Below are 55,130 nucleotides of genomic sequence, written 5' to 3'. Positions count from 1 at the left end.
CCCCCCACCAGGATCAGGCCATCGACGCCGGCCTCCAACGCGCGCTTGGCGTGGCGCACATTGGTGACGTCGTGATAGACCAGCCCGCCGTACGGATGCACGGCTTTCACCACGGCTTCCGGCGCATGCAGCGATGTGATGATGAGCGGCACACGCCGTTCGGCGCAGATGGCCAGGTCGCCCTGCCAACGCGGATTGCTGGGATGGATGATCAGGTTCACGCCATACGGCGCGACGCGGGCGCCGGGGTTGGCCTGGCGCCTGGCGGCCAGGCCTTCCTCGATGCGGGTGATCCAGTCGTGCAGCTGCTCCTGCGGCCGCGCATTCAAGGAAGGGAACGTGCCGATGATCCCCGCCGCGCATTGCGCCACCACCAATTCCGGCCCGGAAACCAGGAACATGGGGGCGCCGATGATGGGCAGGCGGGTCTGGGCGTGTAGCGCAAGCGGAGGTTGCATCGTGGTGCTCCGGTGGGGTCAGTTGGCCTGGATGTTGGCGCTTTGGATAACTTCCGACCACAAGGCGTACTCGCGGTCGATACGGGACTGCAACGCCTTCGAGTCGCCGGCGTTGATGGTGTAGCCGCCTTCGGTCATGGCTTTGCGGAAGGCGGGATCCTTCGAGACTTCGTCGAGCGCGCGGGTCAGGCGGGCCGAGACGGCGTCGGGCAGTTTCTTGGGGCCGACCAGCGCGTACCAGCCGACGACTTCGTAGTCCTTCATGCCGGCTTCCATCATCGTGGGTACGTCGGGCAGTTCCGGATTGCGGGTCCTGGATGTGACGGCCAGTGCGCGCGCCTTGCCGCTCTTGATGAAGGGAATGGCGGTGCTGGTGATGTCGAACATGAAGGTCACCTTGCCGCTGATCACGTCCATCATTGCCGGCGAGTTGCCGCGATACGGCACGTGCAGCATCGACGCATCGGCCTGTTTTTTCAGCAGTTCGGCCGACAGGTGGTTGGATGCCCCGATGCCGGCGGATCCGAACGACACCGCGTCCGGGTGCGCGCGGGCGTAGCCGACGAGTTCGCCGACATTCTTGGCGGGGATCTGCGGGCCGATCAGCAGCACGTTGGCGTAATCGACCACCAGCCCGATCAGCGAGAAATCGCGGCGCGGATCGAACAGCGTGCTGCGCTGGACCAGCGGCGACATGGTCAACGTGGGGCTGGCGGCAAAGCCCAGCATGTAGCCGTCGGGCGTGGCCTTGGCGGTGGCGTCGGACGCGATCATGCCGCTGGCGCCGGCGCGGTTCTCCACCACGACGGTCTGGCCCAGCTTGTCGCCCAGGTACTTGGCGAAGACGCGGGCCGTGGTGTCCACGGGGCCGCCAGGGGCGTAGCCCACCAGCAGGCGGATGGGGCGTTCGGGGTAGGCGTCCGCACGGGCGGAAGCCGCCGTAGCAAGCGCCGCCACGGCGGTGGCCGCGGCGAACAGAGTCTTGATGTTCACGCTGTTGTCTCCTTGTGTAGTAGCGGCGGGTCGTGGAGCGGAACAGCGAGTCCGCGCCTACGCCAGCCTTTCTTTCAGCGGTTGCTTCAGGATTTTTCCGCTGACGGTCGTGGGAATGGTGTCGATGGGGATGATTCGTGCGGGCCGCTTGTAGGGCGCCAGCTGCGCGCGCAGGTGCAGCATCAGCAAGTTGGTGTCGATCGTGGCGCCGGGCAGGGGTTCGACGAAGGCGATGACTTCTTCATTCTGGTCGGCCGTGTCGCGGCCCACCACGGCGGATAGCCGCACGCCGGGGAACGCGTTGATCACCGATTCGACTTCGATGGGGTACACGTTGAATCCGGACCGGATGATCAGGTCTTTGGAGCGGCCGGCGATGAACAGCGCGCCGCTGTGGTCGACATAGCCGATGTCGCCCGTGTTGAGCCAGCCGCCGGGCAAAAGCGCTTGCGCCGTTTGTTCGGGGCTGCGGTAGTAGCCCAGCATGACGCCGGGGCCGCGGATCAGGATGTCGCCGCGCTCGCCAGGCGCGGGTGTGCCGCCGTCGGGGCTGCCGATGCGCATTTCGACGCCGTCCACCGCGTAGCCGGCCGAGCAGTCTTCGCGCGGCGCGTCGATGCGCGTGATGAACATCGATCCCGCATATTCCGTGATGCCGTAGCCATGGTGCATCGACACGCCAAAGTAGCGTTCGGCATCACGCTTGAGCGTGGGGTCCAGCGCGGCCCCGCCGGTGTACAGGTAGCGCAACGCCGGGGCGCGCAGGTCCGCGCGCGGCGGCGCCACGGCCATCATCCGGCTGAACATGGTGGGCACGCCCTGCAGGATGCTGACGCCAGGATGGGCCAACGCCTTGAACGCGTCTTCCGCGTCGAAACGGCTGCGCAGCACCAGGCTGGCGCCGGCGTGCACGGTGGCCATCAATACCGTGGCGATGCCGAAAATGTGCGACATGGGCAGCGCCGCGTAGCCGATGTCGTGCGGTGTCAGGCGGCGCGATGCCGCCGACACCCGCGCGAAGTGCAGCAGCCCGCGATGGGGCACCATCACGCCCTTGGGCGCGCCGGTGGTGCCGGACGTGTAAATCACGGTGGCGACTTCCGCGGCCTGCTCGCCGGTCTCGGCCTGCGTGGGAACGGCCGCCCGCAAGGCCTGCACGCCCGGACCCCAGATGGCCGGGGCCGCGTCCGTGGCGCCGGCGGCCACGGCATGCGCGGCCGCCGCGGGCGAGATGCCCGTGGTGTAGAGCATCAGTTCGGGCTGCGCGTGTTGTCGGATGTTGTCGACCTCGCGGGCGGACAAGCGGGCGTTCACCCCAACCGGCCAGGCGCCGGCCAGGCCGCACCCGAACAGCGCGGCGATCATCGCCGCGCAGTTTTCCCCCACCATCAGCACCCGGTGGCCGGGTTGCACGCCCTGTTCGCGCAACCAGCCCGCTACGGCCTGCACGCGTTGCCACAGTTGGGCGTAGGTCAGCGTGCCGCCGCCTTCTTCGTGCAGGCAGACGGCGTCGGGCCGCTGGCGCGCTTGCAGCGCCAGGACTTCGTGGATGCGGGTGATGGGTTCTGCTTGGGACATCGGTGTTGCCGTGAAGGTCAAAGGGTGGCCTGGGTGCCCAGGATTGCGGTGGATTGGCTGGACAGCGTGCCGCCATTGCCATGCACCAGTGCCAGTTGCGCGTCGGCAACCTGGCGCGCGCCGCATTCGCCGCGCAACTGCCGGACGGCTTCAATCATGATGAAGACGCCATACATGCCGGGATGCACGCAGCACAAGCCGCCGCCATTGGTGTTCACCGGCAGCCTGCCGCCTGGCGCGATGGCGCCGTCCGCGATGAAGTCCTTGCTTTCGCCCTTGGCGCAGAAGCCCAGGTCTTCCAGGAAGAGCAAGGTGTTGATGGTGAAGGCGTCGTAGAGCTCGACCACGTCGACGTCTTTGGGCGTGACGCCGGCCATGTCGAAGGCGCGCTTGCCGGATTCGGCCGCGGCCGTCACGGTCAGGTCTTCCATGGACGAGATTTGCCGGTTCCACACTGCCGTGGCGTTGCCCAGCACGTAGACGGGCGGACGCGGCAGGTCGCGCGCCCGGTCAGCCCGCACCAGCACGTAGGCGCCCGCGCCGTCCGTGACCAGGCAGCAGTCGCGCACGCTCAAGGGGTCGGACACCATGCGGGCCGACAAGATCTGGTCCAGCGTGGCCGGCTCGCGCAGTTGCGCCTCGGGGTTCAGCTGCGCCCATTGGTTGGCCGCCAGCGCCACTTGCGCCAGGTGTTCGCGGCGCGTGCCGTACTGGTGCATGTGGCGCGCCGCCGCCAACGCATACGACGACAGCGGGCTCAACGGCTCGTATGGCGTTTCGTAGGGCTGGGGGTCGAACTGCTTGCGGACCCGGCCGATTTCGGCACGGCTCAGCGTGGACGTGCGCTGCGTGCTGCCGTAGCAAACCAGCACTGCGTTGCATTGGCCGGAGGCCAGCGCATGCAGTGCCGGCATCAGGTGCGCCACGAAGCTGGAGCCGCCCAGCATGGTGCTGTCGATGAAGGTGGGGCGGATACCCAGGTGTTCGATCACCGGCATGGCCCACATCGGCGCCGCGACGCTGGCCGTGCAGATGCCGTCGATGTCGCGCATCGTCAGGCCGGCGTCGGCCACGGCGCGCTGCGCCGCCTGCACCAGGATTTCCATTTCGGTATAGCCCGCGGCCTGTCCAAGCCCGGCGTGGCCCACGCCCGCCACCGCGACGGCGCCGCGCAAATCGTTCAGCGTCATGGCGCCTCCTTGTTGGGTACGAAAACCACGAGCCCGTGGCCGTCCTGTTGCGCCACGCGGGCGCGCACCGCCATGCCGATATGCACATCGGCGGGGGCCACGCCTTCCACGCGGCTCATCAGCCTGACGCCTTCCTGCAGGTCGATCAGCGCCACGTTGTAGTCGCCGCCCGCCTCGGGTTTGCGCCGCACCACGGTGGAGGAATAAACGGTGCCGCGCCCGTCGGGCTCGGTCCAGGCCAGCTTGTCCGCGCCGCAATGCGGACAAATCATTCGGGGATAGAACACGGCGCGGTCGCAACCGGCGCAATGCTGGATAAGAAAACGGCCCTCGTCGAGCGCCTGGCGGTACTGCGCCTCGACGCCCTGCGACACGCTTTCCTTGTGATCGGGAACAGTCATGGTGCGATGGGACTCCGGTAGATGACGGCTGCTAGTGTCCGCACTGGCGTCGGGTTCGGCCATTCTTCATTGCTGAAGCAGGCCTTTTGCGCGCCTGTAGAGGGGGCTCGCCCTACATCCTGCGCGAAGCCGGTCTTCGGAATAGGCAGATTGCCGGTCCGCCCGCGCCGTGGCTAGATACCGGGCAAAGGAGGTAGACCATGAACCTGACCTGGACGCCGCAAGAGCGCCAATTCCGCGACGAGGTGCGCACGTTCGCCGCGGCCAACCTGCCGGCCGATATCCGCGACAAGGTACTGCGGCATCAGCGGCTGGAACGCGAGGACTACGTGCGCTGGCACAACATCCTGGCCGACCACGGCTGGGGCGCGCCCAATTGGCCCGTCGAGCACGGCGGCACCGGCTGGAACGCCTTGCAACGCCTGATCTTCGAAGTGGAATGCTTCAAGGCGGGCGCCCCGCGGCTGCTGCCTTTCGGCTTGTCCATGATTGGTCCCGTGCTGATGAAGTACGGCAGCGCCGAGCAACAGGCGCGCCTCTTGCCGCGCATGCTGCGCGTGGAGGATTGGTGGTGCCAGGGCTATTCCGAACCGGGTTCCGGTTCCGACCTGGCCTCGCTCAAGACCCGCGCCGTGCGCGATGGCGACGAGTATGTCGTCAACGGCCAGAAAACCTGGACCACGCTGGCCCAGTACGCCGACTGGATGTTCTGCCTGGTGCGCACGGACCCCGACGCGCGAGCGCAGCGCGGCATCTCGATGCTGCTGCTGGACATGCGCACCCCGGGCGTGACCGTGCGCCCGATCCGCACGCTCGATGGCGGCCACGACGTGAACGAAGTCTGGCTGGAAAACGTGCGGGTGCCGGTATCCAACCTGGTGGGCGAAGAGAATCAGGGGTGGACCTACGCCAAGTATCTGCTGGGCCACGAGCGCACCGGCATCGCCGGGCTGGGCCACTGCCATCGCGAACTGGGCATCTTGAAGCAGATGGCCGCGCGCGCGCAGTCGCATGGCAAGCCGCTGCTGGCCGACAGCCGCATCCGCGACCGCATTTCGCGGATAGAAGTCGACATCATGGCGCTTGAAATGCTGCTGTTGAGGGTGGCCTCCAGCAACGACGGCACGCCGGGGCCCGAGGCGTCCGTGCTGAAGATCCGCGGGTCCGAGATCCAGCAGGACCTCGCCATGCTGCAGATGGAAGTGGCGGGGCCGGATGCCTGGCCCTACGACCCCGACTGGCTGCAGGCCGGCGCCGATTTCCATGGTCCGGGCCCCGAGATGGCTGCCGCCTCCGGCGCGGGCTACGCCGATATGCGCAAGACCTCCATCTACGGCGGCACGACCGAAGTGCAGAAGGGCATCATCGCCCGGCTGGTGCTGGGCCTGTAGGCCCACCCCGCGCAATCCGACAGGAAGACACGCATGGATTTCATCTACACCGAAGAACAGCGCATGTTGGCCGACAGCCTGCGCCGCCTGGTCGACCAGGCATGGACGTATCCCCAGCGCCGCGCCCGCCAGGCAAGCGGCACGCTGGACCCCAAGGCCTGGGGCGCGCTGGCCGAACTGGGCGTATTGGGCCTGACCATTTCACAGGACTTCGGCGGATTCGGCGAAGTGCCGGCCAGCCTGCTGCCGGTGCATGTGGAACTGGGCCGCGGACTGGTGTCCGAACCGGTCATTCCCAGCGCGGTCATGGGCGCGGCGCTGCTGGACGCCTGCGGTGACGCCCTGCGCGGCCGCTGGCTGCCCGCCATCGCATCGGGCGAGGCCATCGTCAGCGTGGCCTACCAGGAACCCGGCCGCCGCTACGACACTCTTCCCCAGCATTGCCACGCCGCCAAGACCGCCGAAGGCTGGCGCCTGGATGGCGTCAAGCACCTGGTATGGCATGGCGCCGCGGCGACGGCATGGCTGGTCAGCGCGCAAGGCGCCGACGGGCAGACCGTGCTGCTGGCGGTGCCGTCCGATTCGGCCGGCGTGCGGGTGACCGATACGCCCACGTTGGACGGCGCGCGCTGCGCCCGGCTGGACCTGGACGCGGTGGGCTTGCCCGCCGATGCCTTGCTGGCCGAAGGGCCGGCCGCGGACGCAGCGCTGGCGCAAGCCTTGCAATGGGGCACGGCAGCGCTGTGCGCGCATGCGGCGGGCGCCATGGAGCGCCTGCTGGAGATCACGGTTGACTATCTGAAGACGCGCAAGCAGTTCGGGCAGCCGCTGGCGTCGTTCCAGGCCTTGCAGCATCGCCTGGCCGAGATGCTGGTGGCCAAGGAACTGGCCTTGTCGATGGCCTATGTGGCGGTTGCCGCCTTGACCGAGCCGGATGCCGCGCAGCGCCGCCGCATGATCGCGTCGGCCAAGCTGGAAGCCGCGCGCGCCGGACGCCAGGTGGCGCAGATGGCCGTGCAATTGCACGGCGGCATGGGCATGACCGACGAACTGGATGTGGGCGACTATTTCAAACGGCTGACGGTGGTGGACCAACTGCTGGGCGACACGGCCGAGCAACTGGCCGTTCTGGAGGAACTGGCATGAGCGCAACCGCGTCCCATCCGCCCCAAGGGGCCGAATACACCCAGATCCGCTTTACGCTGGATCGCGGCGTGGGCGTCATCACGCTTGACCGCCCCGACCGGCTGAACAGCTTCACGGAAGTCATGCACGCCGAGCTGGCGCGCGCGCTGGACGCCATGGAGGCTGATCCGGGCCTGCGTGGCCTGGTCATCACGGGGGCGGGCCGCGGCTTTTGCGCCGGCCAGGACCTCTCCGAGCGCAAACCCGCCGACGACGGATCGCGCCGCGACCTGAGCCAGATGCTCGAGAAATGCTACCGGCCGCTGATCACGCGCTTGCGCGCATTGCCCGTGCCGGTGGTGTGCGTGATGAACGGCGTGGCGGCGGGCGCGGGCGCCAGCCTGGTGCTGGCATGCGACGTGGTGTTCGCCGTGGAGTCGGCGCGCTTCATTCAGGCCTTCAGCAAGATCGGCTTGCTGCCCGACGCCGGCGGCACGTGGTTCCTGCCTCGGCTGGTGGGGTCGGCCCGCGCGATGGGGGCGGCGCTGTTCGGCGAAGCGGTCAGCGCCCGGCAGGCGGAATCCTGGGGCTTGATCTGGCGCGTGGTGCCCGACGACGCGCTGGCCGCCACGGTGTTGGACGTCACGGCGACCTTGGCGGCGGGGCCCACGCGGGCCTATGCCGCGACCAAGGCGGCGCTGCATGCGTCCAGCGGCAACACGCTGGCGCAGCAGTTCGATCTGGAATGCCGTTTCCAGCGCGAGCTTGGCTACACCGACGACTACCTGGAAGGGATGCGAGCCTTCGCTGAAAAGCGGCCGCCCGCGTTCACCGGCACGTGACGCCGCAGGCGGGCGCTGCGGGCGTCAGGGCGCCCGTGGCACCTGGATCTGTTCGATCAGTTCGCGCGCGCAGCCGGGCAGGGCATCGATATCGCGCACCAGCAGTTTGCGCTCTCGCACCACCCACGGTTCGTCCAGCTCTACGACGCGCAGCTTGGTGTCGGCGCCGTAGCGGCGGGCGGCGGAGTCGGGGATGACGCCGATGCCGACGCCGGCCTGCACCATGCGGCAGATCGAATCGAAGCTATAGAGCTGGATGCGTTGCGGCAGGCGCTGCCCGCCGCGTTCCAGCTGGTCGCGCAGGAAGGCGACCAGCGTGGAACCCTCGTGCATGGTGATGAACGGATAACGCACGGCGTCCACCAGCTTGACCTTTTCCTGGTCTTGCAAAGGGTGGCCGTTGGGCACCACCAACACCAGCCGGTCGGTGCTGAAGTGGATTGTCTGCAATTCGGGGGCGTCCACCGGTCCGGCCACGATGCCCAGGTCGGTGGTGCCGTCCAGCACGCCCCGCACGATGTCGCGCGTCAGGCGTTCCTGCAGGTCGACCGTTACCCCCGGATGGCCCGACAGGAACTGCGCCAGGATGTCCGGCATGAATTCGGTGACCGCCGTGGTGTTGGCGAAGATCCGGATGTGGCCGGCGTCGCCGTCGGACTGCTCCTGGAAGTCGTGCTTCAGGTGATCCACCTGCCGCATGATGACGCGGGCGTGCTGCAGCAGCTTCTGGCCGGCGGGCGTGATTTCCACGCCGCGGCTGTCGCGGTACAGCAATCGGGTATTGAGCTGATTCTCCAGCGCTTTGATCCGCACGCTGACCGCGGCCAGGGACAAGTGCGCCCGTTTGGCCGCCTGGGTCAGGCTGGGGGATTCCGCGATATGGATGAACAGGCGTAGGTCGGCAAGGTCGAAGTGCATGGGGCATATATTACGGCGCGCGGCGCCGGGGCTGGGCATGGGCCGTCGATTCAGGCGCCGCAAACCCCGCCTTGAGGAAAAACGAATTCACATTGGGGACGGCTTGCGGGCATGCTTCAGGCTGAGAAAACCCCACCAAAGGATATCGGCATGACTTCTACAGATCCGGCAGGCTGGATCGGCAGCGGCGAACGCAAGGCGGACGCGATGGATCCCGGCCATGCCGCGCGCATCGCGGCCACGCTGGGCGGTGCGGCGCCGGCCCAGGGCGAGGCCCTGCCGCCCCTGTGGCAATGGGCGTTTTTCATCAGCACGGTAGGCATGGATGGGTTGGGGACAGATGGTCACCCGTCACGCGGCGGTTTCCTGCCGCCGGCCCAGGACCGCAACCGCATGTGGGCCGGCGGCCGGGTGGAATTCCGCCAGCCGTTGAAGGTTGGCGTTCCCGCCGAACGCGTGTCGACCGTCGCCGACGTCAAAGAGAAAACGGGCCGCACCGGCGCGCTGCTGTTCGTGACCGTGCGCCACGAATACCATCAGGCGGGCCAGATCGTCATCCAGGAAGAGCAGGACATCGTCTACCGGCAGCCGTCGCCGCCAAAGCTCGTGGGCAGCGAACCCGCGCCTCAGGCGCAATGGCGCGACACGGTCCATCCGTCTTCCGTGCTGCTGTTCCGCTATTCCGCGGTGACCTTCAATGGCCACCGCATCCATTACGACCATCCCTACGTGACGGGCACCGAGGGCTATCCCGGCCTGGTGGTGCACGGCCCGCTGATCGCCACCGAGATGGTGGCCGCCTTTACCCGCGCCCATCCCAAGGCCCGTCTTACGCACTTGTCGTACCGCGGCTTGCGTCCGTTGATTTCGCCCGCGCCCTTCCAGGTGGCCGGCCGCTTGACCGAGCCGGGCGTGGCCCAGCTGTGGGCCGAGCAGGACGGCACGCTGGCCCACCAAGCTGAACTGAGGTTTACCGAATGAGCACGCAGGCCACCCGCCCCTTGGACGGCATCACCGTCGTCAGCCTTGAACACGCCATCGCCGCGCCATTCTGCACCCGCCAACTGGCGGACATGGGCGCGCGCGTCATCAAGATCGAACGTCCTGGCAGCGGCGACTTCGCCCGGGGCTACGACGAACGTGTGCGCGGCCTGTCCTCGCATTTCGTCTGGACCAACCGTTCCAAGGAGAGCCTGACGCTGGACCTGAAGCGCGACGAAGCCGGCGGCATCATGGACCGCCTGCTGGAATCGGCCGATGTGCTGGTGCAGAATCTGGCGCCCGGCGCGGCCGCGCGGCTGGGGCTCTCGTTCGACGCCCTGCACAAGAAGTACCCGCGCCTGATCGTGTGCGACATCTCGGGCTACGGCGAAGGCGGCCCCTACCAGGACAAGAAGGCCTATGACCTGCTGATCCAGAGCGAAAGCGGCTTCCTGTCGGTCACGGGCACGAAAGATGATCCCGTCAAGGCGGGGTGCTCGATCGCCGACATCGCGGCGGGCATGTACGCCTATTCGGCCATCCTGAACGCCTTGCTGCTGCGCCAACGAACCGGATTGGGCAGCCGCCTGGACGTATCCATGCTGGAAAGCATGGTCGAATGGATGGGCTTTCCGATGTATTACGCGTTCGAAGGCGCCGCGCCGCCCGTGCGTGCGGGGGCCGCCCATGCCTCGATCTACCCCTATGGGCCGTTCCCGGTAGGCGACGGCTCCACCATCATGCTGGGCCTGCAGAACGAGCGCGAATGGCGCGTTTTCTGCGCTCAGGTGCTGCGCCAGGCCGATCTGGCCGAAGACCCGCGCTTCCTGTCGAATTCGCAGCGCACCGCCAACCGCGATGCCCTGCGCGACCTGATCGTGGCAGCCTTTTCCGATTTGTCCGTCGCGCAGGTCACGCAGCGGCTGGAAGACGCCCAGATCGCCAACGCGCGGGTGAATGACATGGCGGGCGTCTGGGCGCATCCGCAATTGCAGGCGCGTGCCCGCTGGAGCCAGGTCGACAGCCCCGCCGGCACGCTGCCGGCGCTGCTGCCACCAGCCAGCAGCAACGCTTTCGCGCCGCGCATGGCCGCGGTGCCCTCGGTGGGCCAAAACACGGATGCGGTGCTAGCATCATTGGGATACGCGCCGGATCAGGTGGCGCAATTCCATGCCTCGGAGGTCGTGTGACGCATCCCGTCGTTCGTAGCGCCCTGTTCGTGCCGGCTTCGCGCGCCGAGCGCATTCCCAAAGCGCTGGCCGCCGGCGCGGACGCCGTCATCGTCGACCTGGAAGATGCCGTCGAGCATCTGGCCAAGGCGTCTGCCCGCGAAGCGCTGTGTGACTTCCTGGGGACGCATCGCCAGGCGCGCCTGTGGGTGCGCATCAACGACGCGTCCACGTCCTGGCACGACGACGACCTGAAAGCCTGCCGGGGCCACCCCGGCGTGGCCGGGATCCTGCTGCCCAAGGCCGAAAGCCTGGCGCAGGTCCGGCACGTGGCGCAGACGGGCCTGCCCGTCATCCCCATCCTTGAAACCGCCCGCGGCCTGCTGAACGCGGCCGAGGTCGCGGCCACCCCCGGCGTGGCGCGGCTGGCCTTCGGCAGCCTGGATTACGGGTTGGACATGGGTCTTACCCCCGACACGCCCGGCGCGGAAACCGTGCTGGACCACGCACGGGTGCAGGTGTTGCTGCATACCCGTTCAGCCGGGCTCGCGCCAGCGCTCGATGGCGTATTCCCCGGCGTGCAGGATCAGGCCGGATTGGCGCACGCGGCGGGCCGCGCGCAGCAGATGGGGTTCGGCGGCATGCTGTGCATCCATCCCACGCAGGTGCCGGTGATCCACGCGGCGTTCGTGCCGGCGCAAGAAGAGCTGGAATGGGCGCGCCGCGTGGTCGCCGCCCATCGCGAAACGGCGGCGGGCACTTTCATGCTGGATGGCAAGATGGTCGACGCGCCCGTCATCGCGCGCGCGCGGCTGGTGCTGGCGCAAGCCGGCGAGCACGGCGCGTAGCCGGGGAAGATCGCCTATCCTCGGGTTTCCCTCTTTTTTCACAGGCTGCGGCATGAGCGATGCGCTCTTCATCGGACACACCTATATCGATGTCACCGTGCTGGCCGACGAATGGCCCACGGGCGACGAAAAAAGCGTGGCGCGGGACTACGCGGTGTCCTTCGGCGGCAACGCCGTCACGGCGGCGTTCGCTTGCGCGCAGCTGGGGTCGCCACCCGACCTGGTCTGTTCGCTGGCGCCCGACTGGCTGGGGCACATGTACACGGACATGGCCGCGGCACATGGCGTGACGCTGCACGCGCGCCATGTGCGCCGCTCGTCCTTGTCCTTCATCATGCCCAACCACGGCAAGCGCGCCATCGTGCGCGCACGCGACGTGGACTACCTGAACGATTTTCCCCGCCTGGACATCAGCGGCTATCGAGCGCTGCATCTGGATGGGCATCAGCCCGACGCCGCGCTGCACTATGCGCGGGCGTGCCGGCAGGCAGGCGTGCTGACGTCGCTGGATGGCGGCGGTGTGCGCGAGAACACCGACGAGCTCTTGCGCCACATCGACATCGCCGTCTGCGCGGAGCGCATGTGCGAACAGCTGGGCCTGACGCCGGAAGGTCTGCTGGGCTTGCTCAAGGCGCGCGGCTGCCGCATTGGCGCCGTGACCATGGGCGAACGCGGCATGCTCTGGTACGACGAGACCGGCCGTGTCGACGTCCTGCCGTCACTGGACGTGCCGGGCAATCGCATCGTTGATACCTCGGGGGCGGGCGACGTGTTCCACGGCGCCTATGTGTGGTCTTACCTGAACCGCCCCGAGCAACCTTGGGCAGAACACTTCACGTTTGCGCGGGCGGCGTCCGCGCACAAAATCCAGCACCTGGGCAATGAAGCCGGACTGCCGAAAGTGGAAGACGTGGAGCGGGCCATGATGGCGTTCGCCGCCAAGGCGGGCTGAACGAAAGGCAGGGCAGAGGCTTGCGGCCAAGGCCGCGTGAAGATGGCCTGCGTGGCGCTATTGAACAAGCCGTTCGATCGCCTGGTCCTGGATCGCGTCGATCCATTCACCGATCGGCTTGCCTTCCACCCACATGTCCGGCGCCAGATCGCGCAGCGGCAGCAGCACGAAGGCGCGCAAGTGCATCCGGGGGTGCGGCAGGATCAGGCGTTCGTGGTCCTGCTGCGTGTCGCCATATGTCAGCAGGTCCAGATCCAGCGTGCGCGGGGCGTTCTTGTAGGGACGCTGGCGGCCGTGGCTGTTTTCCAGCGCTTGCAGGGCGTCCAGCAAGGCCAGCGGCGGCAGGCGCGTGTCCAATGCCGCCACGGCGTTCACGAAATCAGGGCCGGTGGCGTCCACCGGCGCGCTGCGGTAGAACGGTGACGCCGTCACCGCGGTGATGCCGTCGGTCGCCTGCAATTCGGCCAGCACGCGGCGCAGGGTGGCCGCGCTGTCGCCAAGGTTGGCGCCCAGGCCGATATAGGCGCGGACGATGGCGGACGGCATTCCGTTATTCGGCGCTGGCCGGGCCGCGTGGCGCCGAGCGGCGCGGACGGCGACGCTTGCGCGGGGACGATGACGCGGGCGGAGCACCGAAGCCGCCACCGCCGCCGCCGTCGCCGGCTTCGCGCGGCAGGCGCGAGACTTCTTCAATCATGTCGGCGCGCAGGACGTCGTCGGCGTTGGCCAGATCCATCCACCACTGCGCCAGCACGCTGTCGAACTCGCCGGCGGCGGCGCGCAGCTGCAGGAAGTCGCACGCGGCGCGGAATCGCGGTTGTTCGATCATGCGGAAGATGGTCTTTCCCATGCGGCGTTCAAAACGCGGCTGCATGAACCAGATTTCGCGCATGTCGGACGAGAAGCGGCGCTGAATGGCCAGTTTCTCGGTCTGCTCGTCCAGCACGGAATCGGCCGCTTGCGACAACGCGGGGATGGTGTGTTCGCCTTGGGCGCGCAGTTGCTTCCAGCGCACATCGACCTGCTGCCACAGCAACGCGGCAAACAGGAAGCTGGGGCTGATGGTCTTGCCGGCGCGCACGCGCGCGTCGGTGCGTTCCAGCGCCAGTTCCACGAAGTGTTCGCCACCGGGTTGTTCCAGCACCACGTCCAGCAACGGCAACAGGCCGTTATGCAGCCCGTCGGCGCGCAGTTGGCGCAGGCAGTCCATGGCGTGGCCGCAGGTCAGCAGCTTGAGCATTTCGTCGAACAGGCGCGACGCTGGCACGTTTTCGATGAGCTCGGCCATGGTGCTGATCGGCTGGCGCGTGGCGGGGTCGATCGTGCCATTGAGCTTGGCGGCGAAACGCACCGCGCGCAGCATGCGCACCGGGTCTTCGCGGTAGCGCTTGACCGGGTCGCCGATGATGCGAACCTGGCGCTTCTTCAAGTCGGCCACGCCATTGTGGTAGTCGATGACTTCCTCGTTGTGCGGGTCGTAGTACAGCGCGTTCATCGTGAAGTCGCGCCGCTTGGCGTCTTCTTCCTGCGAGCCGAACACGTTGTCGCGCAGGATGCGGCCGTGCTCGTCGGTCTCTTGGTCTTCCGAGGCCGGAGCGCGGAAGGTCGAGGTTTCGATGATCTCCTGGCCGAACACCACGTGCACCAGCTGGAAACGGCGGCCGATGATGCGGGCGCGGCGGAACAGCGGACGGATCTGCTCGGGCGTGGCGTTGGTGGCCACGTCGAAGTCCTTGGGCTCCAGGCCCACGATCAGGTCACGCACGGCGCCGCCGACGATATAGCCTTCATAACCGTGCTGGCGCAGGACTTCGCAGACCTTGATGGCGTGGCGCGAAACGTTACGGCGGTCAATACCGTGTTTGTCGCGCGTGATGCGCAACGGCCCCCGGGGTGCCGGCGCGAACAAGCGGCCGACGAATTTTTTTATGGTTTCAGTGATCATTTAGGACTTCGAATCTTCCATGTGGTCGAATAAGTCGATCACTTGCCAGCCGCGTTCCTGGGCGATATTGCGCAGGGTCGGGCTGGGGTTGGCGGCGATCGGACGGGTCACCTTTTCGAGCAGCGGTACATCATTGACTGAATCGCTATAGAAAAACGATTCGGGGAAATCCGCAAGCCCTAGCCCCATATTGGACAGCCAATCGTTCACGCGCACCACTTTGCCTTCCTTGAAGCTGGGCGTGCCCAGAATGCGGCCGGTGTAGCGGCCGCGCAAGTATTCGGCATCGGTGGCCACCAGATGCGGCACGCCGAAGGCGCGGGCGATGGGAGCGGTGACGAAGCTGTTGGTGGCTGTGACGATGGCGCACAGGTCGCCGGCGTCCAGGTGGGCTTGCACCAGACCGCGCGCGTCGGCGGTGATGGACGGGCGGATCACTTCGCGCATGAAATCCTCATGCCAATCCGCCAGGTCGTATGGCGAATGCGCCGCCAGCAGGCCCAGCATGAACTCGGCGGCCTGTTCGGCGGTGAGTTCGCCGCGGTTGTAGCGGTCCATCAGGTCGTCGTTCTGACGGCGGGCGATGTCGGGGTCTCCCGCGCGGCCCGTGCGTGCCAGATAGTCGGCCCATTGGTAGTCGCTATCCAGCGGCAGCAGGGTGTGATCCAGGTCGAACAGGGCGAGACGTCGGGTGGTCATGTGCGTTGCGAATCAGGGTCTGCGAGCATGGCCCGCAGCAGGGGCAGGGTGATGGGGCGGCCGGTGGCCAGGGAATAACGGTCCAGCGCGTCGAGCAGCGCGGCCAGTTTGCGGATGTCGCGCTCGTGGTGGATCAACATCCAGTTGATGATCTCGGGTGCCAGGTGCATGCCGCGTTCGGCCGCCTGGGCGGCCAGCGCGGCCAGCTTGTCGGCGTCCGACAGCGGGTCCAGGCGGAACACGAGGTCCCAGCCCAGACGGGTGCGCAGGTCTTCGCGCAGCGGCATCGACAGCGGCGCGCGGTCGCCGGCCAGGGCCAGCGCAAACGCGCGGCCCGTGGCCGCGGATTCGCGCCAGCGGTTGTACAGCGCAAACAGGGCGGCCTGGCGGCTGTCATCCATGCGATGCACGTCGTCCACCGCCACGAACTTCGGCATGGGCGATTTGGAATCCGCTTCGGCCAGGCGGCGCAGCATCATCTCGCCCTTGGCCGGATCGACAAACACGGCATCGGGGCGCGCGGTCAGCGCGCGCAGCAGATGGGTGCGGCCGCAGCCCGCGGCGCCCCAGATATACAGCGCCCGGCCCGGATTGAGCGCGCGCACGGCTGCCAGCGCTTCCCCGTTGGGGCCGGCGATATAGTTGTTCAGCGATGGCGCTGGCGCGGGAAGAACGTCGAGCAGCAGCTGGCGGTTCATGAGAGTTATCGATCAGGCTTGCAGCGTCGCGAGGACATGCCGGTGTTGCCGGAAAAGCCAAAAAACGGTGATACAAAGGGCCGGCGCAAGATTAACCCGCCAGAAACTGGCAAAATCCATACCGGCCAACCCAACACTTTAAACCACCTGGGTAGATAGTGTCGCGCCGAAGCGCTTTGCCAGGCTTGGGTTTGCGCCATTTTTGCCCGTCAGCCGGCCCGGCCGGCTCACGCCGCGATCCCAGCGCCCGGTCGGCATGAACCCTGCTCAGGCCCGCAACATCGTAAAATGCAGGGCGTTCCACCAAATTCCCAGCAATTGTTACATACCCCACGGCATTTCTCATGACGAATCAACCTAAAGCCCCCTTGACCTACCGCGATGCCGGTGTCGACATCGACGCAGGCGACGCCCTGGTCGACCGTATCAAACCCCTCGCTGCGCGCACGATGCGCCCCGGGGTGCTGGCCGGTATCGGCGGCTTTGGCGCGCTGTTCGAAGTGCCGAAGAAGTACAACGAGCCCGTGCTGGTGTCGGGCACCGACGGCGTAGGCACCAAGCTGCGCCTGGCGTTCGAGTGGAACCGCCACGACACCGTGGGTATCGACCTGGTCGCCATGAGCGTCAACGACATCCTGGTGCAGGGCGCCGAGCCCCTGTTCTTCCTGGATTACTTTGCCTGCGGCAAGCTCTCGGTGGACACGGCGGCGTCGGTGGTGGGCGGCATTGCCAAGGGCTGCGAATTGTCGGGCTGCGCGCTGATCGGCGGTGAAACCGCTGAAATGCCGGGCATGTACCCGGACGGCGAATACGACCTGGCCGGTTTCGCGGTGGGCGCGGTGGAAAAGTCCGCGATCATCGACGGCAAGTCGATCAAGCCGGGCGACGTGGTGCTGGGCCTGGCCTCCAGCGGCGTGCATTCCAACGGTTTTTCGCTGGTGCGCAAGATCATCGAACGCGCCGACGCCAAGCCCACCGACGACTTCCACGGCCAGCCGCTGGTCGACGTCGTGATGGCGCCCACTCGCATCTACGTCAAGCAAGTGTTGGCCGCGTTGGCCAAGCACGGCACCAGCATCAAGGGCCTGGCCCACATCACCGGTGGCGGCCTGCTGGACAACGTGCCGCGCATCCTTCAGCCCGGCCTGTCGGCCAAGCTGCATCGCGACGGCTGGGAAATGCCCAAGCTGTTCCAGTGGCTGCAAGAGCAGGGCGGCGTGGAAGACACCGAGATGCACCGTGTTTTCAACTGCGGCATCGGCATGGTGCTGGTGGTGGACGCGGCCCAGGCCGACGCCATCGCCGCGACCCTGCGTGAGCAGGGCGAAACCGTCAACAACATCGGCGAAATCGTCGAACAGACGGAAGGCATGGCGCAAACCTTCGTGGTGTAAGCGTCTGCGGCCTAAGGCTTTTTGGCTAGCGCCATGGCCACCGCGTCGATCGTCTGCGGGACGGCGTCGGCGGCCAGGCAGTCCACGATGACGCGTTCGGGTTGCGCCCGCAGCCACGTGATTTGACGCTTGGCCAACTGGCGCGTGGCCGCGATGCCCTGTTCGCGGGCGGTGGCCAGGTCGATGTCGCCGTCCAGGTGTGCCCACATTTGCCGGTAGCCCACGCAGCGTACGGACGGCAGGCCGGGATGCAGGTCGGGCCGCGCGCGCAAGCCACGGACCTCGTCCAGCAAGCCCTGGGCCAGCATCGCGTCAAAGCGTTGTTCGATGCGCGCATGCAGCGCGGCGCGGTCGGAGGGTTCCAGGCTGATGGTCAGGTACTGGTTGGCGTCGTCGTCCGGTTTGCGCTGCCCGCGTTGCAGCAGCGCCGACATGGGCTGGCCCGATAACTGGCAGATTTCCAGCGCACGCTGGATGCGCTGGCTGTCGTTGGGCGCCAGGCGGGCGGCCGTAACGGGGTCCAGCACTGCAAGCTCGGCGTGCAGGGCAGGCCAGCCAAGCCGGGCCGCGCGGGCTTCGAGCTCGGCGCGCAAGGCGGGGTCGGCCTGCGGCAGGTCGTCCAGCCCGTCGCGCAGGGCCTTGTAATACATCATGGTGCCGCCGGCCAGCAGTGGAATGCGTCCGCGCGCGCGGATTTCGCCGATCAGGCGCAGCGCGTCGGCGCGAAATTCGGCGGCCGAGTACGACTGCGCCGGGTCCAGGATATCCAGCAGGTGCTGCGGCACGCGGGCCTGTTCGGCCGGCGACGGCTTGGCCGTGCCGATGTCCATGCCGCGGTAGATCGTGGCGGAATCGACGTTGACGATCTCCATGGGCCAGCGTTCGGCCAGCGCCAGCGTAGAGGCGCTTTTGCCGGCCGCGGTGGGGCCGGCCAGGCAGATGACCAGCGGCGTATCGGGGGGGGCGGAAGACGACAAGCTTATTGTCCGCGCAGAAAGAGCTTGTCCAGGTCCGACACCGACCACTGCACCCAGGTCGGGCGCCCGTGGTTGCACTGGTCGGCCCGCTCGGTGGATTCCATCTGGCGCAGCAGGCCGTTCATTTCTTCGATGGTCAGCTTGCGGTTGGCGCGCACGGAGCCATGGCAGGCCATGGTGGACAGCAGTTCGTTGCGCTGCTCGGTCAGCAGGCGCGACACACCCACGGCGCCCAGGTCGCGCAGCACCGCGCGTGCCAATGTTTCGATGTCGCCGCGCGCCAGGATGGCGGGCACCGAGCGCACGGCAATCGACGTGGGGCCCGACGGGCGCATCTCGAAGCCCAGGTCGGCCAGTTGCGCCTCGAATTCCTCGACGATGGCCACGTCTTTCTCTTGCGCGTGGAACACCACCGGCACCAGCAGGTCCTGGCGGGGCAGGGTGCGCGCGTCCAGCGCCTGCTTCAGCTGTTCGTATACGACGCGTTCATGGGCGGCGTGCATGTCCACCAACACCATGCCGCGGCGGTTCTGCGCCAGGATGTAGATGCCGTGCAATTGCGCCAGCGCCATGCCCAGCGGATGCTCTTCGCCTGCCGGCAAGCCCGACGCCGGGCTGGGCTCCCGCACGGGTGTGACGTTGGTGGCCGTGTCGTCGGACAACGGGCGGTACAGCGACTGCCAGTCGGCCGCGGGAATGCCGGCGGGTTCGGCGTGCAGGCGGAACGGCACCTGGGTGTGCGCGCGTTGCGGGGCCGGCGACGGGCGCAGGCCATAGCCGGCGTTGCCGCCCGGGTTGCCGCCGGAATAGCTGCTGGAATGGCTGCCGGAATTGCCGCCGGAATTGCCGCCCGAATAACCCGGCCGAGGGGCGTCCGCCAGGCGCGTGGCGTCTCCGGCGGGAGCGCTGGGCGGGGCAGAGGCAGTGGCGAGTCCGGTGGACGAGGGCGCGGCGGTTTGTGCGACGGTTTCGAAACCGCCGTCATCCGCCTCGCTTTGCGACGCCGGCGAGACCGCCGACGAGCCGCCCGTCTGCGCCAGGGTCTGGCCAACCGCGTGCGATACGAAGCGGTGCACGGCGCCGCTGTCGCGGAACCGGACTTCATGCTTGGCCGGATGGACGTTCACGTCCACGGCGGCAGGGTCGATGTCCAGGAACAGCACGTAGGCCGGCTGGCGGTCGCCATGCAGCACGTCGGCATAGGCGGCGCGCAATGCATGGCTGACGGTGCGGTCGCGCACATAGCGGCCGTTCACGTACAGGTACTGCCGGTCGGCACGGGCGCGCGCCGCCGTCGGACGCGTGATCATGCCGGCCAAGCTGACCGTGCCGACCGAGTGCGACAGCAGCAGCCCGTGCTCGGCGAATTCGGCGCCCAGCACGTCGCGGATGCGCTGGGGCGGTTCGGCGGGCAGCCATTGGCGTTGCGCGCGGTCGTGGTGGAACAGGCGGAACGCGATCTGCGGGTGCGCCAGGGCGATGCGTTCCATCGCATCGACGCAGTGGCCAAATTCCGTGGCTTCGGACCGCAGGAACTTGCGCCGGGCCGGAACCGCGTCGAACAGCTGGCGCACATCCACGGTGGTGCCCGGCGGGCCCGAGGCGGGGCTGACCTGCATGCTGCCAGCGTCGATCTGCCAGGCGTGCTCGCCGTCGCGGGTACGCGAAATGATGGTGACCTGGGCGACGGACGCGATCGAAGCCAGCGCTTCGCCGCGGAACCCCATCGATGCGACGGATTCCAGTTCGTTCAGCGACCGGATCTTGCTGGTGGCGTGGCGCGCCAGCGCCAGCGGCAATTCGTCGGGCGGGATGCCCCCGCCGTCGTCCGTGACGGCGATCCGGCGGATGCCGCCGCCTTCCAGGCGCACTTCGATGGCGCGGCCCCCCGCGTCGATCGCGTTCTCGAGGATTTCCTTGAGGACGGAGGCGGGGCGCTCGATCACTTCGCCGGCGGCGATCTGGCTGATGAGCAGGTCGGGAAGCGCAAGGATGGAACGGCGTTCGGTCATTAGGCTGGAGGTCTGGTGAGGCTGTGTGGATGATTTTAGCGCCATGGCCCGGTGGGCTATAGTCGCTGGGGTCTAATCCCTCTTACGACTTCCGGGCTGCTGAATGCTTGAATTCTTCAATATGGTGCTCCACATCGACAAGACGCTGGGCGTCTGGGTCGCGGAATACGGCGTGTGGGTGTACCTGGTGCTGTTCCTGATCGTCTTCGCGGAGACGGGGCTGGTCGTCCTGCCTTTCCTGCCGGGCGATTCGCTCTTGTTCATTGCCGGCGCGTTCGGCGCCACCGGGCATATCGACCCCGTCATGATGGCGGTGCTGCTGATCGTCGCGGCAATTTCCGGCAATACGCTGAACTACATGATAGGCCGGTACATCGGGCCGCGCGTGTTCTCGATGAACCTGCGGTTCCTGGACCGGGGCGCGCTGATGCGTACCCACGCGTTCTATGAAAAGCATGGCGGCAAGACGATCGTCATGTCGCGCTTCATTCCGGTCGTGCGAACGTTCGCGCCCTTCGTGGCGGGCGTGGCCGACATGTCGATGTCGCGGTTCCAGCTATTCAACATCCTGGGCGCGCTGCTGTGGGTCGTCAGCCTGGTTGCCGCCGGCTATTTCTTCGGCAACATCCCGCTGGTGCGTGAACACCTGAACACTATCGTGCTGCTGGGCCTGGCCGCGGCAATCGTGCCGGTCGTCGGCGCGGGCGTATTCAAACTGATCAAGTCGCGCCGCGCGTAGGAGGGGGCGCGCGAGCCGCGCGTCACGGGCTCCAAAAGAAAAAAGGGCAATGCGTTTCACGACGCATTGCCCTTTTTTTCGCCAGCGCGTTCAGCTGACGTCGCCCAGCCGCGCCAGCGGCGGGTTGGCGGTGAAGTAGCGCTGGATGCCGGTCATCATGGCTTGCGCCAGCTTGTCCTGATGCGCGTTGCTGCGCAGCAGGGCTTCTTCCTGGGGGTTACTGATGAAGGCGGTTTCCACCAGCACGGACGGAATGTCCGGCGCCTTCAGCACGGCAAAACCGGCCTGTTCGACGCTGTTCTTGTGCAGGCGGTTGATCTTCTTGATTTCGTCCAGAAAGGCGTTGCCGACCTTCAGCGAATCATTGATCTGCGCGGTGGTGGACAGGTCCAGCAGCACCTTGGCCACCTGGCGGTCGTGGCTGCCCAGGTTGACGCCGCCGATCAGGTCGGCCGCGTTTTCCTTATCGGCCATCCAGCGCGCCTGGGCGCTGGTCGCGCCGCGCTGCGACAACGCGAACACCGACGAGCCGTTGGCCGAGGGCTTGACCCAGGCGTCCGCGTGGATCGAGATGAACAGGTCCGCGTGGACGCGGCGTGCCTTCTGCACGCGCACGTGCAGCGGAACGAAGTAGTCGTCATCGCGCGTCAGGTACGCGCGCATATAGGGCTGGCTGTCGATCAGCGCCTTCAGGCGCCGGGCGATGCGCAGCACCACGTCTTTTTCACGCAGGCCGCTGCTGCCGATGGCGCCCGGATCTTCGCCGCCGTGGCCGGGATCCAGCGCGATGGTCACCATGCGCTGCTTGCCGCGGCCGGCGGTCGCGGGGGGAGACTTGGGCGCCGTGGGCAGCGGCGGGGCGGGCTGCTGGCCCTTCACGCGGGGCGGTTCGGGCGGATCCGCGCGGGTCGCCGGATTGCGCTGGATGTCTTCCAGAATGCGGGCCAGCGGATCGTCCGCGTCGGCGCCGCTTTTGTTCAGGATCGCCACCAGCGGGTCTTGGGCGACCTTCGGGTACAAATCCAGCACCAGGCGGTACTGGTAGTCGGCCACGGGCTTGAGCGTGAACACCTGGGGCGCCACGGGCTGCTTCAGGTCGAACACCAGCCGCACGACGTTCGGGCGGTTCTGCGCCACGCGCAGGCTTTGGATATAGGGGTCGTCGGGCCGGACCTTGGATACCAGGTCGTTCAGGGCCGCGCTGATGGTCAGTCCCTCGATATCCACCACCAGGCGGTGGGGGTTTTCAAGCGTGAACTGTTCGGCCTTGAGCTCGCTGTCGAGTTCGAGCGTGACCCGGGTGTATTCGTCGGCCGGCCAGGTACGCACGGCCAGGATCGTCGCGGCCTGCGCCAGGCGCGGCAAGACCGGCAGGACGAGCAGCGTGGCCGCGACGCTGATCAGGCGGCGCCGGGTGGCGCCTGCCGAGCAAAGGGCGCCGTCTTGGGCGGGGGGACAATCGCGTTCAACCATGTTTGTCCTCGAGCGGTGTTCGCGGTCAGGGTGGCGTCACGTCCCTCGCCGGCATAAGCCAGGGAAATCAGCAGGTCGGGCGGGGGCAAAAGACCCTCGGCCCGCTCCGGCCATTCGATCAAAACGACAGCATCGTCACGCAGTAAATCCCGGAATCCTGCGTCCAACCATTCGCGCGAATCACTAAATCTATAAAAATCAAGATGATAGAAGTATAAGTTAGAAACTTTATAGGATTCAAGCAGCGCGTAGCTAGGACTTTTGATTCGGCCTGTGATGCCGCATTCCCGCAACAATGCCCGGGTGAAGGCCGTTTTTCCTGCCCCGAGGTCGCCTTGAAGGTGGATGCAGGCGCCTGCCGGGCCGGTTTTGCCCCCGGACACCAGGGGGGCTAGCTGCCGCGCCAACGATTCCGTGGCGGCTTCGTCGGGCAGGTGCAAGGTCAGGCTGCAAAGAGGGGCGGACATGGCGCTGGGCGAGTGGTAAAAAACGATGGAGGGAACACGGGTTTCGGCAATTATAGGAATGCGGGTTTCTGCTAATCTATTAACTGATTGCTATTCTCAATATGTCGCGCCTGGCGGATGCCGCTGGACGCGACTGACGCCGCCACGGAGTTGTACGCGCCATGAAGACCCGCATCGAAAAAGACACGTTTGGGCCCATTGAAGTCCCCGAGGATCACCTCTGGGGCGCCCAAACGCAACGTTCGCTGCATTTTTTCGCGATTTCCACCGAGAAGATGCCCGTTCCCCTGGTCAACGCGATGGCGCGCCTGAAGCGTTCGGCGGCCAAGGTCAACGCCGAACTGGGTGAACTGGATCCGACGATCGCCGATGGCATCATCCGCGCAGCCGACGAAGTCATTGCCGGCAAATGGCCCAACGAGTTCCCCTTGTCGGTCTGGCAGACGGGCTCGGGCACGCAAAGCAACATGAACATGAACGAGGTGCTGGCGAACCGCGCCTCGGAACTGTTGGGCGGAGAGCGCGGCGAAGCGCGCAAGGTGCACCCGAACGATCACGTCAACCGCGGCCAGTCGTCCAACGACACTTTCCCGACCGCCATGCACGTGGCCGCCGCCGTCGAGGTCGAGCACCACCTGCTGCCGTCCCTGAAGGCGCTGCGTGCGACCTTCGCGGCCAAGAGCGCCGAGTTCTACGACATCGTGAAGATCGGCCGCACGCACCTGCAGGACGCGACGCCGCTGACACTGGGCCAGGAACTCTCGGGCTATGTCGCGCAGCTGGACCTGGCCGAACAGCAGATCCGCGCCACGCTTGCCGGCCTGCATCAGCTGGCCATTGGGGGCACCGCCGTCGGCACCGGCCTGAACGCGCACCCGCAGTTCAGCGCCAAGGTATCCGCGGACCTGGCGCATGCCACCGGCACGGCCTTCGTGTCGGCGCCCAACAAGTTCCAGGCCCTGGCGTCCCACGAGGCGCTGTTGTTCGCGCATGGCGCATTGAAGGCGCTGGCCGCCGGCCTGATGAAGATCGCCAACGACGTGCGCTGGCTGTCCAGCGGCCCGCGTTCGGGCCTGGGCGAGATCAGCATTCCCGAAAACGAACCGGGCAGCTCGATCATGCCGGGCAAGGTCAACCCGACGCAGTGCGAAGCCATCACGATGCTGGCCGCGCAGGTGCTGGGCAACGATGTGGCCATCAACATTGGCGGGGCCAGCGGCAATTTTGAACTGAACGTGTTCAAGCCGCTGGTGATCCACAACTTCCTGCAGTCCGTGCGGCTGCTGACGGATGGCATGGCCAGCTTCAACGAGCACTGCGCCGCCGGTATCGAACCCAATCACGCGCGCATCGCGGAACTCGTCGACCGTTCGCTGATGCTGGTGACGGCGCTGAATCCGCACATCGGCTACGACAAGGCTGCACAGATCGCGAAGAAGGCGCACAAGGAAGGGCTGTCGCTGAAGGAATCGGCGTTGGCGCTGGGTTACGTGACCGAGGCGCAGTTTGCCGAATGGGTGGTGCCGGGCTCGATGACCAACGCGCACAAGCCGTCGTAAACGGTCGCGCCGCAATGACAATGGCCGCCGATGGGCGGCCATTTTTTTATCAGCGCGCGGCAAGAAGGAAACCCCGCGCGACGCGCATGGCGCCGGATCAGGCGTGTCCGGTGAGCAGCAGCCACATCGGGATCGTGGCCGCCGAGAATAGCGTGCCCAGCGAGATCAGCACCGCCACCATCCGGCCGTCTCCGCCCATGCGCATCGCCAGCACGTAGGCGGCGGATGCGGTGGGCAAGGCGGCAAACAGCAGCAGCATCCGCGACTCCAGGGGCGGCAGGCCCAGCAGATGCGCGACCAGTAGCGCTACGGCGGGCAGCGCCACAAGCTTGACGCCCAACATCCACGTGATCAGCAAGCCATAACCCTTGCCGCCTTCCCATGCCAGGCTGGCGCCCACGCAAAGGATGCCCAGCGCGATGGCCGCCGCGCCAAGGCGCGCCAGCACGGTATCCACGGGGCCGGGCAAGTGCAGCCCCGCGAGGTTGCAGGCCAGGCCCAACAGTGTGGACACGACCAGTGGATTGCGCGCCAGCTCGCGCAGCAGGTTGCCGCCGCTGTGGCGCGCCAGCCCGTAGACCGCCGCGATGTTGGCCATGGGCACGGCAAAGCCAATAATCAGCGCCATCACCGTCTGGCCCTGCGAGCCGGCCAGGCTGGCCGACAGCGCCAGGCCAATGTACGTGTTGAACCGGTAGCCGCATTGCGCGGACGAGGCCAGCCCCAGCGACGACGGCCGCAGCACCAGGCCCGCCAGCCAGGCCAGCGCCACGCCCGAGGCCACGACGGCCGCGGTGGCCTGCAGCAGCAGGGCCGCGTTGCCCGCCGTGATGGGGGTGCGCAAGATGGATTGGAACAGCAGGGCGGGGAACAGTACGAAGTAGACGAGGCGTTCGGTGCCCGAAAAAAACTCGCGTGAAAATCCCAGTTTGTGACGTAGCGCCCAACCTAGCGCGACCAGCAAGAAATCAGGGAAAACCAGAAGGGCGACCGACATGGATTAAGGCGTTATTTCAGGGCGTTGGCCGGGGATCGGCTCGCTATGCGGGTGTAAGCATTTGCTGCTATTCTCCGTCATTCTGGCGGGCGTGTGTGCCACAAGCAATCCATAAAAGCAGCGCGAAACACGCAGCACACGAGCAATGCGCCCCCACCGTTAACTGCTGGTCCGCCTACAGGCGGGCACAACACACAACGGGCCGTTTACATACGGGCTCGCAATCTTGGAGGAAACACACCTATGAATAAAGTTCGCTCCCTGGCCGTGGCTATCGCCTTGGCAACCGGCGCCGCCGGCACGCTTGGCGTCTCCGTCGTGCACGCCGCCGACAAATATCCCAGCAAGCCCATCCGCGTGATCGTTCCGTTCGCGCCTGGCGGCTCGACCGACATCATCGCGCGCCTGGTGACCCAGCGCATGAGCCAGGAACTTGGCCAGCCGATGGTTGTGGAAAACAAGGGCGGCGCAGGTGGCGCCATCGGTGCGTCGGAAGCCGCGCGCGCCGATGCCGACGGCTACACGCTGTCCATCGCCACCGTCTCGACGATGGCCGTGAACCCGGCGTGCCGTCCGAAGGACCTGCCGTACGATCCGATCAAGGACTTCCAGCCGGTCACCAACTTCGCCAACACGGCCAACGTGGTCGCGGTGAACCCGAAGTTCCCGGCCAAGGACTTCAAGGGCTTCGTCGAAGAGCTGAAGAAGAATCCGGGCAAGTACTCCTACGGCAGCTCGGGCACGTGCGGCGTGCTGCACTTGATGGGCGAATCGTTCAAGATGGCCACGGGCACCGACATCGTGCACGTGCCGTACAAGGGTTCGGGCCCGGCCGTGGCGGATGCCGTCGGCGGCCAGATCGAAATCCTGTTCGACAACCTGCCGTCGTCGATGCCGCAGATCCAGGCGGGCAAGCTGCGCGCCATGGCCATCGCATGGCCCGATGAAATCGCTGCCGTGAAGGGCGTGCCGACGTTCAAGCAAGCCGGTTTTCCGGTCTTGAACCAGCCGGTCTGGTACGGTCTGCTGGCCCCCAAGGGCACGCCGATGGAAGTCGTGAACAAGCTGCGTGACGCCGCTGTCGTGGCCCTGAAGGACCCGAAGGTCATCAAGGCGCTGGACGATCAAGGCTCGGCGCCGTCGGGCAACACGCCGGAAGAGTTCGCGAAAGAAATCAAAGAGCAGTTCGACTGGGCTCAAGACGTCGTGAAGAAGCAGAACATCAAGCTGGACTGATGTTGCGCGGGGGCGGCCCAGGCCTGCCCCGGCTTGCACGGCAAAACGGACGCCTTCGAGCGTCCGTTTTCTTTTGGCGCAAGGCCCGCTCAGCAGGCCGCGTCCAGTGTGGCGATGCGCTCGGCGCAGGCAGCGCGCAGGCGTTCGATCAGGTCGCGGTGCAGGGACGACAGGGGATCCTGGTTGCGCACCATGATGCTGATCGGCACGCGCAGCGCCGGTTCCAGGCGGCGCAGATGCATGCCCGGCCGCAGCATGGCCTGCGCGGTGATGGCGTCGACGATGGCGTCGCCGCAACCGGCATCGACCAGCGCGCAGGCCACGTAATGCGTCTGCACCTGGATAGCGACCTGCGGGTCCAGGCCTTGCGCGTCCAGCGCCATCTGCAGCAGCGCGCCGGAGGCGTCGCTGGCGTCCAGCACGATCAGCGTGCCGCCCGACGGCGTCGCCAACTCCGGCAGGCGCATCGGGCCGGAAGCGGGCGTGCGGCTCAGGTGCACCAGTTCGGTATGGCCCAGGCCCATACGCGTAAGGCCGGGGTAGTCGTTGGTGTCGAAGGTGACGGCAAGGTCCAGCTCGCGCGTCAACAGGCCCTGCACCAGTTCGGCACTGTGATGGGTGTGGATATCGAAGGTGATGCCAGGCTGCGCATCGCGGCTGTCGCGCACGACGCGGGGCAACAGCCCCAGGCCCAGCGCGGGCGCGCAGCCCAGGCGCAAGTGGCCGTTGGGCCGGTCTCGCAGGCTGGCGGCCAACCGGCGCACGCTGTTCAAGTCTTGATTCAGCCGCGCGACTTCAGGCGTCAGGATGTCGGCTTCGCGCGTGGCGACCAGCCGGCCCTTCACGCGTTCGAACAGCTTGAAACCCAGTTGGGCTTCGGCGTGCGCCAGCAGCTTGCTGGCGGCGGGTTGCGAGATATGCAGCGCGGCGGCGGCCTCGGTCAGGGACCCGGTACGACGGATCGCTTCGAAAATCTCGATATGGCGCAGGCGCATGGCACGATGGGGATAAGGGACCGGAACCGCGATTCTATGTCGGAAGGCGCAAGCGGGCATCCCGGGCGGCCGGCGCGACAGCGGCGGGTGCCTTGACTATGATGGACGCCTGCCGGCATGCCGGCGCTATCCCGGAGCCCGATCATGCGCGCCTGCCGCCACGCCGCCGCCTTCCTGCTTGCCGCCGCCCTGGCGGCGCCTTTAGCCGGCATGCCCGCCGCCTGGGCCCGCACGCCACCGGCGGCCGAAGACCGCAATCCCGAAGCCGCCAGCGGCGCGCAAGCGCGCGAACTGGTGCGCGCGTCGCGCTACATGATGGTCTCGGCCAATCCGCTGGCGACGCAAGCCGGCGAAGAGATGCTGCGCCGGGGCGGCAGCGTGGTGGACGCCGCCATCGCGACCCAACTGGTGCTGAACCTGGTGGAACCGCAGTCTTCCGGTATCGGCGGCGGGGCATTCATGGTGTTGTATTCCGCCAAGACGGGCCGCATCCAGACCTTCGACAGCCGCGAGACGGCGCCCGCGGCCGCACGCCCGGACCGTTTCCTGGATGCCGAGGGCAAACCGCTGCCCTTCGCCCAAGCCGTCAACAACGGCATGTCGGTCGGCGTGCCGGGCTTGCTGCGTGGCCTGGAGCTGGCGCACCGGGACGCGGGCGTGCTGCCCTGGGCCGACCTGTTCCAGCCCGCGATCCGGCTGGCTGAAACGGGTTTCGCCGTATCGCCGCGCCTGCATACGCTGCTGGCGGGCAACAAGGCCTTGCCCAGGCAGACAGCCGCAGCTGCCTATTTCTACGCCCCGGATGGCACCCCCTGGCCGGTGGGCCATGTGCTGAAGAACCCGGATTTCGTCAGCACGCTGCGCGCCATCGCGGAGCAAGGCGCCGACGCGTTCTACCAGGGCGACATCGCCCGCGATATCGTGGCCGCGGTGCAAGGGCACGCCACGCCCGGCGACCTGAATCTGGCGGACCTGGCGAATTACCGCGCCAAGACGCGCGAGCCGGTGTGTGGCGCGTATCGGGGCTACCAGCTATGCGGCATGGCGCCGCCCAGCAGCGGTCCCATCGCCGTGCTGCAGATGCTGGGCGAGCTGGAACAGTTTCCGATGGCAAGTTACGCGCCCGGCTCGCTACAGGCCGTGCATTACTTTTCGGAGGCCGGCCGCCTGGCCTTCGCCGACCGCGACTTCTATGTGGCGGACCCGGATTTCGTGCGGGTGCCGGTGCGCGCCATGCTGGACCCCGCTTATCTGCGCGCGCGTGGCGCGTTGATTCAGCCGGACCGCAGCATGAAGGTGGCGCTGCCGGGCGATCCGGAAGGAAAGCTGTTGTCGCTGGGCCAGGACAACGCGCTGGAGCTGCCTTCCACCAGCCACCTGGTGGCGGTGGACGCGCAAGGCAACGCGTTGTCCATGACGACCACGATCGAAAGCGAGTTCGGCAGCAAGATCTTCGTGCGAGGCTTCTTGCTGAACAATGAAATGACGGATTTTTCGTCGTCGTTCAAGGATCCCGAGGGCCGTCTGGTGGCCAATCGCATCGAACCGGGTAAACGTCCCCGTAGCGCGATGGCGCCGATCATCGTGCTGCGCGACGGCAAGCCCGTGATGCTGGTGGGCTCGCCGGGGGGTAGCGCGATCATCAATTACGTGGCCAAGACTATCGTGGGCGTGCTGGATTGGGGGCTGGATATCCAGACGGCCATCGCGTTGCCCAACATGGGCAGCCGCAACAAGGAAACCGAGCTGGAAAAAGGCACTACGCTGGAAGCGCTGGCGCCTGCCCTGGAGCGGATGGGGCACCCGGTGCGCATCACCGAATTCCCCAGCGGTATCCACGGGATCGTCATCGACGCAGGTGGCTTGCAAGGCGGGGCGGACCCGCGGCGGGAAGGGCTGGCTGCGGGGGGCTGAGGCCGGAAGCCGGCCGCCGCCTTGGCCGGCTACTCCAGTCTGGAAGGGTCCAGTTCCATGCGCGCTTCCTTGCGGTGCGCCAGGTACGTCACGCCCCACATCACCACGCCCAGCAGCAGCAGCCAGCCCGCCACCTGATACTGGATGACGTCGCGCCCCGTGAGCGGCGTGACCAGGAACAGGCAGGCCGCCGCGCCCAGCCACGGGATGATGCGGTTGATGCGGAAGTGCTCGTGCTTGACGGTGTCGCGGCGCAGCACCAGCACCGCGACGTTGACGAACGCGAACACGCCCAGCAGCAGCAACGCGGTGGTGCCGCCCAGCGCGCGGATGGCCTGGGAATCCGCCAACGCCACCAGCACGATCAACGTTAGCGCCAGCGCCGTCGTGAACAGGATCGCGGTCCACGGCGTCTGGTTCTTGCGGTGCACGTGCGCCAGGAAGGCCGGCAACACGCCTTGGCGCGACATGCCGTAGAGCAGCCGGCTGGCCATCATCATGTTGATCAGCGCCGAGTTCGCCACGGCGAACATCGAGATGACGGGCATGATGTACTCCACGGGCAGGCCGGGGGCGGCGCGCTTGACCACCAACACCAGCGGCGTCGAACTCTTGGCCAGTTCGCCCACGGGCACCAGCGCCACGGCGCAAATGGACACCAGCACGTAGATCACGGCGGTGATGCCCAGGCCGGTCAGCATCACCTTGGGGAAGATGCGGCTGGGTTCGTGGGTCTCTTCGGCCATGTTGACGGAATCTTCGAAACCGACCATCGCGAAGAAGGCCAACGCCGTGGCGGAGGTGACCGCCAGGAATACGCTCTTGTCTTCCGGCGTGTCGAACGCGATCACGCGCGAGAAGTCGGCCTGGCCGCCCGCGATGGCGTAGAAGCCCAGCAGGATCACCATCAGCAGGCCCGACAGTTCGATCAAGGTCAGCACCACGTTGGCCTTGACGCTTTCGGCCGCGCCGCGCAGGTTCACCAGCATCACCAGCAGCATGAAGCCCAGCGCGCCGGAGGTGATCCAGGCCTTGTCCGCCTTGATGCCGAAGGCGGCGAACAGATTGGCGGCGAACGCCTGCGACGCCGTGGCGGCGGACGTCAGGCCTGAACACATGACCGTGAAGCACACGATGAAGGTCAGGAAGTGCACGCCGAACGCCTTGTGCACATACAGCGCCGCGCCGGCGGCCTTGGGATACTTGGTAACGAGTTCCAGATAGGACAGCGCGGTCAGCAAGGCCACCGCGAACGCCACCAGGAAAGGCAGCCAGGCTGCGCCGCCGACTTCGGCGGCCACCTGTCCGGTCAGCGCATAGACGCCTGTGCCCAGGATGTCGCCGACGATGAACAGCAACAACAGTTTGGGGCCCATCACCCGCTTAAGCGGGGCGTGGTCTTTCGTTTCGTTCGTTTCTTTCGTGGCCATGGTCCTTCTCCTCTTTCTTTGAATTTGGGGGAGGCGCTGCCCGGCAACGCTAGGCGATTCGAAAAGTCTACGGCCCTATGCGACCTTTCGATGCAACATCGTTGCAACGAAATGTCTTAGTTGTTGGCATTCTTTGAGTATCGCGGAAGGTACTCCTTACGGGGTGTCGGTTTGGGGGGCGAGCGAGGGCGGCAGCTTGCGCAGCGTGGCGGGCGTGCGTGACAGTTTGATCGGAGACCCGACGCCCTGGTAGTCGCCGTGTTCCAGCACCATGCCCCGATGGCGCGTGTGCGGATGCGCCAGCGCCTGGTCCACCGTTTGCACCGCTGCCGCCGGCACGCCGGCGCGCAGCAGGCGGTCGGCCAGCGCGGCCGCGTCCTGTTCCGCCAGCAAGGCGGACAGGTCGTCGCGCAATGCCTGGCGATGCTGCAGGCGGTCGGCGTTGGCGGCGTAGCGCGGATCTGTCGCCAGGGCAGGCGCGTTCAACACCTGCGCCAGAAGCGCGAATTGCCGGTTGTTGCCCACGGCCAGGAAGATCGGGCCGCTGGCGGTGGGCAGTGTTTCGTAGGGGGCGATGTTCGGGTGCGCGTTGCCGCTGCGCGTTGGCACCTTGCCGCTGTAGAAGTAATTGGCCGCATGCGGATGCAGCAGCGACAGCGCGCAGTCGTACAGCGTGATGTCCAGGAACTGGCCCAGGCCGCTGCGGCCCCGTTCATTCAGCGCCAGCAGAATGGCCACGGCGGCGTTCAGGCCGGTCACCATGTCCACTACCGGCAGGCCGACGCGGGTAGCGTCGCCGTCCGCGTCGCCGTTCACGCTCATCAGGCCGCACATGGCCTGCGCGCAGGCGTCGTAACCGGGCAATCCGCCCAGCGGGCCATCCGATCCGAAGCCGCTGACACGGCAATGGATCAGCTTGGGGAAGGCCTGGCTAAGGGACTCGAAACCCAGGCCCCACTTCTCCAGCGTGCCGGGCTTGAAGTTCTCGACCAGCACGTCGGCGTCGGCCAGCAGGTGGCGCAGCAGCTCCTGGCCGGCGGCTTGCGACAGGTCCAGCGTCATGCCTTCCTTGTTGCGATTGACGCCGATGAAGTACGACGCCGTGTCGCCCAGGAAGGGCGGGCCCCAGCCTCGGGTTTCATCGCCGCCAGGCGGTTCGATCTTCAGCACGTCGGCGCCGTGGTCGGCCAGGATCTGCGTGCAATAGGGACCGCCCAGCACGCGGGACAGGTCGATCACCTTGCATCCGGCAAGCGCGCCGGCATTGGGTAGGGTGGGGGCCATGGAGTGTCAGCTTCAGTCGATGGAAACGTTGGCGCTGGTGATGAGCTCGCGCCACTTGGGGACTTCGGTCGTGATGAAGGCGGCCAGGCCTTGCGGCGTCTGATCCTGCGCTTCGACGATGCCCTGCGAACGCAGGGTCTGCTTGATGGTGGGGTCGGACAGCGCGGTCTTGAACGCCTGGTTCAGCGTGTTCACCACGTCTGCCGGCGTGTCCTTGGGGGCGACGATGCCGAAGAAGACGCTGACGTCATATCCGCCCAGCCCTTGCTCGGACAAGGTGGGCAGGTCCGGCAGGGCCTCCGAGCGCTGGGCGCTGGCCAGGCCGATGGCGCGCAGCTTGCCGGCCTTGATGTAGGGCAGCGCGGTCAGGATGTCGGTGAACGACATCGACACCTGCCCGCCCAGCAGGTCGTTCAGCGCCGGCCCGGTTCCCTTGTAGGGAATGTGCATGATCTGGGTGCCGGCCATCTTGTTGAACAGAATGCCCGCCAGATGCGACGACGCGCCGTTGCCGGACGAAGCGTAGCTGAGCTTGTCCGGATTCTTCTTGGCGTAGGCGATGAGTTCTTGCGCGTTGGTGGCGGGCACCGACGGGTTCACGACCAGGATGTTGGGCAGGTGGCCCAGGCGGATGATGGGCGCGAAGCTGGTTTCGGGGTTGTAGCCCTGCCTTTTGTACAGGCTGACATTGATGGCCAGCGGGCCGGACGTGCCGAACAACAGCGTGTAGCCGTCGGGCTTGGCCGAGGCCACGTATTCGGATCCGATGTTGCCGCCCGCGCCGCTGCGGTTTTCAACGATGACGTTTTGCTTCAGGGGCTCGCGGAGTTTCTCGGCCAGCCGGCGTGCCATGGCGTCGGTGGGGCCGCCAGGCGGGAAGGGCACGATCAGCGTGATCGGGCGGGCCGAGGGGAAGGCGTCCGCGGCCAAGGCGGGAGTGGACGGGGTCGCGGCGGCGGCCGCCGCCAGCATCAGGGGGGCAAGAAGGCGTTTCATGGTGGTGTCTCCTGGGGGACGCGCCGGCTGTGCCGCCGGCGTCGGTTTACAGCGCGTATTGCAGAATGGCCCGGCAGGCCGCGCTTTCGTTGGGGGGAATGGCGTAGGGGTCGTGCGGCGCCAGGCGATGCAACAGCACCTGGTCGGCCAGCTGCGCGCGGCTTTCCAGGCCGGCGCCCGTGGCTTCCCAGCGCAGCGCGGCCATCGATACCGCGTGGTACAGCAGCGATGCGGCCTGGCGGGCGAGTTCGGCGTGGTCGCCTTGCGCGGCGTGTTCGGCCAGCGCGAAGGTCTTGTCCAGCGCCTGGGCCTGGCGTTCGGCCAGCGCGGGCGGGCAAGGCGCGCCCTCGGCCAGCAAGCGGTCGACATGGGCGCGCAGCGCGGGCAGGGAATGTTCTTTCTTGATGGCGCGCAGCACATCCAGCGCGACGATGTTGCTGGTGCCTTCCCAGATGGAACCCAGGTGGGCGTCGCGCACCAGGCGCGGTTCGGTCCATTCCTCGATGTAGCCGCAGCCGCCGCGCACTTCCATCGCGTCGCCGGTTACCTTGCGCGCATCGCGGCAGGCGCGGAACTTGATCAGCGGCGTCAGGATGCGGGCCAGTGCGGGATCGGCGGCGCCCTGGTCCGCGTCGGCCAGCGCCCGGGCTGTCTGGAACATGACGCTGCGGGCCTGTTCGGCCCATACCGTCATCTTGACCAGCTGGCGTTGCATCAGCGGCATGTCGATCAGGCGTTTGCCGAAGGCGCGGCGGTGTTGCGACACGTAGACGGCCTCGGTGACCGCGCGGCGCATCAGGCCGGCCGCGCGCATGCCGTTGGACAGGCGCGAGTTGTTGATCATGTCGGCCATGTGCTTGAAGCCGCGGCCGCGTTCGCCCACCAGCCAGGCCACGGCCCCTTCCAGGCGGATTTCGCCGCTGGCCATCGAGCGGGTTCCCAGCTTGTCCTTCAACCGCAGGATGCGGTAGTGGTTGTGGCTGCCGTCGGCCAGATCGCGTGGCAGCAGGAACAGCGACACGCCCTTCAGGCCCGGCTGCGGTTCGCTGCGGGCCAGCACCATCGCGAATCCCGCGTCGGGGTTCGAGCAAAACCATTTGTCGCCGTGGATACGCCAGGTACCGTCGTCTTGCGCCTCGGCCGTGACCTCGGTGGCGCTGACGTCCGAACCCGCGCCCTGTTCGGTCATGAACATGGCGCCTTGGCGCAACGTGTCGAAATCCTGGGAGGTCACCTGGGGCAGCACGCGTTCGACCAGCGCCGGGTCGCCGAACTTGCGCAGCGTGCGCGCCAGCGAATCCGTCATGCTGACCGGGCAGCACAGGCCGAATTCCGCCTGCACGAACAGGTGGCTTAGCGCGTATTTGGCGGCGGCCGGCATGGGTTCCGGCCAGCCCAGCACGCCGCCGCGGTGCGAAAGCGCCGCCAGGCCGAATTCACTGTAGGCCAGGCGTTCCAGCTCGACATAGGCGGGGTGCTTGTCGACGCGGGATTCGTCGGTGCCGGCGCGGCTGCGCACGGACAGGGTGGGGGGATGCTTGTCCGCCGTGGAGGCCAACTCGTCCATGACGCCGCCGGCCAGTCCACCCAGCCGTTGCAGGTGCGGCAGCAAGTGCGCGTGCAGCGGGGGCGGCAGGTAGCGCTGGCTGAGGGCCGCGGCATAGGGATCGGCGTCGAAGAGGTTCAGGCCGCGGGAGTCCGGAACGGGCGTGACGGCAGTGGCGATCGGGGGGATCTTCGGGGCATCCATGGCGGCATCCTGCAAAAGACGGGGGAAGATGGCGATGTTGCGCGGGTCGATTAATCTATACAAATACCGTTTTTGTGTAGAACAATTCATAAAAAATATGGATCGGAAGACGCCGTGGATCTGGACCCCCGCCTGTTGCGCTATTTCATCGCGGTCGCCGAAGAGCGGCATTTCAGCCGCGCCGCCGCGCGCCTGCACATTTCGCAGCCGCCGCTGAGCTACGCCATTCGCCAGCTGGAATACAACGTGGGTGCGCGCCTGCTGGCCCGCACCAGCCGCCACGTGGAACTGACCGATGCCGGGCAGGTGCTGTACCGCGAGGCGCTGACCCTGTTGCGCCAGGCCGAGGAGGTGCGCACGCTGGTGCAACGGGTGGACGCGGGCTTGCGGGGCCGGCTGCGCATCGGTTTCGTGGGATCGATGCTGTATCGCGGCCTGCCGGCGCTGCTGAACGCCATGCGCGCCGAGCTTCCCGATGTGGAGCACGTGCTGACCGAGCTGAACTCCCACGAGCAGATCGAAGCCGTTCGGCGCGGCGAACAGGACTTGGGCTTCATCCACGCCAACCCGGTGCCGGACGAGGTCCAGGCGCGCGATCTGGTGGCCGAGCCGTTTGTTGTCTGCCTGCCGGATTCGCACCCGCTGGCGGATCGGGCGTCGCTGCGATTGGCGGACCTGGCGGGCGACGATTTCGTGTTCTTTGCCCGCGCGGCGTCGCCCAGCTATTACGAAACGGTGCTATCGATGTGCGTGGCGTCGGGATTCATGCCGGTGATCCGGCACGAGGTACGCCACTGGCTAAGCGTGGCGTCGCTGGTGTCGCAGGGCCTGGGGGTGTCGATCGTGCCGGCCTGCCTGTCGCGTAGCGGCCTGGCGGGCACGCGTTTCATCGCTTTCCCGCACGAGGCGCGCTCCATCAGCCAGGTGATCTGGCCAGCGCAGGCGGGCTCGCCACTGCAGCAGAAGGCGATGGCGCTGGTGGCGCGCCAGTATCCGCCCGCTGCGACAGGCTGAGATCAGCGGAACACGACGGTCTTGTTGCGGTTCAGCAGGATGCGGTGTTCGACGTGGCTGCGCACGGCGCGCGACAGCACCAGGGATTCGATGTCGCTGCCGACCTGGGTCAGGTCCTGGGCGGTCATCGTGTGGTCGACGCGTTCGATATCCTGGTCGATGATCGGACCTTCGTCCAGATCGGACGTCACATAGTGAGCGGTGGCGCCGATGATCTTCACGCCGCGCGCATGCGCCTGGTGATAGGGGCGGGCGCCCTTGAAACTGGGCAGGAAGCTGTGGTGGATGTTGATGGCGCGGCCGTTCAGCGCGCGGCACATGTCCGCCGACAGGATCTGCATGTAGCGGGCCAGCACCACCAGGTCGGCATTCGACTGCTCGACAATTTTCAGCACCTGCTTTTCCTGTTCCGCCTTGGTGTCCGGCGTGACCGGCAGGTGGTGGAACGGGATGCCATAGGAGGCCGCCAGGCCGGCGTAATCGTTGTGGTTCGACACGATTGCGGCCACTTCGGCGTGCAAATGCCCGCTATGCACGCGGAACAGCAGGTCATTCAGGCAGTGGCCCTGCTTGCTGACCATGATCAGCAGGCGCTCTTTGCGGCGCGCATCGTGAAGCTTCAGGTCCATGCCGTATTCGCCCGACATGGCGTCCAGCCGGGCCCGCAGGTCGTCGGCGGCCACGGCGGCGGGCAGGTCGAAGTGCACGCGCAGGAAGAACTGGCCCGTTTCCTCGTCGCCGAACTGTTGGGAATCCAGGATGTTGCAACCCAATTCGAACAACAGGCCGCTGACGCGGTAGACGATGCCGGTGCGGTCGGGGCAGGACAGGGTCAGGATGTAGTCGTTGTGCTGCATGGTGCGGAAATAGGCCAGGAAAGGAAAGGGATGGGGCGGAGTCAGGCGGTCAGGCGCGCCAGGGCTTCTTCCGCCAGGGCCAGGCTGGAGGTCAGCCCGGGAGATTCGATGCCGAACAGATTGACCAGGCCGGGCACGCCGTGCACGGCGGGGCCAGCGATGACGAAGTCGGCGGCGGGTTCATGCGGGCCGGAGATCTTGGGCCGGATGCCGGTGTAGCCGGGCGCCAGGGCGTCGTCGGGCAAAGCGGGCCAGTAGCTGCGCACCGCTTCGTAGAACACCTCGGCGCGGGCCGGGTCCAGTGTGTAGTCTTCGGTGCCAACCCACTCGGTGTCGGGGCCGAACTTGGCTTGGCCGCCCATGTCCAGCGTCAGATGCACGCCCAGGCCGGCGTGTTGCGGCACGGGGTAGATCAAGCGCGAGAACGGAGCGCGGCCGGACAGTGTGAAATAGCTACCCTTGCACAGGTAGTCGGTGGGGATGCTGGCGGGCGGCACGCCGTCGATGCGGCGGGCCAGCGCCGGCGCCTGCAAGCCCGCCGAATTGATCAGCACGTTGCAGGTCAGGGTCATGGCTTCATCGCCGCCGAATTGCAGAGCGAACCCGCCCTCGGGGCGGGCGCGGCCGGACACCAGCGGCGTATGGAACACGCATTGGGCGCCGGCGTTTTCGGCGTCACCCTGGAACGACAGCATCAGCGCGTGGCTGTCGACGATGCCGGTCGACGGCGATACCAGCGCGGCCGTGCATTGCAGCGCGGGCTCCAGGCGCATGGCGTCTTCGCCGGAAATGTATTGCAGGTCATCGACGCCGTTGGCACGGGCGCGCTGCGCGATGCCTTCCAGCTGCGCGGCCTGTTCGCGGTTGGTGGCCACGATCAGCTTGCCCAGCCGCTTGTGCGGGATGGCGCGTTCGGCGCAGTAGGCGTACAGCAGGTGCTTGCCGCGCACGCAAAGCCGCGCCTTCAGGCTGCCCGCGGGGTAATAGATGCCCGCGTGGATGACTTCGGAATTGCGCGAGCTGGTGCCGGTGCCGATCGCTTCCGTGGCTTCGGCCACCAGCACTTCGCGGCCGGACTGGGCCAGCGCGCGGGCAATCGCCAGGCCCACCACGCCCGCGCCGATGACGACGCAATCGACGTCCACGCTCATGACGTCTTCCTTTCGGACCGCGATCCGGCCGGGGTCAGGTCGAAACCGCCTGCGTGGAACACCAGCGGTGGTTCGCTGCTGTGGCCGCAGCGCTCGACCTCGCCCACCATGATGATGTGGTCGCCTTCTTCGTAGCGGCTGCGGTTGCGGCATTCGAACCAGGCGGCGCAATGACCGTCCAGCATCGGCGTGCCGCCGGGCGCGTGGTGCACGGTCAGGCCAGCGTAGCGGTCCGGCGTCTTGCCGGTGGCGAAACGCCGCGCCAGCGCGATCTGTTCGGCGCTAAGCACGTTGACCACATAGCGTTCGCACTGTTCGAACGCCGCCAGCGAGGACGAACCGCGCGACAGGCTCCAGAGGATCAGCGGCGGGTTCAGCGACACTGAATTGAAGGAGCTGACCGTCAGCCCGATGGGCGCGCCGTCGAGGCCGGCGGCGGTGACCACCGTTACGCCGGTGGCATAGCGGCCCAGCGCGGTACGGAAGAATGAGGCGTCAAAGTCAGGGGAGGAGGCGGGCATGCAATCGTTAAGTCGGGCGGGCGCGCAAGGCGCCCGGCATCAAGGCGACAGGCGTTCGATATTCCAGGCCGTGCCGTCGGCGACATAGCGCAGGCGGTCGTGCAAGCGCGACGGCCTGCCTTGCCAGAACTCGAAAGCGGTGGGCTTCAGGCGGTAACCGCCCCAGTGCGGCGGACGCGGCGGCTGTTCGCCGAACCGTTCGCGGAATTCCTGTTCGCGCGCTTCCAGCGCTTCACGGGTGATGGGCTGGCTTTGGCGCGAGGCCCACGCGCCGATGCGCGATCCGGCGGGGCGGCTGTGATAGTACGCGTCCGACTCTTCGGCAGCGACTTTTTCCACCGCGCCTTCGATCCGCACCTGGCGTTCCAGCGGCTGCCAGAAGAACAGCAGGCAGGCGCGCGGCTCGGCCGCCAGGTCCTGGCCCTTGCGGGATTCATAGTTGGTGAAGAACGTGAAGCCGTGCTCGTCAAAGCCCTTGATGAGGACGATGCGGGCGCTGGGCTGCCCGGTGGCGTCCACCGTGGCCAGGGTCATGGCGTTGGGTTCCGGCACCTTGGCGGCCAGCGCTTCGTCGAACCAGCGGGCAAACTGCTGGAACGGCGAGGCGGCGGCCTGGCTTTCCAGCAGGACGTTCTTTTCGTAGCTTTGACGCAGATCGGAGACGGACATGAGGCGTGGGATTCAGCGTTGATAACAGGGAGTTTATACCGCTTGGGGCATCGCTCCCTTATTGACCCCGCGCAGGTCTCAGGCATGTTTCCCGCCGGGCGGCGGGCAGGGGTGGTCAGGCGCCTTCGGGTAGCGGCCGCCCATCAAGTTCCAGCCGGCGGGCGATGGCGTCCAGCCGGGCGTCATGGATGCCGGCGGCCCGCAGCGCCTGGGCCGTCTGGACCACGTAGTCGGTGCACGGCCCGTAGCGGCCGGCGGCCCGGCGCACGATGGCCAGCAGCTCGGCGTCGGGCAGGGCGCGGATGTAGGCCGGATTGTCGCGGTTCATGATGAAAACCAGGGCGCGGACGGGGCCGGTGTCGGTCGCGCAGTTGATCCAGCGCGGCAGATAGGCGCCGGTGGACATTTCACGTTCCCAGAGCGCGGGGAAATAGGTGGGGACCTGGTCGCCGGCCAGACGGTAGACCACGCCCCGGCAGGAGCCGCCGCGGTCCAGGCCGAACACCAGTCCGGGGCATTCCGGGGTGCCGCGGTTCACGCGCGACCACAGGCACAACGCCCGGTGATGCCCGCGCAAGGTCGCCAGGCGGCGTTCCATGAAGTCGAAGTCGGGGCGCCAGATGAGTGATCCGTACCCATATACCCAGACGTCTTCCCCCGACTGCCAGTGCTGCAGCGCCTGGTCCAGCGAAGCCCGTCTTTCTTCGGGCGTCCACAAGCGGAAGGGCAGGCTGGCGCCAGCGATGGCGGAAGAAGGGGACGGCGTGTTCACGACTACGGGTTCCGGTCAGATTCGAGCGGGGGGTTGCGGTTGGCCCAGCCGCCCGCCATCAAGGCCAGCGAATAGGCCCAGAACAAGGGGGCGACACCAATTACCGCGCCCAGCGCGCCGAAGGTCAATGGCAGGGACACCTGGGATCCGTTGATCAGCGCCATCCGTAAACCAACGGCTTCGGCGGCGCGGCCAGGCGGCGAATGCTGGTGCAGCAGGGATAGCATACTCGGTTGGCAGCACCCCAAGGCAAGGCCGAGGATGAACGACAGCACGATCAGGACGGTAACGTCGGTGAACAACGGGTAAAGCATGAAATCGATCGCCGCCGTCGCCATGGCCACCCGGACGAGCGTCCAGGATCGGACCCGGCGCATGATCAGCGGCAATATCAGGCGAATGACGAACGTTGCCGCCGCGAAGGACGCAAGAATGACGCCGATCGTGGTGGCTGACAGCCCGATCGCGACGCCGAAGATGGGAACGACGAACAAATGGGTATCCCAGGCGCCAGACAGGATGGTGTTGACCATCAAGATCCGGCGTAGAGCCGGAACTGCCAGCAATTCGGTCACCCGTCGGCGCTGGGCCTCTTTGGCGCCCGCCAGTTGCGAATCCACGGCCTTCAATTGGTGACGCAAGGCATACAGGCCGATGCCCGACAAGATGGGGCCCAGGGCCAGCAGCCCGAAGGCGGTGCGCGTACCCAGATGGTCGATCGCCAGCCCGGCGATCAGCGGCCCGGAAAATCCCGACCCGGCCAGCGCAAGCGACATGAACGAGAAGTTGCGCAGGCGCTGCGCGGGTTCCGCGTGGCCCAGCAAGTCTTGCGTGGCGACCTGGTGCAGCATGAAGCCAATGCCGATGCAGCAGGACGCAATCAGCAAGGCGGTCTGTGTCTGCGAGATAAAGGGTAAAGCGGTGCCGATCGCGACCAAAGCCGTCCCGATGACGAGCGGGCGAACGATGCCCACCCGGTCGACCCAGCGGCCGGCGCGCACCGAGAACAACATCGGCAGCACGGCAAACACGGCGACCAGGGTGCCCACCTTGAAGGTGGACAGGCCCATTTGCAGCGCCGTGAGTGAAACGGTGATCCGTCCCCCGGTCAGCGCCACGTGATTCATCATTGCCAGCAGGCACAGCAGCACCGCCCCGGAAAATTCCGGGGAACTTGAAGGCGAGGAGGGGGATCTGTGAGAGGTAGGCACGGCGTAACTGCATTCATTCTGGGCGCATCGTCGGCCTATGTCGAGGCGCGGCGTTTTTGCAGTGCCGCAAATTGTTTCAAGCCCGGGTGGCAAGATAGGCGCCATCTACTGCGCAAGTCGGCGACTTAGGGGGCAAGATGGCGGCATGTTCGGCGTATGTGCAAAAAAGGCGGTTCCGCGCATGCGCCGCAGTCGTTGTATCGTTCTCGCAACGGAACAATCCGGCGACCGCCGGACGGACCGGTACTGCTTTACTGTTTTTCACCGTTTTGGCACAGATTGGCCATCGTTTGGCAGGGTCGCCCGTTTAGGATGGGCGCCTGTGCTTCGCAATACCGGCGCGGGTCCGCAGCCCCCGTCTCCTATCACCAGGTTCAATGAAAAAGCCCCGCAGCAAGTTCAAGCGTTATGCGTTGATCGCCGTCGTCGTCCTTCTTGTGGCGTTCGCTTTGCGCGCCGTCTTTTTTTCAGCGCCGCCGCCGCCCACCTTCGCGGTGGGCGAGGTCAGCCGGGCGAACCTCGAGGACAGTGTCCTGGCCAGCGGCACCATCGACGCCATCGAACGCGTCAGTGTGGGCGCCCAGGCCACCGGCCAGTTGAAGTCCCTGAAAGTGGAACTGGGCGACCGCGTCAAGAAAGGCCAATTGGTCGCCGAAATCGACGACCTGACCCAGCAGAACGAACTGCGCAACGCGGAGGCGGCCCTGCAGACGCGGCGCGCCGAACGCGCGGCCAAGGTCGCCACGCTGAAGCAGGCCGAATTGGCGTTCAAACGCCAGCGCCAGATGCTGGCGGCCGATGCCAGTTCGCGTGAGGCCTATGAGACGGCCGAGGCGACGCTGGCCGTGACGCGTGCCGAGATCGCCTCGCTGGACGCGCAGATCGCGCAGGCCGAAATCCAGGTGGACACCGCCCGTGTCAACTTGGGCTACACGCGCATCGTCTCGCCCATCGACGGCATGGTGGTGGCGGTGGTGACCAAGGAAGGCCAGACCGTCAACTCCATCCAGAGCGCGCCGACCATCATCAAGGTGGCCCAGGTGGACACCATGACGATCAAGGCCCAGATCTCGGAAGCCGACGTCACCCGCGTGAAGGCCGGCCTGCCCGTGTACTTCACGATCCTGGGCGAACCCGATCAACGCTATCAGGCCAAGCTGCGCGCGGTGGAGCCCGCGCCGGACTCCATCCAGAAGGAAGACGCCACGTCGTCGCTCACGTCTTCCAGCGGCAGTTCCACCACCGCCGCCGTCTATTACAACGGCTTGTTCGATGTGCCCAACCCCGATGAAAAGCTGCGCATTTCGATGACCGCCCAGGTTTTCATCGTGCTGGGCGAAGCCAAGGATGCCGTCGTGGTGCCGGCCTCGGCGCTGGGCAAGCGCGGCAAAGACGGCCGCTATACCGTGCGCGTGGTCTTGAAAGACAACAAGACCGAGGAGCGCCAGGTCAAGATCGGCATGAATAACAACGTGCAGGCGCAAGTGCTGGAAGGGCTGGAGGTGGGCGAGCGGGTCGTGACGGCGGATTCCGCGCCTGCGGCTGCCGCAGCGCGGGGAGGCTGACATGGGCGGACCGCTGATCTCGCTTTCCGGGGTGCGCCGCGAGTTCCCTGCGGGCGAGCAGACCATTGCCGTCTTGAAAGACATCGACCTGACCATCGAGGCGGGCGAAATGGTCGCCATCGTGGGGGCGTCCGGTTCGGGCAAGTCCACGCTGATGAATATTCTGGGCTGCCTGGACCGCCCGACCCGTGGCGATTACCGAGTCAGCGGCCGCAGCACGGGCGAGCTGGACCCCGACGAACTGGCCGAACTGCGGCGCGAGCACTTCGGCTTTATCTTCCAGCGCTATCACCTGTTGTCGGACCTGACCGCGCAAGGCAATGTGGAAATGCCGGCCGTATATGCCGGCAAGCGGCGCGAGGCCCGGACGGCCCGCGCCGAGGAACTGCTGAAGCGGCTGGGGCTGGGCGACCGGTCGGAACACCGGCCCGGCCAGTTGTCGGGCGGCCAGCAGCAGCGCGTGAGCATCGCGCGCGCGCTGATGAACGGCGGCGACATCATTCTGGCCGACGAACCCACTGGCGCGCTGGACACGCACACCGGGCAGGAAGTGCTGCGCATCCTGGAAGAGCTGAACGCGGCCGGCCACACCATCATCATCGTCACGCACGACATGAATGTGGCCCGTCACGCGCAGCGCATCATCGAGATCAGCGACGGCGAGATCGTCGCGGACAAGCGCAATCCCGACGCGCCGCGCGTGGACGCCGAGCGTGATGCGCCGCCGGAACTGCCCAAGCGGCCCGCCTGGCAGTCGTACCTGGACCGTTGCGGCGAAGCGCTGCGCATGGCGCTGCTGTCCATGAACGCCCACCGGCTGCGCACGTCGCTGACCATGCTGGGCATCATCATCGGCATCGCGGCGGTGGTGTCGGTGGTGGCGCTGGGCGAAGGGTCGCGGCGCAAGATCCTGGAAGACATCAGCGCCATCGGCACCAACACCGTCGAAGTGTTCCCCGGCAAGGACTTCGGCGATGAAAAAGCCGTCACTATCCGCACGCTGGTTGCGGCCGACGCCGACGCGCTGGCCCGCGAACCCTATGTGGACAGCGTCACGCCGGAAGTCACCACCAGCAACACGCTGCGCTACCGCAACGTGTCCGTGAACGGGTCGATCCAGGGCGTGGGCGAACAGTATTTCCGCGTGCGGGCCATCAAACTGGCGCAGGGCAAGTTCTTCGACGAGACCAGCGTGGTGCGCCGCGCGCAGGAAGTGGTGATCGACGAAGGCACAAGGCGTACCTTGTTCGGTTCGCACACGGAACCGATCGGCCAGGTCGTGTTCTTGGGGTCGATGCCCGCCCGCGTGATTGGCGTGACCGAGAAAAAAGAATCCGTCTTCGGCAACAACGAATCGCTGAATGTCTGGATCCCCTACACCACGGCGCTGTCGCGCGTGCTGGGCCAGCAGCACTTGAAGAGCATCACGGTGCGCGTCAACGACGCCACGCCGCCAGCGGCGGCCGAACGCGCCATCGAGCGCGTGCTGGTCCGGCGCCACGTGGTGAAGGACTTCTTTGTGTTCAACACGGACGCGATCCGCAAGACCATCGAACGCACGACGGCCACCATGACTTTGCTGGTGTCCCTGATTGCGCTGATTTCGCTGATGGTGGGGGGGATCGGGGTGATGAACATCATGCTGGTGTCCGTTACCGAGCGCACCCGCGAGATCGGCGTGCGCATGGCGGTGGGCGCGCGCCGCAGCGACATCATGCAGCAGTTCCTGATCGAAGCGGTACTGGTCTGCCTGATCGGGGGCGCGCTGGGCATCATCCTGTCGCTGGCGCTGGGCGTGCTGGTGTCCAAGGCCACGGGCGGTTCGTTCCAGATGATTTATTCCACGGCATCGATGGTGGCGGCATTCACGTGCTCGACGCTGATCGGTGTGCTTTTTGGCTATTTGCCGGCGCGCAATGCGGCGCGTCTGGATCCCGTCGAGGCGTTGGCCCGGGAATGAGGACAATGAAAGCGGTTTCCCTGATTCGCACACCCGCCGCCCTGGCGCTGCTTCTGGCGCTGGGCGGTTGCGGCAGCCTGTTGCGCACCGATTACGAACCGCCGCTGACCCAGGCGCCCGCCGCCTGGACGCACGCCGCACCCGGTGCCGCGCAAGCGCCGTTGGCCGACGGCGGCGCCTGGTGGCGCAATTTCAACGACCCGGTCTTGAACGGGCTGGTCGATGCCGTGCTGGCGCGTAACAACGACCTGGCCGCCGCGGCGATCCGCGTGCGCCGCGCGCAGTACCAGGCGGGGCTGACCGAGGACCAATTGACGCCGCAATTGGGCGGCAGCGCCAACGTGGCACGCAACCGCAATCTGTACGGCGACCGCGCGATCACACGCACCAACACCGCTGAACTGACCGTCGGCTACGAGGTGGACCTGTGGGGCAAGCTGTCGCGCCAGCGCGACGCGGCCCAATGGGAAGCGCTAGCCACCGAAGAGGACCGGGCGGCCGCGGCCTTGTCGCTGGTGGGCACCACGGCCACGCTGTACTGGCAGACCGCCTTCATCAATCAGCGCATCGCCAGCAGCGACGAGAGCATCGCCTATGCGCGCCGCACGCAGGACCTGGTGCGCGCGCAATACGCGGCGGGCGGCGCATCGGCGCTGGAACTGGCGGAAGCCGAACAGACCGTGGCCAGCCAGCAGGCAGCCCGCACCTTGCTGGTTCAACAGCGCGTGGAATACACGAATGCGCTGACGATTCTGTTCGATGGGCCGCCGGACCGCAGCATGGCCGACCCGGCCCGCTTGCCGCAGTATCCCTTGCCCGAAGCGCGCGCCGGCGTTCCCGCCGACCTGCTGGGCCGCCGCCCGGACCTGCGCGCGGCCGAGCTGCGTTTGCGCGAAGCCTTGGCAACGGTGGACGCCACCCGCGCGAGTTTCTATCCGCCGGTGACGCTGACGGGCGCGGTGGGCACCGCCAGCCCGACGCTCTCCAGCATGCTGCAAAACCCCGTTGCGTCGCTGGGCGTGGGCTTGACGCTGCCGTTCCTGCAATGGACGCAGATGCAACTGAACATCAAGATCTCCAAGGCGGACTACGAAGAGCGTGTCGTCAATTTCCGCCAATCGCTGTATCAGGCGATGGCGGACGTGGAGAACGCGCTGTCGAACCGGACGCAGCTGGCCTTGCAGGCGGAACAACTGGCGGTGTCGCTGCGGGCCGCGCGGGACGCGGAGCGCTTGTACGAAGTGCGCTACCGGGCAGGGGCCGTGTCGTTGAAGGACTGGCTGGACGCGCAGGAAAAGCGCCGGACGGCCGAGATTGCGCGGGACGAGAACGGGTTGAATCGGTTGGTGAATCAGGTGACGGTGTATCAGGCGCTTGGCGGGGATGATGTCGTGGCGCGTGATGTCGGGGTCGATGCCGGGGCTGATGTCTCGGGTTCTTGATACGCCCGGCGTAGCGGTGGCTCGCGTGCGCGTGTGCAACAGCCAACAATGCCCTTGGCCTATAAAATACCCGCCATGAACTCGCCCGATCATCCGATTCCGCCCGCCGACCTGGATCGCCGCTTCGGCGGCCTGTCCCGTTTGTACGGCCCCCAAGCGCCCGCACGTTTGCAAACCGCCCATGTTGCGGTGGCAGGCCTGGGGGGCGTCGGTTCGTGGACCGTCGAGGCCTTGGCGCGTTGCGGGGTTGGCGCCCTGACCCTGATCGACCTGGACCATATCGCCGAATCCAACGTCAACCGGCAGATCCACGCGCTGTCGTCCACGCTGGGGCAATCCAAGGTGGATGCCATGGCGGAACGGGTGCTGGCGATCAATCCGGAATGCCGGCTGACGCGGGTGGATGACTTCGTGTCGCCCGAGAACGTCGCTGACGTACTGCCCGGGCCCTACACCGTCATCATCGATTGCACCGACCAGGCCACGGCCAAGATCGCGATGATCCTGCATGCGCGTGCGCTGGCGGTGCCGATGCTGCTGTGCGGGGGGGCCGGTGGCAAGACGGATCCGCTGGCGTTGCGGGCCGGCGACCTGTCGGCCGCGGTGAATGACGCCTTGCTGGCCAAGTTGCGTAACAAACTGCGCAAGGAACACGGCTTTCCACGCGCTTCCGATCAGAACGGCAAGGCGCTCAAGCGCGTGCCGAAGATGGGCATCCATGCCCTTTGGTTTGACCAGCCCGCCATCCTGCCCGACGCCTGGACCCGCCCCGTCGAGGGCGAGGACGACCTGGGCGCTTCGGGTCTGAACATCGCGCCGCAAGGGCTGTCGTGCGCGGGCTACGGTTCGGTCGTGACGGTGACGGCCGCCATGGGCATGGCGGCCGCCAACGAGGCGCTGCGGCTGGCGATCTGATCGCCCGCCGGGTTTCGTACCCCGGTCTCGGGCGCGATGAAGGTCGTCGGGCTCCTCGAGCCTTGCGTCACAGCGCCACGAACACGATCCCGTCTTCGATCCTGACGGGGTAGGTCGCCACGTTTTCCCGCAACGGGGAACATAGCGCCCGGCCGTCGCGCACGTCGAAGCGGCCCTGGTGCAAGGGGCACTCGATTTCGTGGCCTTCCAGGAAACCGTCGCACAGGCGGGCGTTGCCGTGCGTACAGAGGTTGGACGTCGCGTAGACCTCGCCGTCGACGCCATACAGCGCGATCTCGCGGCCGCCCGCCTGCACGGCGATGACGTCTTCGTCCGGCACATCGGCCCGCGCGATGGCCTTGATCCATTGCGTGCTCATAGCGGCTTTCCTTGTCAGATGGGGTAGATGAGCGAATTGGGGATCAGTTCGCTGTCGAAAATGCACAGCCGCGATTCGAATTTCAGGCCGTCGGGCGTCTGGCGCACCACGTCCAGGTAGCGGCCCACGTTGAATACGGTGGTCAGCTGGCTGGGCTTGGTGCGGAACACCGCGTAGCTGGCCTCGGATTCGATGCGGTCGCTGTCCACCGACAGCACGCGCGGCGCGCCCACGACGTGGCGTTGGTAGTAGGGGTCATGGAAGATCGTGTCCGTGGCGCCGTAGATGCGGTCCTTCAGCATGCCGCGGCTTTCAAAGGCCATGGTCGCCAGGGGGTAGCCGCGTTCGTGGTTTTCACGCGGCAGCACCTTGTACGTGCAGGCTTCCAGGAAGAACTCCGGCCATTTCTCCCATTCCTCCGCATCCAGCGCGGCGGCGTAGTCGGCATACAGGCGGGTCAGCTGGTAATAGAGCGGAAAGTCCAGCATCGTCATGCCTCCATCACGCGGCGCCAATACGCGTACATGCCGCGGATCAGCGTTTCGGTGACCATGTGGCTGGTGTTTTCGGCGGTCTTGCCGCCCAATTCCGCCACGCTGCGGTGCCAGGGCTTCTGTTGAAAACCCGCTTGCGAGAATTCGATGACCTCGCCGTCATCGGCCGACACGAAGCCGGCCGGCCCGAACAGATTGGCCTGGCGCAGGCGCCGGCGCGTCATCTCGGGCGTGTCGTCGGCAAAGCCGAAGTGGGTCCAGACGAAGTCGAAGGCGTCATGGCCAACGGGCTGGATATGGCGGGTGGACAGCGAATTCACCTGCTGCTGAATGATGACGCTGGGAAACAGCGTCATCAGCACGGCGGTCGGGCCGTTCCACCAGGGTTCCTGGACGATGTCGAGGAAGCGGTCGTCGTTCAGGGACATCTGTTCCTTGAAGCTGGATACGCCGCTGGTGACACTGCCTTTGCCGCCCTGGCCGCGTGTGGAGATCATGGCGGCGTGGCGGAAGTGCCGGTCCATCTTCAGTTCCGAGCGGTTGTCCGCACGCCACAGGCCGAAGGTGACGAACCAGGTGTGCAGCAGACCGGGGTGGTAGGGGTCCTTGATGTTCTCCTGCATCAGTTTCCAGTTGCCCGGGATGCGCTGGCGGCTGTAGCCGTGAATCACCAGTTCGCGGCCGTCGAAGACGCGGTCGAAATAGTGCAGGATGTCGGGCCCCAGGTAGTCTTCCAGCGGCTCCACGTCAGGGTCGAACGCGGCGAACACCACGCCGTTGCGGCAAGCCACCGCCAATTTGGTCAGGCTGTGCGCTTCGGGATCGAAATCGGGCGGCATGCCGCCGTTCACCTTGCCATCCTGCTTCACGCCGCGTCGGAACGGCACGCCGATCAGATTGCCTTGCAGGTCGTAGTTCCATTGGTGATAAGGGCAGACGAATTCGCTGCGATTGCCGGCGCGTTCGCGGCAGAACTGCACGCCACGGTGGGCGCACACGTTTTCCACCACACGCACCTGGCCGTCGCTGTCGCGCACCAGGATGACGGATCGTTCCCCCACGGCGGTGCGCTTGAAGTCGCCCGGGTTGGGAATTTCGGCCTCCAGGCCCACGTAGCTCCAGTGCCCGCGGTAGAAGAAGCGTTCCAGCTCGCGTTGGTGCAATGCGGCATCGGTGTAAACGCCGAAGGGGATGCGGTGAGAGCCGTCGCCCTGCCAGGGCGGGCCGAAAGCAAGCGGTTGTTCGGGGGTGTTCATGGGCGGCCTCGTGCGTGGCCGCCCCGGCAACAGGGCATGGCGGGGTGCATGGTTTGTCTCCATTTTCGTCTGGCCCGCCTGGGGCGGACCGGGGGCCGGCGCGGCATCGGCGCAGGCAGTTTTCGCATCATCTTCGGGCAGGTGGCGGAATAAATAAATAGAATCTGCTTGATAAGCCTAATCACCAGAATCAATATTGGTGGAGACACGCGCATGAACCTGAAAGACGTGGACTTGAATCTGCTGGTCGTCTTCAACGAATTGCAGAAGCACGGCCGGGTGTCCGCCGTGGCGCAAAGCCTGGGTATTTCGCAACCCGGCGTCAGCAATGCGCTGGCGCGTTTGCGCAAATTGCTGGGTGACGAGTTGTTCCTGCGCACGTCGCGCGGCATGGTACCGACGCCCTACGCGGAATCGCTGGCCCAGCCCATTGCCGATGCGCTGAGTGCGTTGCTCGTCACGTTGAACGCTCGCGCGCGCTTTGACCCGGCGCGCAGCGAGCGGGCGTTCGTGATCGGCGTGAACGACGTGGGCGAAACCTATTTTCTGCCGCGCCTGATGCGGGCGCTGGATGGCGCGGCCCCCGGCGTCACGATACGGACCGTGCGCACGACGTCGATCGACGTGAAAGACGAAATGGAGCGCGGCCGCATCGACTTGGCCATGGGTTTCCTGCCGGGTCTGAAAAGCGGCTTTTTCCAGCGAAAATTGTTCAGCCAGCCGTATGTGTGCGTCTTTCGGCGCGGCCACCCTCTGGCGCGCACAGGCGTGTCGGCCAAACAGTTCCGCGCGGCCGAGCACGTGGCCATCGTGTCCGAAGGCACGGGCCACGGGGTGGTGGACGAGGTGATCGAGCAAGCCGGCATCCGCCGCCGCCTGCGGCTGACGGTGCCGCATTTCATGGCGGTGGGGCCCGTGCTGGCCGCCACCGATATGATCGCGGTCGTGCCGCGGCGCTTTGCCGATTGCGCCTGTGAGCCTTTCGGGCTGGCGACGGCGCCTTGTCCGGTGAAGATCCCGGAATCCGTCATCAACGTGTTCTGGCACGCCCGCAGCCACCGCGAACCCGCCAACCAGTGGTTGCGGCAAGTGGTGGTGGACGAGTTCGCGGACTAAGGCGGGGTTGGAACGGGCTGGCGCGGAATCGGCGCTCAGGATTCTCGCAGCGTGACCGTGAACCAGCCGCGAAGCGCGTTGGACAGCCGGATCTCGTCGGCCTCGTGCAGATCGGCCAGGGTCAACACCCGTTCCTGGACATTGCCGGTGTCCAACAGTTCGCCGCGCTGCACGCCGGGCAGGCAGCCGCTTTCCACCGGCGGGGTGTACCAACGGCCGCCCATGCGCAGATACACGTTGCTGCGGCTGCCTTCGCACAGTTCGCCGCGCTCGTTCAGATACAGCAGGTCAAAGATATGCGGATGCGCCGGCAGCCATTCGATCGTCTTGGTGTACCAGGGGCGGTGCGTGGTTTTGTAGCGCAGCAGCGGCTCCGAAGCGCGCAGCGTCTCGGGCGCCAGCATGACTTCCTGGACGGCCGGCAGCGGCGGCAGCCGGGCGGTCTGGATATGGCGGGAGCCGTCGCGGGCAACCAGCAGGCGCAGGCGGTGCGGGCCCGGCGTGACCAGGCCCGTCGCGGCGATCATGATGTCGCCTTCCACGGCCCGGCCGCCCCAGGGGTAGCCCAGCGCCTTGCAGGACGCCTCCAGGCGCTGCAGGTGGCGGGCCAGCAGGGGCACGCGCTGTTCGGCATCGACCAGGATGGTCTCGATCAATTCAGGTTGCATGGGACTCTCCTGGGAAATGGCGAGCGGCGCCGCGCTCTATGCTACTACCGCTGCCGGCGTTGTTTCCAGCGTGACCCTGCCGGCCAGGGGGGGCCGCCATCAGGCGCGCAGGATACGGGCCTTCCAGTGGCACTCCTGCCATTCCTCGGCGGGATCCGAGTCGTGCACGATGCCGCCGCCGACGCTGTAGACGCCGCCGCCGGCCGGGTCCAGGACCAGGGTGCGGATCGCCACATTCAACGAAAAGTCGCCGTCCGGCGCCAGCCAGCCCACGCTGCCGCAGTACAGGCCGCGCGGGGCGGTCTCCATTTGGCGAATGCGCCGCATGGCGGCCACCTTGGGAGCGCCGGTAATGGAACCGCAGGGAAACAGGGCGTGCAGCACGTCTTGCAGCGTGGCATCCGGCGCCAACGCCGACACCGTGGACGTCATGGTCCAGACGGTGGGATAGCGCTCCAGCGAGAACAGCGCGTCGACCGTGACCGAACCGGGCTCGGCCAGCCGGCCCAGGTCATTGCGCAGCAGGTCCACGATCATCAGGTTTTCGGCGCGGTTCTTTTCGCTGGCCAGCAATTCCTGGCCCAGCCGCGCATCCTCGACGGGATCGGGATGGCGCGGCGCGGTGCCTTTCATCGGGCGGGTCGTCAGCCGCGCGCCGTCGCGCCGCACAAAGAGTTCGGGTGAAAAAGACAGTACCGTGCGGTCGCCATCCTCGATGAACGCGCCGTGGGCCACCGGGTTGCGGGCGGCGATGCGACGGTAGAGCGTGGCCGGATCGCCCTGGTATTGCAGATCAAGCGCCTGCGTGAAATTGACCTGATACAGCTCGCCGTCGCCGATCAGGCCGCGGATGGCGTCGATCTGGCGCACGTAGCCGGCTTCGGTCATGCGTGGCGTGGGCAGGCTGATGGAGGCGGGCGCGCTGTTGGCATCCGGCGCGTCCCAGGGGGCGTCGTCCACCTTGCGGTCGAACACCAGCGCGGTCAGGCGGGGGCGCCCGTCATCCTGCGGGGGCGTCCAGGGGCCCGCGGGCGCGGGCAGGGCTGCTTCAGGCAACAGCCATTCGCCCAGTTCGTAGTCCAGCAGCAGGGCGACCCATCGCCCCTGCCGCCGCGCGGCCTCGATGGCCGCCAGCGCGGGGACGACTTCGGCCGCGGCGCGCGCTTCGATGCGGGAGCAAAAGCCCTCGAACCGCAGCGCGCGGCCTGCCAGCCGGTCTTCAAAACGACATTCCATGCGTGTTACTGCTGTTGTTGTTGCGCCAGGAATTCCGTAAGGACGCGTCCGGTGTGGGAGTGGTCGGCCAGGGTCATCACATATTCCGGCGAGCCTTCGCCCACCAGCTTGCCGCCGCCCGTGCCGCCTTCGGGGCCCAGGTCCAGCAGCCAGTCGGCTTCGGCGATGACGTCCAGATTATGCTCAATCACGACGACCGTGTTGCCCGCTTCCACCAGACGATGCAGCACATGGATCAGCTTTTCCACGTCGGCCATGGACAGGCCCACGGTGGGTTCGTCCAGCACGTACAGCGTATGCGGGATGCGGGACGCGCGGCCGGTCTTGATCAGGCCGTCGGTCAGGCGCGCCTTGGAAAGTTCGGTCACCAGCTTGATGCGCTGCGCCTCGCCGCCGGACAGGGTTGGCGACGGCTGGCCCAATGTCAGGTAACCCAGCCCCACGTCCTGCATCAACTGCAGCGGCCGGTGAATCTTGGGGTGCGCCGCGAAGTAGCCGATGGCGTCGTCCACTTCCATGGACAGCAGTTCGCCCGCGTTCTTGCCGCGCATCTGCACGCTGAGCGTGTCGCTATTGAAGCGCGCGCCGTTGCAGGCGTCGCACGGCACCTTCACGTCTGGCAGGAAGTTCATTTCAATGGTGCGCATGCCCTGGCCTTCGCAGATCGGGCAGCGGCCATCGCCGGTATTGAACGAGAAGCGCGCCGCCGTCCAGCCGCGCATGCGGGCTTCGCGGGTGTCGGCGAACTGCTTGCGCACGTCGTCCCAGAACCCCACATACGTGGCGGGGCACGAGCGCGGCGTCTTGCCGATGGGGGTCTGGTCCACTTCCAGCACGCGGTCGATGGCTTCCCAGCCCTTGATGCTTTCGCAACCCGCCCAGCCCGGCGACTTGCCTTGCGAGACGGCCTGGCTCAGGTTGTCCAGCAGTACTTCGCGCGCCAGCGTCGACTTGCCGGAACCCGACACGCCTGTCACGACGCTCAGGCGGCCCACCGGGATCTTGGCGTCCACGCTGCGCAGATTGTGCAGGCGCGCGCCGCGGATCTCGATCATCGGCGTGTCGGCTTCGACGGGCCGGCGGCCTTGCAGCGGGTGTTGCAGCGGCGTTTTTAGATACCGTCCGGTGACGGATTCCGGCGCATCCATCAAATCCTGCACGGAACCTTCGGCCACGACGCGGCCGCCGCGGATGCCCGCGCCCGGCCCGATGTCGATCACGTGCGAGGCGCGGCGGATCGTGTCTTCGTCGTGTTCGACCACCACCAGCGTGTTGCCGTTTTCTTCCAGGCGGGCCAGCGCATTCAGCAGAATGCGATTGTCGCGCGGATGCAGGCCGATGGTGGGTTCATCCAGCACGTAGCAGACGCCTTGCAGGTTGGACCCCAACTGCGCGGCCAATCGGATGCGCTGCGCTTCGCCGCCGGACAGCGTCGGGGCGGCGCGGTCCAGCGCCAGGTAGTTCAGGCCCACTTCCTGCATGAAATTCAGGCGGCCGCGGATTTCGGTCAGGATATCGCGGGCGATCTCGCCTTCCCGGCCGCGCGCCACCAGTCCGGTAAAGAAGGTGTGCGCGTCCGACACCGGCAGCGAAGCCAGTTCGGCGATCGATTTGTCGCGCCAGCGCACGGCGCGCGCCACGCGATTCAGGCGTTGCCCGTCGCACTGCGTGCAGGCGCGGGCTTCGCCTTCGTACCAGGCGTTCCAGGCGGTTTCCTCGCCGGTCTGCTCTTCGTCGAACCCCTGCAATTGCAGGCCCGTGCCGAAGCACCCCGTGCACCAGCCGTGCTTGGAGTTGTACGAGAACAGGCGTGGATCGGGTTCCGGGAAGCTGGTGCCGCACGACGGGCACGCGCGCTTGACCGAAAAATGCTGTTGCTGCAATTCGCTGTTCAGCGCTTCGTGCAGCTTGTTCACCGGCCAGACCACCGACATCACGCCCTGGCCGTTTTCCAGCGCGCTCTTGACGGCGGCGCGCAGGTCGGCTTCGTTGGCGGGGTCCACCACCACGTCCGCCACCGGCAGCTCGATGGTGTGTTCCTTATAGCGGTCCAGGCGCGGCCAGGGGGCCACGGGGATGAACTCGCCGTCCACGCGCAGATGCGAATGGCCCTTCGAACCGGCCCACTTGGCCAGATCCGTGTAATAGCCCTTGCGCGCGGTCACCAGCGGGGACAACAGGCCGATGTGCACGCCCTTGTGGTCGCGCAGCAGGCGGGCCACGATCTGGTCGGTGTTCTGCGGCTCGACGGCCACGTTGCAATCCGGGCAGTACTGGGTGCCCAGCTTCACGTACAGCAGGCGCAGGAAATGGTGGATTTCCGTCATCGTGGCCACGGTGGACTTGCGGCCCCCGCGGCTGGTGCGCTGTTCGATGGCCACGGTGGGCGGAATGCCGAAGATGGCGTCCACGTCCGGCTTGCCGGCCGGCTGCACGATGGCGCGCGCGTAGGCGTTCAGCGATTCCAGGTAGCGGCGCGGGGCTTCGTTGAAC

Annotated in this window: 50 protein-coding genes; 18 read left to right on the top strand and 32 right to left on the bottom strand. The window is 66.7% G+C overall.

Going from position 1 to position 55,130, the window contains the following annotated elements:
* The 5 genes from ACE039_RS11310 to ACE039_RS11290 form a co-directional block, all read right to left on the bottom strand.
* The coding region (locus ACE039_RS11310) for an NAD(P)H-dependent flavin oxidoreductase (protein ID WP_485822400.1) at positions 1-458 on the bottom strand (458 nt) is incomplete at its 3' end.
* An 18-nt stretch (positions 459-476) separates the two neighbouring features.
* Complete coding sequence (locus ACE039_RS11305; protein ID WP_485822399.1) at positions 477-1,451, bottom strand: Bug family tripartite tricarboxylate transporter substrate binding protein; 975 nt, start codon at positions 1,449-1,451, stop codon at positions 477-479.
* A 57-nt stretch (positions 1,452-1,508) separates the two neighbouring features.
* Positions 1,509-3,029: a class I adenylate-forming enzyme family protein gene (locus ACE039_RS11300; RefSeq protein WP_485822398.1), complete on the bottom strand. Its 1,521-nt coding sequence runs from the start codon at positions 3,027-3,029 to the stop codon at positions 1,509-1,511.
* A 17-nt stretch (positions 3,030-3,046) separates the two neighbouring features.
* Positions 3,047-4,219, bottom strand: a complete 1,173-nt coding sequence (locus ACE039_RS11295) for a thiolase (protein ID WP_105555438.1) — start codon at positions 4,217-4,219, stop codon at positions 3,047-3,049.
* Positions 4,216-4,620: a Zn-ribbon domain-containing OB-fold protein gene (locus ACE039_RS11290; protein WP_105555437.1), complete on the bottom strand. Its 405-nt coding sequence runs from the start codon at positions 4,618-4,620 to the stop codon at positions 4,216-4,218. Before ACE039_RS11290 ends, ACE039_RS11295 begins: the two co-directional genes overlap by 4 nt.
* Before the next feature lie 200 nt (positions 4,621-4,820).
* Here ACE039_RS11290 and ACE039_RS11285 point away from each other — a divergent pair, with 200 nt between their 5' ends.
* From ACE039_RS11285 to paaG, 3 genes are read left to right on the top strand one after another with little or no spacing between them, the layout of a single operon-like run.
* On the top strand, positions 4,821-6,011 hold the full coding sequence (locus tag ACE039_RS11285) for an acyl-CoA dehydrogenase family protein (RefSeq protein WP_105555436.1): 1,191 nt from the start codon (positions 4,821-4,823) through the stop codon (positions 6,009-6,011).
* Positions 6,012-6,044: 33 nt separating this feature from the next.
* The gene (locus ACE039_RS11280; protein WP_485822397.1) at positions 6,045-7,157 is read left to right on the top strand and encodes an acyl-CoA dehydrogenase family protein; all 1,113 of its coding nucleotides are present in this window, start codon (positions 6,045-6,047) and stop codon (positions 7,155-7,157) included.
* A complete protein-coding gene (gene paaG, locus ACE039_RS11275; protein ID WP_485822396.1) occupies positions 7,154-7,978 on the top strand; it encodes a 2-(1,2-epoxy-1,2-dihydrophenyl)acetyl-CoA isomerase PaaG in 825 nt (274 codons plus the stop codon). The genes ACE039_RS11280 and paaG overlap by 4 nt, the downstream gene beginning before the upstream one ends.
* 24 nt (positions 7,979-8,002) lie before the next feature.
* Here the strand turns inward: paaG and ACE039_RS11270 are convergent, their stop codons facing one another.
* Positions 8,003-8,896, bottom strand: coding sequence for a LysR family transcriptional regulator (locus tag ACE039_RS11270; protein ID WP_105555433.1), 894 nt, complete (start codon positions 8,894-8,896; stop codon positions 8,003-8,005).
* Between the two features lie 150 nt (positions 8,897-9,046).
* On the opposite strand from ACE039_RS11270, the gene ACE039_RS11265 reads away from it, so the two are divergent.
* Genes ACE039_RS11265 through ACE039_RS11250 form a run of 4 tightly spaced genes read left to right on the top strand, consistent with a single transcriptional unit; the run spans position 9,047 to position 12,846 of the window.
* Positions 9,047-9,877 (top strand): HTD2 family dehydratase, encoded by an 831-nt coding sequence (locus tag ACE039_RS11265; protein WP_310034727.1) that lies wholly within the window; start codon positions 9,047-9,049, stop codon positions 9,875-9,877.
* Positions 9,874-11,067: a CaiB/BaiF CoA transferase family protein gene (locus tag ACE039_RS11260; RefSeq protein WP_105555431.1), complete on the top strand. Its 1,194-nt coding sequence runs from the start codon at positions 9,874-9,876 to the stop codon at positions 11,065-11,067. The genes ACE039_RS11265 and ACE039_RS11260 overlap by 4 nt, the downstream gene beginning before the upstream one ends.
* Positions 11,064-11,894 carry an HpcH/HpaI aldolase/citrate lyase family protein gene (locus ACE039_RS11255; RefSeq protein WP_105555430.1) on the top strand — a complete coding sequence of 277 codons (831 nt, stop codon included), beginning with the start codon at positions 11,064-11,066 and terminating at the stop codon, positions 11,892-11,894. Before ACE039_RS11260 ends, ACE039_RS11255 begins: the two co-directional genes overlap by 4 nt.
* Positions 11,895-11,946: 52 nt before the next feature.
* The gene (locus tag ACE039_RS11250; RefSeq protein WP_485822395.1) at positions 11,947-12,846 is read left to right on the top strand and encodes a sugar kinase; all 900 of its coding nucleotides are present in this window, start codon (positions 11,947-11,949) and stop codon (positions 12,844-12,846) included.
* Positions 12,847-12,903: 57 nt separating this feature from the next.
* On the opposite strand, the gene ACE039_RS11245 is transcribed toward ACE039_RS11250, so the two are convergent.
* The 4 genes from ACE039_RS11245 to hda are packed head-to-tail and all read right to left on the bottom strand — an operon-like array spanning position 12,904 to position 16,188.
* Complete coding sequence (locus tag ACE039_RS11245; protein WP_485822394.1) at positions 12,904-13,392, bottom strand: 2-amino-4-hydroxy-6-hydroxymethyldihydropteridine diphosphokinase; 489 nt, start codon at positions 13,390-13,392, stop codon at positions 12,904-12,906.
* A gap of 4 nt (positions 13,393-13,396) precedes the next feature.
* Positions 13,397-14,791 carry a polynucleotide adenylyltransferase PcnB gene (pcnB, locus tag ACE039_RS11240; protein ID WP_485822393.1) on the bottom strand — a complete coding sequence of 465 codons (1,395 nt, stop codon included), beginning with the start codon at positions 14,789-14,791 and terminating at the stop codon, positions 13,397-13,399.
* Entirely contained in the window at positions 14,792-15,490 is a 699-nt protein-coding gene (locus ACE039_RS11235) for an HAD family hydrolase (RefSeq protein ID WP_105555426.1), read from the bottom strand.
* On the bottom strand, positions 15,487-16,188 hold the full coding sequence (gene hda / locus ACE039_RS11230) for a DnaA regulatory inactivator Hda (protein ID WP_485822392.1): 702 nt from the start codon (positions 16,186-16,188) through the stop codon (positions 15,487-15,489). The genes ACE039_RS11235 and hda overlap by 4 nt, the downstream gene beginning before the upstream one ends.
* 344 nt (positions 16,189-16,532) lie before the next feature.
* Here hda and purM point away from each other — a divergent pair, with 344 nt between their 5' ends.
* Positions 16,533-17,582, top strand: a complete 1,050-nt coding sequence (gene purM, locus ACE039_RS11225; protein ID WP_105555424.1) for a phosphoribosylformylglycinamidine cyclo-ligase — start codon at positions 16,533-16,535, stop codon at positions 17,580-17,582.
* A gap of 11 nt (positions 17,583-17,593) precedes the next feature.
* Here purM and miaA read toward each other — a convergent pair whose 3' ends face one another.
* Positions 17,594-18,559 carry a tRNA (adenosine(37)-N6)-dimethylallyltransferase MiaA gene (gene miaA / locus ACE039_RS11220; protein ID WP_485822391.1) on the bottom strand — a complete coding sequence of 322 codons (966 nt, stop codon included), beginning with the start codon at positions 18,557-18,559 and terminating at the stop codon, positions 17,594-17,596.
* A 2-nt stretch (positions 18,560-18,561) separates the two neighbouring features.
* On the bottom strand, positions 18,562-20,571 hold the full coding sequence (mutL, locus tag ACE039_RS11215) for a DNA mismatch repair endonuclease MutL (protein WP_485822390.1): 2,010 nt from the start codon (positions 20,569-20,571) through the stop codon (positions 18,562-18,564).
* Between the two features lie 103 nt (positions 20,572-20,674).
* Between mutL and ACE039_RS11210 the strand changes: the two genes are divergently transcribed.
* On the top strand, positions 20,675-21,310 hold the full coding sequence (locus ACE039_RS11210; protein WP_485822389.1) for a VTT domain-containing protein: 636 nt from the start codon (positions 20,675-20,677) through the stop codon (positions 21,308-21,310).
* 90 nt (positions 21,311-21,400) lie between these two features.
* On the opposite strand, the gene ACE039_RS11205 is transcribed toward ACE039_RS11210, so the two are convergent.
* Together ACE039_RS11205 and tsaE are read right to left on the bottom strand one after the other, a co-directional pair.
* Complete coding sequence (locus tag ACE039_RS11205) at positions 21,401-22,783, bottom strand: N-acetylmuramoyl-L-alanine amidase (protein WP_146120997.1); 1,383 nt, start codon at positions 22,781-22,783, stop codon at positions 21,401-21,403.
* A complete protein-coding gene (tsaE, locus tag ACE039_RS11200; RefSeq protein WP_105555421.1) occupies positions 22,711-23,250 on the bottom strand; it encodes a tRNA (adenosine(37)-N6)-threonylcarbamoyltransferase complex ATPase subunit type 1 TsaE in 540 nt (179 codons plus the stop codon). The genes ACE039_RS11205 and tsaE overlap by 73 nt, the downstream gene beginning before the upstream one ends.
* Before the next feature lie 161 nt (positions 23,251-23,411).
* Here tsaE and fumC point away from each other — a divergent pair, with 161 nt between their 5' ends.
* Positions 23,412-24,809, top strand: coding sequence for a class II fumarate hydratase (fumC, locus tag ACE039_RS11195; protein ID WP_310034709.1), 1,398 nt, complete (start codon positions 23,412-23,414; stop codon positions 24,807-24,809).
* Between the two features lie 97 nt (positions 24,810-24,906).
* Here the strand turns inward: fumC and ACE039_RS11190 are convergent, their stop codons facing one another.
* Positions 24,907-25,806 carry an AEC family transporter gene (locus ACE039_RS11190; RefSeq protein WP_485822388.1) on the bottom strand — a complete coding sequence of 300 codons (900 nt, stop codon included), beginning with the start codon at positions 25,804-25,806 and terminating at the stop codon, positions 24,907-24,909.
* Between the two features lie 243 nt (positions 25,807-26,049).
* Between ACE039_RS11190 and ACE039_RS11185 the strand changes: the two genes are divergently transcribed.
* On the top strand, positions 26,050-27,042 hold the full coding sequence (locus ACE039_RS11185; RefSeq protein WP_485822387.1) for a tripartite tricarboxylate transporter substrate binding protein BugE: 993 nt from the start codon (positions 26,050-26,052) through the stop codon (positions 27,040-27,042).
* Positions 27,043-27,131: 89 nt separating this feature from the next.
* Here the strand turns inward: ACE039_RS11185 and ACE039_RS11180 are convergent, their stop codons facing one another.
* Positions 27,132-28,037 (bottom strand): LysR family transcriptional regulator, encoded by a 906-nt coding sequence (locus tag ACE039_RS11180; protein WP_105555417.1) that lies wholly within the window; start codon positions 28,035-28,037, stop codon positions 27,132-27,134.
* 144 nt (positions 28,038-28,181) lie between these two features.
* Between ACE039_RS11180 and ggt the strand changes: the two genes are divergently transcribed.
* On the top strand, positions 28,182-29,951 hold the full coding sequence (ggt, locus tag ACE039_RS11175) for a gamma-glutamyltransferase (RefSeq protein WP_485822386.1): 1,770 nt from the start codon (positions 28,182-28,184) through the stop codon (positions 29,949-29,951).
* A 29-nt stretch (positions 29,952-29,980) separates the two neighbouring features.
* Here ggt and ACE039_RS11170 read toward each other — a convergent pair whose 3' ends face one another.
* The 4 genes from ACE039_RS11170 to ACE039_RS11155 form a co-directional block, all read right to left on the bottom strand.
* A complete protein-coding gene (locus ACE039_RS11170; protein WP_448713103.1) occupies positions 29,981-31,381 on the bottom strand; it encodes an APC family permease in 1,401 nt (466 codons plus the stop codon).
* 156 nt (positions 31,382-31,537) lie between these two features.
* Positions 31,538-32,665 carry a CaiB/BaiF CoA transferase family protein gene (locus tag ACE039_RS11165; protein ID WP_485822385.1) on the bottom strand — a complete coding sequence of 376 codons (1,128 nt, stop codon included), beginning with the start codon at positions 32,663-32,665 and terminating at the stop codon, positions 31,538-31,540.
* Positions 32,666-32,677: 12 nt separating this feature from the next.
* The gene (locus ACE039_RS11160; protein WP_485822384.1) at positions 32,678-33,661 is read right to left on the bottom strand and encodes a Bug family tripartite tricarboxylate transporter substrate binding protein; all 984 of its coding nucleotides are present in this window, start codon (positions 33,659-33,661) and stop codon (positions 32,678-32,680) included.
* Positions 33,662-33,707: 46 nt separating this feature from the next.
* Positions 33,708-35,411: an acyl-CoA dehydrogenase family protein gene (locus ACE039_RS11155; RefSeq protein WP_485822383.1), complete on the bottom strand. Its 1,704-nt coding sequence runs from the start codon at positions 35,409-35,411 to the stop codon at positions 33,708-33,710.
* 114 nt (positions 35,412-35,525) lie between these two features.
* Here ACE039_RS11155 and ACE039_RS11150 point away from each other — a divergent pair, with 114 nt between their 5' ends.
* A complete protein-coding gene (locus tag ACE039_RS11150) occupies positions 35,526-36,425 on the top strand; it encodes a LysR family transcriptional regulator (RefSeq protein WP_485822382.1) in 900 nt (299 codons plus the stop codon).
* A 2-nt stretch (positions 36,426-36,427) separates the two neighbouring features.
* Here ACE039_RS11150 and purU read toward each other — a convergent pair whose 3' ends face one another.
* From purU to ACE039_RS11120, 6 genes are all read right to left on the bottom strand, one after another.
* On the bottom strand, positions 36,428-37,282 hold the full coding sequence (purU, locus tag ACE039_RS11145; protein WP_448713098.1) for a formyltetrahydrofolate deformylase: 855 nt from the start codon (positions 37,280-37,282) through the stop codon (positions 36,428-36,430).
* Positions 37,283-37,323: 41 nt separating this feature from the next.
* Positions 37,324-38,433: an NAD(P)/FAD-dependent oxidoreductase gene (locus ACE039_RS11140; protein WP_485822381.1), complete on the bottom strand. Its 1,110-nt coding sequence runs from the start codon at positions 38,431-38,433 to the stop codon at positions 37,324-37,326.
* Entirely contained in the window at positions 38,430-38,954 is a 525-nt protein-coding gene (locus ACE039_RS11135; RefSeq protein ID WP_105555408.1) for a flavin reductase family protein, read from the bottom strand. Before ACE039_RS11135 ends, ACE039_RS11140 begins: the two co-directional genes overlap by 4 nt.
* Before the next feature lie 39 nt (positions 38,955-38,993).
* Positions 38,994-39,623 (bottom strand): pyridoxamine 5'-phosphate oxidase, encoded by a 630-nt coding sequence (gene pdxH / locus ACE039_RS11130; protein WP_105555407.1) that lies wholly within the window; start codon positions 39,621-39,623, stop codon positions 38,994-38,996.
* A 115-nt stretch (positions 39,624-39,738) separates the two neighbouring features.
* Positions 39,739-40,395 (bottom strand): gamma-glutamylcyclotransferase, encoded by a 657-nt coding sequence (locus ACE039_RS11125; protein WP_448713096.1) that lies wholly within the window; start codon positions 40,393-40,395, stop codon positions 39,739-39,741.
* Positions 40,396-40,397: 2 nt separating this feature from the next.
* Positions 40,398-41,525: an MFS transporter gene (locus tag ACE039_RS11120; RefSeq protein WP_485822455.1), complete on the bottom strand. Its 1,128-nt coding sequence runs from the start codon at positions 41,523-41,525 to the stop codon at positions 40,398-40,400.
* Positions 41,526-41,983: 458 nt separating this feature from the next.
* Between ACE039_RS11120 and ACE039_RS11115 the strand changes: the two genes are divergently transcribed.
* From ACE039_RS11115 to ACE039_RS11100, 4 genes are all read left to right on the top strand, one after another.
* Entirely contained in the window at positions 41,984-43,171 is a 1,188-nt protein-coding gene (locus ACE039_RS11115; RefSeq protein WP_485811862.1) for an efflux RND transporter periplasmic adaptor subunit, read from the top strand.
* A gap of 1 nt (position 43,172) precedes the next feature.
* Entirely contained in the window at positions 43,173-45,131 is a 1,959-nt protein-coding gene (locus ACE039_RS11110; RefSeq protein ID WP_485822380.1) for a MacB family efflux pump subunit, read from the top strand.
* A 5-nt stretch (positions 45,132-45,136) separates the two neighbouring features.
* Positions 45,137-46,573, top strand: coding sequence for an efflux transporter outer membrane subunit (locus ACE039_RS11105; RefSeq protein WP_485822379.1), 1,437 nt, complete (start codon positions 45,137-45,139; stop codon positions 46,571-46,573).
* A 75-nt stretch (positions 46,574-46,648) separates the two neighbouring features.
* Entirely contained in the window at positions 46,649-47,488 is an 840-nt protein-coding gene (locus ACE039_RS11100) for a tRNA threonylcarbamoyladenosine dehydratase (RefSeq protein WP_485822378.1), read from the top strand.
* A gap of 67 nt (positions 47,489-47,555) precedes the next feature.
* Here ACE039_RS11100 and ACE039_RS11095 read toward each other — a convergent pair whose 3' ends face one another.
* Genes ACE039_RS11095 through ACE039_RS11085 form a run of 3 tightly spaced genes read right to left on the bottom strand, consistent with a single transcriptional unit; the run spans position 47,556 to position 49,617 of the window.
* Positions 47,556-47,867 (bottom strand): non-heme iron oxygenase ferredoxin subunit, encoded by a 312-nt coding sequence (locus ACE039_RS11095; RefSeq protein ID WP_105555401.1) that lies wholly within the window; start codon positions 47,865-47,867, stop codon positions 47,556-47,558.
* A gap of 14 nt (positions 47,868-47,881) precedes the next feature.
* The gene (locus ACE039_RS11090; RefSeq protein WP_485822454.1) at positions 47,882-48,355 is read right to left on the bottom strand and encodes an aromatic-ring-hydroxylating dioxygenase subunit beta; all 474 of its coding nucleotides are present in this window, start codon (positions 48,353-48,355) and stop codon (positions 47,882-47,884) included.
* A gap of 2 nt (positions 48,356-48,357) precedes the next feature.
* Positions 48,358-49,617 carry a Rieske 2Fe-2S domain-containing protein gene (locus ACE039_RS11085; protein ID WP_485822377.1) on the bottom strand — a complete coding sequence of 420 codons (1,260 nt, stop codon included), beginning with the start codon at positions 49,615-49,617 and terminating at the stop codon, positions 48,358-48,360.
* Between the two features lie 213 nt (positions 49,618-49,830).
* Here ACE039_RS11085 and ACE039_RS11080 point away from each other — a divergent pair, with 213 nt between their 5' ends.
* Positions 49,831-50,733 (top strand): LysR family transcriptional regulator, encoded by a 903-nt coding sequence (locus ACE039_RS11080; RefSeq protein WP_485822376.1) that lies wholly within the window; start codon positions 49,831-49,833, stop codon positions 50,731-50,733.
* Positions 50,734-50,768: 35 nt separating this feature from the next.
* Here ACE039_RS11080 and ACE039_RS11075 read toward each other — a convergent pair whose 3' ends face one another.
* The 3 genes from ACE039_RS11075 to ACE039_RS11065 all read right to left on the bottom strand — a co-directional run.
* Positions 50,769-51,401, bottom strand: a complete 633-nt coding sequence (locus ACE039_RS11075) for an aminotransferase class IV family protein (RefSeq protein ID WP_448708574.1) — start codon at positions 51,399-51,401, stop codon at positions 50,769-50,771.
* Between the two features lie 99 nt (positions 51,402-51,500).
* Positions 51,501-52,637, bottom strand: coding sequence for an aminodeoxychorismate synthase component I (locus ACE039_RS11070; protein ID WP_485822375.1), 1,137 nt, complete (start codon positions 52,635-52,637; stop codon positions 51,501-51,503).
* A gap of 5 nt (positions 52,638-52,642) precedes the next feature.
* Positions 52,643-55,130, bottom strand: a 2,488-nt coding sequence (locus ACE039_RS11065) for an excinuclease ABC subunit UvrA (RefSeq protein WP_485822374.1), incomplete at its 5' end; no start/stop codon positions are given.

Source organism: Achromobacter maghribensis (assembly GCF_057334215.1).
The sequence above is the reverse complement of the archived record's forward strand: the minus strand, read 5'-3'. Positions and strand labels throughout refer to the sequence as shown.

Coding starts and splice junctions, on each gene's coding strand:
- ACE039_RS11285 (WP_105555436.1), top strand. CDS start 4,821: ATGAACCTGACCTGGACGCCGCAAGAGCGCCAATTCCGCGACGAGGTG.
- ACE039_RS11075 (WP_448708574.1), bottom strand. CDS start 51,401: ATGCAACCTGAATTGATCGAGACCATCCTGGTCGATGCCGAACAGCGC.
- ACE039_RS11155 (WP_485822383.1), bottom strand. CDS start 35,411: ATGGATGCCCCGAAGATCCCCCCGATCGCCACTGCCGTCACGCCCGTT.
- ACE039_RS11115 (WP_485811862.1), top strand. CDS start 41,984: ATGAAAAAGCCCCGCAGCAAGTTCAAGCGTTATGCGTTGATCGCCGTC.
- ACE039_RS11210 (WP_485822389.1), top strand. CDS start 20,675: ATGCTTGAATTCTTCAATATGGTGCTCCACATCGACAAGACGCTGGGC.
- purU (WP_448713098.1), bottom strand. CDS start 37,282: ATGCAGCACAACGACTACATCCTGACCCTGTCCTGCCCCGACCGCACC.
- tsaE (WP_105555421.1), bottom strand. CDS start 23,250: ATGTCCGCCCCTCTTTGCAGCCTGACCTTGCACCTGCCCGACGAAGCC.
- hda (WP_485822392.1), bottom strand. CDS start 16,188: ATGAACCGCCAGCTGCTGCTCGACGTTCTTCCCGCGCCAGCGCCATCG.
- ACE039_RS11170 (WP_448713103.1), bottom strand. CDS start 31,381: ATGGCCACGAAAGAAACGAACGAAACGAAAGACCACGCCCCGCTTAAG.
- ACE039_RS11140 (WP_485822381.1), bottom strand. CDS start 38,433: ATGAGCGTGGACGTCGATTGCGTCGTCATCGGCGCGGGCGTGGTGGGC.
- fumC (WP_310034709.1), top strand. CDS start 23,412: ATGAAGACCCGCATCGAAAAAGACACGTTTGGGCCCATTGAAGTCCCC.
- ACE039_RS11095 (WP_105555401.1), bottom strand. CDS start 47,867: ATGAGCACGCAATGGATCAAGGCCATCGCGCGGGCCGATGTGCCGGAC.
- ACE039_RS11160 (WP_485822384.1), bottom strand. CDS start 33,661: ATGAAACGCCTTCTTGCCCCCCTGATGCTGGCGGCGGCCGCCGCCGCG.
- ACE039_RS11190 (WP_485822388.1), bottom strand. CDS start 25,806: ATGTCGGTCGCCCTTCTGGTTTTCCCTGATTTCTTGCTGGTCGCGCTA.
- ACE039_RS11105 (WP_485822379.1), top strand. CDS start 45,137: ATGAAAGCGGTTTCCCTGATTCGCACACCCGCCGCCCTGGCGCTGCTT.
- paaG (WP_485822396.1), top strand. CDS start 7,154: ATGAGCGCAACCGCGTCCCATCCGCCCCAAGGGGCCGAATACACCCAG.
- ggt (WP_485822386.1), top strand. CDS start 28,182: ATGCGCGCCTGCCGCCACGCCGCCGCCTTCCTGCTTGCCGCCGCCCTG.
- ACE039_RS11180 (WP_105555417.1), bottom strand. CDS start 28,037: ATGCGCCTGCGCCATATCGAGATTTTCGAAGCGATCCGTCGTACCGGG.
- ACE039_RS11280 (WP_485822397.1), top strand. CDS start 6,045: ATGGATTTCATCTACACCGAAGAACAGCGCATGTTGGCCGACAGCCTG.
- ACE039_RS11290 (WP_105555437.1), bottom strand. CDS start 4,620: ATGACTGTTCCCGATCACAAGGAAAGCGTGTCGCAGGGCGTCGAGGCG.
- ACE039_RS11265 (WP_310034727.1), top strand. CDS start 9,047: ATGACTTCTACAGATCCGGCAGGCTGGATCGGCAGCGGCGAACGCAAG.
- ACE039_RS11270 (WP_105555433.1), bottom strand. CDS start 8,896: ATGCACTTCGACCTTGCCGACCTACGCCTGTTCATCCATATCGCGGAA.
- ACE039_RS11165 (WP_485822385.1), bottom strand. CDS start 32,665: ATGGCCCCCACCCTACCCAATGCCGGCGCGCTTGCCGGATGCAAGGTG.
- ACE039_RS11090 (WP_485822454.1), bottom strand. CDS start 48,355: ATGCTGGACTTTCCGCTCTATTACCAGCTGACCCGCCTGTATGCCGAC.
- ACE039_RS11070 (WP_485822375.1), bottom strand. CDS start 52,637: ATGGAATGTCGTTTTGAAGACCGGCTGGCAGGCCGCGCGCTGCGGTTC.
- purM (WP_105555424.1), top strand. CDS start 16,533: ATGACGAATCAACCTAAAGCCCCCTTGACCTACCGCGATGCCGGTGTC.
- ACE039_RS11300 (WP_485822398.1), bottom strand. CDS start 3,029: ATGTCCCAAGCAGAACCCATCACCCGCATCCACGAAGTCCTGGCGCTG.
- pdxH (WP_105555407.1), bottom strand. CDS start 39,623: ATGTCCGTCTCCGATCTGCGTCAAAGCTACGAAAAGAACGTCCTGCTG.
- ACE039_RS11080 (WP_485822376.1), top strand. CDS start 49,831: ATGAACCTGAAAGACGTGGACTTGAATCTGCTGGTCGTCTTCAACGAA.
- pcnB (WP_485822393.1), bottom strand. CDS start 14,791: ATGATCACTGAAACCATAAAAAAATTCGTCGGCCGCTTGTTCGCGCCG.
- mutL (WP_485822390.1), bottom strand. CDS start 20,571: ATGACCGAACGCCGTTCCATCCTTGCGCTTCCCGACCTGCTCATCAGC.
- ACE039_RS11205 (WP_146120997.1), bottom strand. CDS start 22,783: ATGGTTGAACGCGATTGTCCCCCCGCCCAAGACGGCGCCCTTTGCTCG.
- ACE039_RS11250 (WP_485822395.1), top strand. CDS start 11,947: ATGAGCGATGCGCTCTTCATCGGACACACCTATATCGATGTCACCGTG.
- ACE039_RS11235 (WP_105555426.1), bottom strand. CDS start 15,490: ATGACCACCCGACGTCTCGCCCTGTTCGACCTGGATCACACCCTGCTG.
- ACE039_RS11185 (WP_485822387.1), top strand. CDS start 26,050: ATGAATAAAGTTCGCTCCCTGGCCGTGGCTATCGCCTTGGCAACCGGC.
- ACE039_RS11135 (WP_105555408.1), bottom strand. CDS start 38,954: ATGCCCGCCTCCTCCCCTGACTTTGACGCCTCATTCTTCCGTACCGCG.
- ACE039_RS11260 (WP_105555431.1), top strand. CDS start 9,874: ATGAGCACGCAGGCCACCCGCCCCTTGGACGGCATCACCGTCGTCAGC.
- ACE039_RS11110 (WP_485822380.1), top strand. CDS start 43,173: ATGGGCGGACCGCTGATCTCGCTTTCCGGGGTGCGCCGCGAGTTCCCT.
- ACE039_RS11295 (WP_105555438.1), bottom strand. CDS start 4,219: ATGACGCTGAACGATTTGCGCGGCGCCGTCGCGGTGGCGGGCGTGGGC.
- ACE039_RS11085 (WP_485822377.1), bottom strand. CDS start 49,617: ATGAACACCCCCGAACAACCGCTTGCTTTCGGCCCGCCCTGGCAGGGC.
- ACE039_RS11120 (WP_485822455.1), bottom strand. CDS start 41,525: ATGATGAATCACGTGGCGCTGACCGGGGGACGGATCACCGTTTCACTC.
- ACE039_RS11100 (WP_485822378.1), top strand. CDS start 46,649: ATGAACTCGCCCGATCATCCGATTCCGCCCGCCGACCTGGATCGCCGC.
- ACE039_RS11245 (WP_485822394.1), bottom strand. CDS start 13,392: ATGCCGTCCGCCATCGTCCGCGCCTATATCGGCCTGGGCGCCAACCTT.